This window comes from Veillonella tobetsuensis (assembly GCF_001078375.1).
Lineage (GTDB): Bacteria > Bacillota > Negativicutes > Veillonellales > Veillonellaceae > Veillonella > Veillonella tobetsuensis.
Map to the genome: position 1 here is coordinate 115,344 of NZ_BBXI01000009.1, position 57,671 is coordinate 173,014.

Below are 57,671 nucleotides of genomic sequence, written 5' to 3' on the forward strand. Positions count from 1 at the left end.
AGGGGGATAACACATGGAATATATGGGAAGTATAAAAGTAGAGTTTAGTATTAGCACCAATATCAATGCAGAAACAGAGGGTCAAGCGTGGCACAAACTGCATCAAATCATCGATTACTTGAATGACAATGTAACAATCGATTGCAAGTTGGGTAGTGAATATGATGTGAGTGTTGATGAGTGCAACGTAGAACCGAATTACATCAGCGAGTATTGAGCATGAAAAAACACAAGATGGTAATCCACATTGAAATACCGCTCAATGTGGAAACAGAACAAGAGGCAAACGAACAAATGGTTATGATTATGAAAGCTAATACAAGGGAGTTTGATTCTATAGGCGATATGGTGCGTGTATTCAAAGGGAGAACATTGATTGAAAGAAAATTGATTTAAACGCTCCATAAAGCGAGTTTGATTTCTCTAGGATAAAACATAAGCAAGAAATGGTACACACACCAAAATAAGGCGATGCGGTACGTAGAATTAGAAAATAGGAGTTGAATATATGAACCAAGTACAACTGTTAGGGAATTTAGCACGAGATGCGGAATTGAGATTTACACAAAGCGGAAAAGCGGTGGCAACTTTCACAGTCGCTGCTACGAATACATACGTTGACAGTACAACAAACGAAACAAAAGAACAGACTGCTTTCATTAATTGCGTAGCATGGGGCAAGACTGGGGAAGCGGTTGGCAGTCGCAAAAAAGGGGAAAGGCTACTCGTAAATGGCCGTATTCAAACTCGGTCATACGATACGCAAGATGGGCAGAAACGATATGTAACCGAAGTAGTAGCCGATTTTGTTGGCAAAAAGCTTGATGGTGAATTTGATAGCGGCAGCAACTTTGATAGTTTTGAGCAACCGCAAAATGAAAGTATTCCGTTTTAGGTGATCAAATGGCTTATAAACATAAAGATTGTGTTAATAACTGGATAGTTAGTAAAAAGAAACATCCACGATATGTGCAACTAATGAAGTCATTACAATTATTGTTTGGACTGTTTCAAGAGGCAAAATATGTAGACTTTATAAATGTTGTGCATGGAGAGGATGCAGATGCCTATGAGGCTGCATTTCATAGGATAAAAGCATATTACAAGAAATATCCAAAGTTAAAGAAACGAAAGATGCCAAGGATAAATGGTGATGGCGATATGTATGATATACCACCAAGCCAGTTATAAAGGAGTGAGTAACAATGCTAGTTGAAGATAAAACAAAATATTGCTGGGTTGATAATGGAAAAGCTGGCGAACCGCAAGATAGTATTAAAGATGCAATAGCGGATTATTTAAAATACATCAGTTATTTTGGTAATGTTGATTGCGATTGTGATATTGAATGGGTACGTGTTGGACACCCTTGTTATTACGTTCCAAAGATTGATAGTGAACGAGTACTTTGGAATTTAATTGAATATGATATGGATGATGAAATTAAAGAATGGTCGGACGATTACTTAAACGATGTAAAGAAAGAGCATATTGACGAACTCAGCGAGGAGCTAACAAAAGTATTCCGAGCATGGGAGAAGAAATATGGGTTCGAAAATAATGCATTGGTGGTTTTTGAAACAAAGAAATACCGAATTAGTGATTATATCGACAAATAAGGATATTGATTATGAAAGTATCGTGTAAAGGAGATTAAAAATGACAGTACATGAATTAATTGAAAAATTGGAAAAATGTTATCCTGACCAAGAATGCTTTGTTGAAGCTGAATACAAGCAGTATGAGATTGATTATATCAATGATTCAAATGACGGTTTAGAAGTAGTGTTAATTGCTGGCTGGGAAAAAGATGAGGACGAAGAGTAAAAGATATTTTAAAACGATGTGAACGATATATAGAGAGGTGATACATATTGCCAATGGAAAAGAAGAAAAAGAAAGTAAATAGCAAGCAAAAGGGAGTAAGAGGTGAACGACTATGGCGTGATGTATGCCGTGCCAATGGGTTCAACAAGGTAAGGCGAACAGTCCAATATTGCGGTAATACAGGCGATGCATCAGACTGCATTGGACTACCTAACATACATCAAGAAGTAAAGTTTGTGGAGAACCTAAATGTACGAAAGGCTTATGAACAGGCAGAACATGATGCAATCCAAGCAGGTAATGGCGATATACCAATCGTTGCATGGAAGAAAAGCAATCAAAAGTGGCTTGTAATCATGAGTGCAGATGATTTTTTTCAAATCTATAAAGATAGTAAATGGAGTGAGGAACTTGGCAGTTAATACATCGGTATATGGCATTCCGTATAATTGCAAAAATTGGTTAGCATTAGCATCGGTAGTATGGGGCAACCTTGATACGAGCGAAGCCATTAAAATTGTAGGCGGTAAAGGTTGCGGATTACCTAAGAAAGTAAGTATCCAAGATGAATTTGATTTGGTTGACAAGGTAATTGAACTTTGTAGAAAAGGCCTAACAAACAGACAAATCATGGCCGAATTAAATATATCGAGCAATCGAGTTGTTAGAGCGAAGAACTGGGGTGAATGGAATAGTGTTAGTAAAACGAATGAATGAATATGTTGAGTTGCCTACACGAGGTAGTGCATGGAGTGCTGGTTTAGATTTGTATTGCCCTTTCGATGTTACAGTACCAGCGGATACGCAGAAAAAAATACCATTAGGAATAGCGGTACAAATACCAGATTTTCATGTTGGTTTGTTGGTTCCTAGAAGTAGCATGCATAAGACACCGCTACGAATGGCAAATAGTATGGGTGTAATCGATAGCGACTATACAGGTGAAATATGTGCAGTGTATGACAATGTATCGTGCAAGGATTACACGATTAAACGTGGTGAGCGTATAGCACAGTTGTTAATTGTTCCAATATTATTGCCTGATATTGAAGAAACAGACCGATTATACGAAACGGAAAGAGGTAGTAATAGGTTCGGTAGTACAGGCAAATAGACAGAAAAGACAGTAAAAAAGACAGAAGATAGACAGTAAAAGGAGAAAACAAACATGAATAAATTAGTATTAGCAACAATGATTATGGGTACAATTGGCGGTAATGTATTAGCAAGTGATGTTGTAACAGGGCCAGTAGAGCCTAACACACAAGCGCCAGTAGTAAGCGGTTACAATTCTGTAGCCGTAGGGGTGAATACAGTAGTTACTGGAACAAATACAATCGTTCTAGGCCGTGATAATAAAGCAACAGGAAATGATAGCGTTGTAATCGGTGGTGGCAACGGAACAATCGAAGCAGACCAAGCAAGCGTAATTGGGTATAACAACTATGTAGGCAACAATAAAGAACAAACTGTATTAGGTGCTAACAATACAGTAGATAATCAAGGTGCGGTAGTAGTAGGCACGCATAGTGTAGTGCGTGGAATTGATGCAGTAGTCATTGGTAATAATGCATCAGCACCTATTCAAAATTCAGTAGCGATTGGCACAAACAGTCAAACGGATAACCCTGTAGGTGTTCGACAAGTTGTATTAAATGGGGTAACTCACGTGTTCGCAGGTGAAAATCCTAATAGCGTAGTGTCATTTGGTAGCAAGAAAAGCGACACATACAGTGGGATTAGTAACTACAACAGACAGTTACATAATGTAAGTGCTGGCCGTGTAGACCCTAGCAGTTTAGACGCGGTAAACGGCAGTCAACTGTTCGCAGCGTATGACGAAATTGAAACAAGCGGAACACACATTGCCAAACTTCAAAAAGATGTGAATTGTTTAGACAAACGAGTTACACGAAATACTACGAATATCTCTAATTTAACCTCTAAGGTGGATAATGGATTTACAACGATTAATAACACTCTAACCGCTACAAACAAGCGTGTGGGGCAAAATAGCCAAGCCATTTTGAACAATACGGATAGAATTAATAGCCATGAAACACGTATTACGGATTTAGAACGTAATACAGTAGGTCAAATCTCAAATGTGATGCATGAAGTGGCAAAAGCTGGTGCATCTAATGCAGCATTAAGTGCATTGCACTATTTAGGCTACAATTCTGATGATAAATTAACATTTGCGGTAGGCTACGGACACTACAAAAACGCAAATGATGTAGCCCTCGGTATGTTCTATGCACCAACTGAGCATGTAATGTTTAGCTTGGGTACTACATTAGCCAATAAGATGATTAATGCAGGTGTATCCTTTAGACTTGGTAAAGGTAGTGAATACGAAACTAACCATAAAGGTAAAATCAAAGAACTTGAAACCTTGGTTACTAAATTAGTAGCGGAAGTTGAAGCATTGAAAGCTGGTAAATAATATGTGTACACCGATGGGAACATATACAGGTGATGTAGAACGCCTACAAACGAAAACAAATGATTTAAAAGCGATGGCTAACATGAAAATTGAACGAAATAAACAAACAACTAAATTTGTACAAGAGTTATTCTTTAATGCGGTTATGGGTGTATCTTTAGTAGCTTTGATATTTGGATTTGTGATTTTAATTAAAGTGTTGGTTGGATAGATATAGGCGGTGAAATATCCGCCTTATCACAAGAGGTTAATATGAATATTTTTAGAGATTTTATGGAAAAACCAACAGACGAAATAATGGATGGTATATGTTGTGCTTTAACCATAATACATGGTGATGATGTGTATAAACCGATAATTAGAAGAGAATACAATTATCTAGTTGCTGAATATCATATAAATGGTGTTGTTGTTGGTATCATGATGAGTATTCTGGAACTAAAAGAAAGAAAAATATCATTAGAGGAGTATGCGAGAACCATACGAAAAAAAGCGCTTATTGAATATGTTGATCGCGTTGAAAGTGAGCGTAAAAAAGAATGGAATGATGCGTTAAATCGATGGAAAGAAACACAAGGTGATAACAAATGTTAGGTTATAGCGGATATACAGAACATTCTGATTATTACATAGCACCACATGATACATGGGAAAGTGCATTTGAATTTCTAAAGCAACTGGCTTGTGAAAGTGGCGATAATGAATTTTGTATCGGTGAGGTGCATCAAACAAGCGTGTTAGAGTTTGGAAATATAAAATGGTACAAATGGAATGAAGATAAAGGAGAATGGATACAGTATGATTAAGCGTTATAAAAAGAAACCAGTTGTGATTGAAGCAATACAGTATACGGGAAAAAATTGGGAAGAGTGTGTGAAATTTTGTGGAAAAGACTTTATATGCTTTATTGAAAACAAACTTCTCATTAACACATTAGAGGGGCAATATAGAGCGTCGTTAGGTGATTACATCATCAAAGGTGTTAAAGGCGAGGTTTATCCATGTAAGCCTGAAATATTTGAAATGACATATGAAGAGGTGAAAAGTGTATGATCACAGATAAACAAGGTATAGAATGGTTACTTCAAAAGTTATATGATGATGGCTGGCGGTATTATGTTAAGAATGCTGGTGGATGTGCATTCTTAACAACTAAAAAACCGATTATGCTTGAAAATATATTAGATATAACAACTGGTGGCGATGTTAAATATATAAGTATTATGACGAAAAGCATATTGCCAAAAATAGCTAAAAATGAAGTTTTAGACATTGCGGAAGAATTAGGTTTTGTTGATTGGTCAAAAGTGGAAGTTGATACACCAATTTTTGTTAGAAATAGCAATGAAGAAGTATGGAAGTGTAGATATTTTGCGATGTATCTAGACGGGGAAGTATATGCATGGCAAAATGGAAGAACATCTTGGAGCAATCCAATAAAAAATCTTCCGATTGCGTGGAAAATTGCAAAACTAGCAGAGGTATAAACATATGGCACAAAATTTAATTACAATTGGAATGATATTAGGTGTTTCTCCTTTTTTAGCAGCGATTTTAAGCGATGCATTTGATACGTTTGAAGAGGGATGTGTGCGAATGTTATACATACAGGCGATAATTGGTATTGTGTTAATTATCTTTGGCACTGGGTTTATGTTGGGTGGTGAGTAATATTTGAATGAACCGACAAAAAGTGAAAAGAGATTAATTAGTAGTGCTAGAAAATACCTTGAGCCTGTAAAGACAGTTGATGAGCAAATAAAGTCGATTGCAAAAGAAATAGAGCAACTACGATGTAACATTACATCGATTAGTGCTATTGATTACTCAAAAGATAGAGTAAGTGGTGGCGGTGTGCCGTGTGGATTAGAAAACAGCGTGGCAAGGTTCATCGACACGGAGAAGGAACAACGCAGACGGATTGATGAATTGAGTGAGTACAAGTGCGATGTAATCAATACAATCAATAGTCTAAGTGAAGAAATAGGCGGTACAATGTTACGTTATGAATACCTGCTTGGAATGTCAGCTAAACAAGCACATTCGGTTTTTGAGAACCAATTCAACGAAAGACAAGCTATGAGGTATAAAGAGAAAGCATTAATTGAAATAGGCAGGTTGAAATGTCAGTAAATGTCATGAAATGTCAGTAAATGTCAGTATATATGTATAAAAACATATAGTAGAATATAAGGTGTAAGAGTTGCCAATGAGCAATTCTAAAAAACTAAATAGCAATTGAGGTGCGGTTTTATATTTTGTATTTGAAAATCAACGAGTATTGTTTCTAAGTCATTACAATCTATATTATTTTCTAACTGCACCGCACCTCTTATATTGCATTTTGTAAACTAATACCGCACATATAGTTCTTTCCAATATTGCAAATAATACCTATACGTTTCATGAGATAAAACCTTAAGCGAAAAAATGTTACATACTACAAACAACTGGCGGTATTAGTTTAGAGAGTGCAATTGCATACTGAAAACTAAAGCTATATATGTTCCATTAAGAACCGAGTATTATTCGGGAGTTAGACAGAGGGAGCTAACCACGATTACAATTCATATGCTCGTGTTGGTGAATAGCCAACTATATAACTTTGGTTTTGAGTATGCAATAATTGCTGAAAAGTGAATATCGTATTTTGTTTTGGTTACGAACTAGAACATGTGCATATGTTTTGACTACGTGTCAGAACGTGTGTAAGCGTTGACTATGCGGTATTCAGTTTTGAATAATTATTACAATACAAATGAATAAAACTATCACATAATGAGGTATATCCACGGCGATATATCTCATTTTTTGCATAAAGTTATCAAAAAGGGAGAAATGATGACTGATATTATGTGTTGTAAGCGTAAATGCTTGAACAACAAGAAAGGGAGATGTACGGCTAATGTCATTGAGTATGACGGATTATGCCAAACGTACATTACACAGGGGAACGCAAGCAAAAGTGCATGCGGTTTGTGTGTACGATCTAATGGGAAATTAAAGCGGAAAGGTGGTGAAGTACTAAAATGATTAAAGCAATTAAACAATTCATTAAGGATAGAGCGTTATTCAAAAAAGCTGCACAAGATTTAGACAATAAAGACTTACAGGCAAAAGCAAAATATGCGTTTGAACATCGTGAAGATAATGTGTTGAGTATTATTGATTGCCTAGCCATTGTGTGCGGTGTATTGATTATAGTCGGTATTGTGTGGTGCTTAATGTGAATTATCAACCAACGATAAAGAAACTACTCAAAGCATTACAGATGAACGGCAGGCGGTATGTAGTTGATGTAAGGCAATCATGGAGTAAATACGATAAGCCTTGCAAGGTATATATCGTCAACAGAATGTACACAGAGGAAGAATACAAATTGATGTTTCCTCATAAGTACAAAAATGGCAAGACCTTTAAACAAGGACAACTTTATAAAAAAGAAAGTGAGTATAGCAGTACCAAGCAACATGAAGTACTGCTATTTTTAGTTAAGACATATAAAGGTGGTGATTGATATATGGCAGATGCTAACACCTTAACAGAAAAAGAACGTATATTTGCAGATGAGTATATCAAGACTACCAATGCGACACAGAGTGCAATTAAAGCTGGATATTCAGAGAAAAGTGCATCAAGCAAGGGAAGTCAATTATTAAGAAAAGTAAAGGTACGTCAATATATAGACGATGTAATGGAAAAGCGTAGTAAAAACACAATCGCAACTGCTGATGAAGTGTTGGAGTACCTAACCAAAGTGATGAATGGTGAAGAGAAAGATGCATTTGGTTTAGATATATCAATTGCAGATAGAACTAAAGCAGCCGAATTGTTAGGTAAACGGCACATGTTATTTACCGAAAAAGTAAAACTTGATGCAGAAATAGAGATTGATATTTCAGACCGCATGAAGCAAGCAAGGGTAAAATCAGATGAAGTACAACAAGGCACAACTGATTGATGCGTTGGGTTCATTTACGCATGATCCATTAGGCTTTACATACTTTTCTTTTCCTTGGGGTGAAAAAGGAACACCACTTGAAAACTTTGACGGCCCTGATGAGTGGCAAGTTGAAACCTTTAAGAAAATAGGTGAAGAACTACGTAAGGGCAAATCGTTGGCAAAAGCAATTCAAATTGCGGTAGCATCTGGACATGGTATTGGAAAGTCAGCGTTTTCATCAATTTTAATTCTATTTGCAATTGCTACACATGAGAATACAAGGGGAGTAGTAACCGCTAATACTGATACACAGTTAAAGTCTAAGACTTGGGCGGAACTTAACAAATGGTACAACCTGTTCATAGGTAAGGAACTATTTACTTATACGGCTACCGCATTGTTTAGTGCTGATAAACAGTATGAGAAAACATGGCGGATAGATGCTATTCCGTGGAGTGAAAGCAACCCTGAAGCATTCGCAGGCCTACATAATCAAGGTAATCGAATACTTATCATCTTTGATGAAGCATCCGCTATTTCCGATAAGATTTGGGAAGTAACAGAGGGTGCGTTAACAGATAAGGAAACCGAGATTATATGGTGTGTGTTCGGAAACCCTACACGTAACAGTGGCAGGTTTAGAGAATGTTTCAGAAAGCATCGTGCATATTGGACTACCTATCAGATTGATAGCCGTACTGTAAAAATCTCAAACAAAGCGAAATTACAAGAATGGGTTGATATTCATGGTGAGGATAGCGACTTTGTAAAGGTGCGTGTAAGAGGAATATTCCCTAGTGCATCTGATACTCAATTCATATCCGCATCAATTGTAGATGAAGCACAAAAGAGAGTGTATAAAGTAGGGCAATTCGATAATTTACCTACTATTATCGGTGTAGACCCTGCATGGACTGGTGGCGATACATTAGAAATCGTGATGCGACAAGGCTATTCGATGAAGTGTTTGGCAACAATCGAAAAGAATGACGATGATATGCGCATGGCTAACCTCATTGCACAATTTGAGGATGAATACAAAGCGGATGCGGTATTCATTGACCAGGGGTACGGAACAGGTATTTATAGTATTGGTAAGTCGATGGGTAGAAAATGGCGGTTAGTTGCCTTTGGTGGTGCATCGCCTAACAATATGTACCTCAATATGCGTGCGTACATGTGGGGCGAAATGAAAGAGTGGTTAAAAGAGGGCGGTGCAATTCCTAATGAGCAAGGATTGTACGATGACCTCGTAGGGCCAGAAGCGATCATTGATAAAAACGGCCGTATCCAACTGGAAAGCAAAAAAGACATGAAAGAACGAGGGTTACCATCACCGAATAAAGGCGATGCATTAGCCTTGACCTTTGCATTTAGGGTCACTAAAAAAATAAATGGCAATCATAGAAGAGTAGCGAATACAGAGTACAAACCATTTGGGTAAAGGGGGAATGTGAATGTGTATGAAAGCTAAAACACCAGATATTAAGCAACCAGCACCATCGCCTACACCAGTTGCACAAACTGATGATATGGCACAAAAAAGAGATGAACAATGGTTCACTGATAAGAAGCGCAAGAAAACTGGTTATGATAGCACCATCTTGGCTAGTGCATTGAGCCAAGCTACAGGTAAAACAACATTAGGCGGTTAATATGAGTACTATCTTATCAAGTCTAGCAAGGCAACCTACAGAAAAGCCTGTAACTAAACCGAAAGACTATAAAAAAATAAAAGCTAAATTCAATCAGATGTTCACCAATCGTCAAAAGTACGTTGAGAAATGGAAGATGATTAGAGATTATCAGTTGCCATTCCTTGGTGTGTTCGATGGCGAACAAGACCAATCAAAGTTGTATACCGATAAAATACTAACTGGTATAGCATGGGAAAGCTGTCAAATATTCGCTAGTGGTGTAATGAGTGGAATGACACCGCCTAGCCGTAAATGGTTTAAGCTAACCATGGAAAATACGGATATGGCGGCGAATAGTGAAGTAGCGAAAGTATTAGATGAACGTGAAGAAATATTGTATGCAGTGTTTGCAAAATCCAATTTCTACAATGTGGTTCACCAAGTCTATATGGAGTTGCCGTTTGGACAAGCACCGATGTCAATCATGCCTGATGGTAAAGTTGGTGTACGTTTCACATCGTATCCAATCGGTACTTATGCATTAGAATGTAATGCTAATGGTGAGGTTAATACGTTTGGGCGGAAGTATAACATGACTTGCGACCAACTCGTGGAAGAGTTTGGATATGATAACTGTACCGAAAAGATTAAAAACGCATACGATGATGGCAAGGGTAATGCAACTGTATATACTGTTTGTTGGCTAGTGTGCGAAAACAAAGACCGCAATGGAAAACTAGGTAACAAGAACATGCCTTATTCCTCTATTTACTGGGTTGAGGGTAGTAGAGATGATGAAATCTTGCGACATAGTGGCTATGAAGAATGGCCTATTCCGATTGCACGGCACACTACACATGATCTAAATGGCTATGGTAAAGGTAGTGCATGGTTCGCACAATCAGATGCGATGATGCTGCAAAAGTTGGAACTGGACAGACTAACCGCTATTGAGTTAGGTGTAAAACCACCAATGGCCGTTACATCCGATGTGATTGGTAGTGTATCACTATTTCCGGGTGGTATAACCGAAGTCGATACAGGCGGTAAGGTTGAACCTATATTTAACGTAGGTATCAATCTTGATTGGATAATGCAACAAATCATTGAAGTTAAAGACAGTATCAAACGTGCGTATAGTGCTGATTTATTCCTAATGCTTGATAACATGGACAATGGACAAATGACGGCAAGGGAAGTCATGGAACGCACGCAAGAGAAACTACAACAATTAGGCCCTGTAGTGGAACGGCTACTATCTGAATTTCTTAATCCGATAATCGAACGTACATATGCGATATTAGATCGTGCAGGTGTGTTTCCGCCAATCGACGAAGCATTAGCGGAAGAGTTAAACGGCCAAGATGTTAAGATAGAATACATCTCACCATTAGCACAGGCGCAGAAAGTATCTTCATTAACTTCAATTGAACAGTATTTTGCGTTCCTTATGTCATTAGCACAGGGCAATCCTAATATTCTACAAAAATTCAATTTTGAAGAAGCAGCGGATTATTATGGTGTAAACCTCGGTGTTCCTGCAAAAGTAATTGTATCCAATGACGAATATCAAGCTAAGATGGAAGAACAACAACAGGCACAACAGGAACAAGAGGAACAAGCACAAATGATGCAAGCAGCACAATTAGCACCTCAAATGGCTAGTGCGGCGAAACAAGCAACCGACGCAGCAAATGATGGAAACCCTGTAATGCAACAGTTAATGGGAATGGGGTACTAGATGAAACAGAAAAGAGATTATATGCGAGAGCGTGATGTTGAAGCGCTAAACCACGTACTGAGTGATGAACTTGGTAGGTGGTTTTTTTATCGCATTCTTGACCGAGCAAAACTGAATAGCCAATCATTCACAGGCAACAGTACAACATTCTTTAATGAGGGAATGAGGGCTGTTGCTATTTTATTGCAAAACGATTTAGGAAAGATTGGCGATGGTGTAGAGGGTGTTAAGAAATATCACCTAGCACAAATAGAAAATATTCAGATGCAAAAATATTTCAAGACTTTAGAACAAAGCGAATTAGAGAAAGGTGAATAACCATGGATGAAAATTTAGAACAAGGCACAAACAATAACACGGATAGTGCAAATGGTGGTACACCACAGGACACGAACACACAAAACCAACAAAGTACGATTTTAGGCGGTGGCGGTGATACTAACACCGACCAACCTGCAGAACCTACTGTATATGATTTCTCAACTGCATTTGAGGGTGGCGAAGTAGACCAAACCATCGCAGATGAGTTTTCAAAAATGCTTAATGGTGTAGGTGCAACGCAAGAACAAGCATTACAGATGGCTAAGTTTGGCAATCAATATGCTACCAATCTTGTAACGGCTTACGAAAACCAAAAGCAAGAAGCACTCAAAGCACAATACGATGGGTATGCAGAAAACGCTAAAAAGGTATTAGGTAACAAATTCGATACTACTGTTAGCCAAGCGGCCGCAGGTGTTGAAGCAGTAGAAAAGACAATTCCTAATATCCGTGAAATTCTAGCTGAAAATGGCTTGGGTAATCGTGTAGAAGTAATTCAATTATTCGCACATATTGCTGGTATGGCAAGCGAAGATAGCAATGCAGGGAATAACACACCTGCAAATAATCAATCGGATGAAGCTATTAGACGAAATATGTATCCGTCTATGTTTAAAGATTAAAGGAGATTAATTAATGGCTACAATCGGAACTAACAATCCTACATTATTGGATTTGCAAACACGCATGGATCCAAATGGTAAAATTGCACAAATCATTGAGCAATTAAACCAAACAAACGAAATCATTCAAGACATGACAATGATTGAATGTAACGATGGTACATCTAACAAAACAACTGTACGTACTGGATTACCATCCACTACATGGCGCATGTTGTATGGCGGTGTACAACCATCTAAATCCACTACCAAACAAATCACAGATACTTGTGGTATGTTGGAAGCATATTCCGAAGTGGATAAAGACTTGGTTAAACTTTCTAATGACCCTGTAGCGTTCCGTGCAACAGAAGATAGTGCATTTGTTGAAAGTATGGGTCAAGAAATCGCACGTACACTTTTCTATGGTGATGAAACTACACCAGAAAAATTCATTGGCTTATCCGCACGTTTTAATACATTAGACACTAAAAAAGCTGATTGTGCTAAGAACATTATTGATGCAGGCGGTACTGCTAACCTTGCCTCTATGTGGATCGTAGGTTGGGGCCCTCTTACTGTACATGGTATTTATCCACGTGGCAGTCAAGGCGGTTTAGAACAAGAAGATTTGGGCGAAGTTACAGTAACTAAAGCTGATGGTTCTATGTTCCAAGGTTATCGTACCCATTTTAAACAAAACATTGGTTTATCTGTTCGCGACTGGAGATATGTAGTGCGTATCGCTAATATCGATATGAAATCTATCAAAGAAGATATTTCCGCAGGCCCTAACTTGATTAACTTGATGATCCGTGCAGAAGAAAAAATGCAATCTCTCACAGGATGCCGTCCAGTATGGTACATGAACCAAGAATTGCGTACATTCTTACGCTTGCAAAAGAATAAAGTGCATGGTTCTACTATCACAGAAGATATGGAAATGGGTAAAATGGTTACTCGTGCTAACGGTATTCCTGTTCGCAAAATTAATGCATTGCTTTCCACCGAAGCACGTGTTACTGCATAGTAGAGAGGAGAAAATACATGATTATCGATACTTTAAATACATTCCATTGGAAACGTGAATTATCTGGCAATGTCAGCTCCGATGTTATGGTTACTAGCGGTGATGCTGACCCTAACTTGTGGTTGGTTGTTCGTGTAGACAAAGCATTAACAGGTGCTGCATTAATCAACGTATATACATCTGATACAGAAAACATCGCTAACCCTGTATTGTTGCATGGTATTACATTACCAGCCAATGCACCAGCTGGGTACGAATATAAAGTACGATTGGCAAATGGTGTTAAACGTTATACACGTGCTAATGTCAACAATGCAACGGCTGGCACAATTTCTGTATTCTTAACTAGCGGTATCACTAGCAAATAGGGGGTAACATGGAATACATTGCAAAAGTAACTTTGTATCACAATACAAAGGGTTTAATTGAAGAAGGACAAACAGTAGAACTTACAAAAGAAGAAGTAGCTGAATATGATAAAGATTACTTCAATGATTTGTTTGAGGCTGTAGGCGCAGAAGAAACCGAAGATGGCGAAGAAAAGCCAAAGACTAAATCTAAAGGCAAGAAATCGGAAGAAACTGCAGAATAACAGAATGAGGGGTGCTTATGCATCCCTCTTTTTCACTATAAAAAGGGGGCAATATGACACCTACTGATATTTGCAACATGGCTTTGTCATTAATCAATGGCGGTAGGATATACGGCCTTGATGAAGAAACAGAAACGGCTAGACAATGCAGATTGCACTATGATGCAACACGCAAGATGCTACTATCTCAATACGAATGGAATTTTGCACGTAAGCGTGAAGAGTGCGTACTATCTGAGCATAAACTAGCTGGCTATGAATTTGTTTATGCATATCCTGAAAAGTGCATCCGTATCCTTGGGGTTATTCCTAAAGGGGAACGATTTAAAGCGGAAAGCCAAAAGGAATATGATGTGTTTACTTTTGATGATAACACAAAGTACATAGTAAGCGATGTACCGCTTGCGTACATTGACTATGTGTATGATGTGAAAGATATAGATGTATTCAGTCCTGTATTCGTACAGGCCTTGAAATCTAAAATGGGGGCAGAACTAGCTATGCCATTAACTGGTAATAGTGGTTTATTCGACCAATGCTATAAACTCTATCAAGCAGCAACGCAAGAGGCCAAGAGTTTGAGTGCTAAAGAACGTAGGCAAGATATGCCATATATTTCTAACTATGTAAAAGCAAGGAGTTGGTAGTCATGAAACCAATGTATATATCGCAACTTGCATTTACAACTGGTGAGATTTCGCCTGATGTATCTAGACGATTTGACTTAGATCAGTTTAAAAGTGCGTTACTATTAGCAGAAAATGCAGTAATCAGACCTTATGGCGCAGTAGCTAGACGGCAAGGGTCAGAGTATATAGGGCAAGTCAAGAACAAGGATAAATCTACACGGCTATTTGAATTTACGGCCGAAAAGAACAAATCATTCCTACTTGAAATAGGAGAACAGTACATCAGAGTGTGGCGAAATGGTATCTATACAGGTATAGAACTAGAAACACCATTTGAAAGCGATGTAGTCGATAAATTGAACTGCATCCAAAGTGGCGATGTAATGTTTATTTGTAGTGGCAAGTATCCAGTAAAAACGTTATCACGATATAGTGATACAGACTGGCGATTTGATACATACAAACTATCTGAGCAACCATACGGCGAAGTCAACACAGACAAAGAAAGTACTGTAATCTTGAATGGCGATACCTTAACAGCTACAAAAGATATATTCAATGCTGATATGGTTGGTTCGGTTATGCAGATTGAACATTATGTAAAAGCAATTACGACTAACAGTACTGGTACAGTAATTGAAAGTAGTCGATGGGTGTATGGTGATGAACATGGCCATGAGGAGCATAACACAAATTATAACAATATAGATTACAATGTAGAACAATTTAGTACTGATGAGGATTTATCATGGAAATTCACATCACATGGTACATGGAATGGTACTGTTAAAATCCAAATCAGTAATGACAATGGCACTACGTGGAAAGATTACAGGGTATATACATCCAACAATGACTACAACGTTACAGATACAGGCAAGGTTACGCCTAGTGCTAAATTGAAAGTTGTTTCTGATTTGAAAGGCGGTAGCGTTAATGTAGATTTATCTTTCTTGCCACACTCTAATTATGGTGTAGTTGAAATCAAAGAATTTATAGACAGTAAACACGTTAAAGTAAATGTATTAAACAACGTTGTAGAAAATGAAGCTACATCTAAATTCAGATTTGGGCAATGGGGTAAAGGCCTTGGTTATCCTCGTGTATGCACATTCTACCAAGATAGATTTATCCTAGCATCCAGTTTTCAATATCCTAACTACATATGGTTCAGTCGCACAGGCGATTATTCCAATTTTGGTGTAGAAAAGGTAGGCGGTACGATTACAGATGATAGTGCAATCACACTACCAGTAATTAATCGTAAAATGTATGACATTAGACATTTGATACCAGCTAATGACTTATTGATTTTGACAAGCGGTAACGAATGGATAATTGATGGTTCAAAAACTATCACACCGACTAACTGCAATTTGCGAACACAAACCCAACGAGGTGCATCTGAATGTGAGCCACAATATATAGGTAATAGATGTGTTTATGTACAGGCTCGAGGTTGTGTAGTGCGTGATATGGGTTATTCCTATGAAAGCGATAACTACACAGGGGCAGACTTAACTTTATTTGTTAAGCATCTAACCAAGTACAGAAACTTCATCACAAGTGCTTACGCACAAGACCCAGACAGTATTGTGTATTATGTAACGGATGATGGCAAAATCAACTGTTTAACCTACATTCCAGAACAAAAGGTGTATGCATGGTCGCACTTCACCACAAAAGGCAAATATAAATATGCTGAGAGTGTGGCAGAGGGCGAACAAGACAGTTTATATGTAATCGTTGAGCGTGATTTTAAAAGTGGCACAGTTATGTGCATAGAACGATTTGAGCCAATGTATAACGCTGATAATAACAACGTGTATATGGATTGTTACATTCGACAAACTAGCACAGAGAATATCAGTACTATCACAGTACCTCATCTGATTGGTGAGGATGTGCAAATCGTTGTAAATGGTATGGAACGGCCAATTAAGGAAGTACCACCTACGGCAATTATTAATATCGATGGTAAGGCACAAAGCGTAGCCGTTGGTATTAACTACACTACACGATTACGTATTCCGAGCATCGAAATGCAAATACAAGATGGCACATTACAAGGCCGACAATTAACGATGAGTAGATTATCGATGAACATCTTAAATTCATTCGGTGGCAAAATCGGAAGAAACTTCAACCATATGGATGATATTTCATTACCGCCACTCAAGTTATATAGCGGCGATAAGGTATGTATATTGCCAAAATTCGATGGAGTATACTCAACCGATGCATCTGTATGCATTTTGCACGAAAAACCTTATCCATTTAACCTTTTAAGCGTTACAAGAGAGATAGAAATAGGCGGTGGTTTTCCAAATGTTACAGGACTTTGATATTTGCCCTGTAAGGCACACTTCATTAATTCATGACTTATATATCAACTTAAGGCCTATAGACACCTTAGAGGTCAATATAGCGAACCAAAATTCCCCGAATTATGGAAAAAATGATTTTGTAAAGGATATATGTAGTGATGATTACGAAAACCACATTGTAATTGAGAATGATGTACCGATAGCCGTATATGGAATTTCAAAAAAGCCAATCAACGGAATGTACTGCATTTATTTCTTGGGTAATAAGATACTGGATACGAATTTGAAATTGCAAAAGGAATTTCTAAAACGAAGTAACGCAATCATAAAAGAGTGGTTATCCACTCATGAATGTTTATTCAATTTCATACATAAGAAAAATAACCGCTCGAAGCGATGGCTTACATCACTAGGGGCGGTTATTCATTCTGATATAACGCATAACGGAATGGAACTATTTACATTGAGAAAGGGGGATGCGAATGTGTAATCCTATTGCATTAATGGCAGGTCAATTGGTTACTACATTGTGGGGGCAACACCAACAAACCAAAGCACAAACTGCAATGTATAATGCACAGGCACAAGCAGCGGAAGCGAATGCACGTATATCCGATAGGAAACAACAGGATATTGCCAATCAAGCACTACAAGAGCGAGATAAGATGGACAATAAGATGCGGTTAATTGCAGGTCAGAATACGGCTGAAGCAGGCGCTACTGGGTTATCCATGAGTGGCACACCATTACAATTAATGGCTAGTAGCTACGATGAATACAACAAGGATATTAACAATTGGGAAACTAATAAGAATAACAGCATTTACAATGAATATCTTAATGGGGTTAATTATCGCAATGAAGCTAGTAGCGCAAGAGCAGCTGCATCTAATGCTAAAACGCAAGGGCGATTGCAAATGCTCGGTACTATCTTGAGTGGTGCATCTAGTATATATGGGATGAAACAACAATATGCAGGTGGTAAATACACAACTCAATATGGCGGTGATGTAAATGGTGTAACAGAAAGACCAGTTAAAACAGTTAAGAAAGTTTGGACTTTTAACGGCAGGTAACTATGAAATTAGTTAATTATGAACAAAATGAAAGATTGAATACAGTTAATGGTGAGTTTAGACCAACAATCAATGCGGAAGCATATGGTGTTAACCAAAACGGCATTAACACATTTGCAAAAGCATTAGATGATGCATCTAAAACTTGGCTTGAAATCGATAAACAAAAAGATTATATCAATGCTACAAATGCTATTAATGAATTTAATCAAAAAGTAACTGAATTAAAATTTGATAAAGATAAAGGGTTAATGTACCAAAAAGGTATGAATGCACAAGGAATACTACCTACATACCTTGAGAGTACACAAAAATTCCAAAGCGAACTTGCTGCTAAATATAACTTACGTACAACTGATGCGGTAAACGCTTTCAATAAAGCGGTTGAAACATCAAAAACAAACGATTTAGATGGTATATCTAGGTACATGAGAGGTCAGTACGAGGATGCACTAAGCACAGCCACACAAAATCAAATCAATAACTTGAACAACAATCTGTTACAAACGGGTGATGTTAATCAACAAATGAAAACATTAACATTAACAGGCGATTTAATAGAAGCAACTGGTAAACAATTAGGGCTTGATGATGAACAAATAGCATCTAAAAAACAACAAAACTATGATCTTAATGCTAAAACATTATTAGACAAAACTGTTGCTGATAATAATTCAGAAACATTGGACAAGCAGTTGACTGCATTAACTGGGCTTGCTAGTGAGAATGTATTAACACCATACAGGAAAATGTACCAACAAATGGGTATAAACAAAATCGCTAACAATGAAAACGATTTCGGCGCAATCCGATTAGCTGCAGGCGATGATGTAAATCGTGGTATGGACATTATGGGTTCACGCATACGTTCGCAAATGGAAGCTAAGAATAAGGAAGCTATGCAGTCAGGTGTTGGTGCTAATCAACATTTATGGAAATTAGCACAATATGCACATAATAAGTATGGTATCAATACAGAAATTGCATATAGGCAGTTGTATGCAGAGGGTACAGATGGTGGCAAACTTAGTAGATTAGCAAGAGAAAATCATAACTACGCAGGGCTAACTCAATCAGAACCTAATGGAGAAGAAAATAAACAACCAGATGGAACGAATTATTACAAAATGTATAATTCCGACGAAGAGTTTGTGGATGATTGGATTGAACACTATATTAAACCGAATGGCGCAGTAAACGCACAGAGCATAGACGAATACGCTGACAAGTTAAAAGCAGGTGGATATTATGGCGCAGATGCAGAACATTATAAAGAATTAATGCGCAATGTACCTATGACTAAAGGCGGTCAACCTGTTTATTCTGAAGATCAGATTGAAAAGGCGGTTAAACAAGGCCGTGAAAATTATAAAGGATGGCTGACAATGCAAATGAACATCGAAGCCAAGCAAGCTAAAGATAGAATTACTGCAGCTAAAATTGTATATAACCAATTAATAGCAAAAGGTGATTATGTAGGTGCATCATCTTACGCACACGCACAAGCAGCAGGCGCACAGACCGATATGGAAAAGGAAGCGTGGAGCGGTACAGAAGCATCAATGCGACCTAAACTTGATTCTATGTATGAAAAAGGCCTTAAATTAAATGCAAAACAAAAGTTTGAGTTGAAAAAATATGCTGAAACTCATACATACGAAGAAACACTAGCACACGCACAGAGAATGTATCCTGATAAAGTTGTTGATGATAGTTTCGATGGAGTGTTGCTTGAAGCGAACGATAACCGATTAAAGGCCAACAAAATTGATTTAACACCTTATGATAGCGAAATACAAAGTGCGTTGCCTGCTGACAAATCATTGCGTTCAAGTTTTGAATATGGTGTTAAACAAGAGATGTTAAGCCGTAAAGCTGACTTTGAAAGCAAACACGGCAGAGCGCCTACAGAAGCAGAAATGCATGATATATTTGAGGGCGCATTAGCAACACAAACATTACGAAGTACGGAAAAACCATATTTCGGTGATGGCGATGATTATAGCGCACCTATTAGTGCAGCAAGCAATAGAGCGATGGGTATTGTACATGTTGAACCTGTTGGCAACCATTATGTGCGTGTAACATATCAAGATGGCTCAACAAGAGATATTTACGAAAGCGTGTATAACAACATGCAAAGAAGATATAACGATAACGGAGATTAAAAATGGCTAAACAAACACTTGAACAAGAACGGCAGGAAGCACTAGCTGTACAGAATGGCTATGTTAAAACATCACCATCTTTTAGTGCTAGTGCTGGTGTTCAGTCTAAACCTACTGGCGGTTTTACTGAAGTTGGTAATGCAATAGGTGCAGGGATAGATACAACGGCACAAGTAGTTGATAATGCTATTAATGCAATTAAGGCTATTGCAAATACACCACGCACAATGGAAGAAACTAATGCTGATGGTACAACCACATATTATCCGTTTGGTAAAGCTGACAATCCATATCAAGGTTTAGAACCACTAGGACAGTCATTACAGAAAGTACTTCCTACAAGTGTTGTTAGTAATACGGATAGATTGTTTCTATACAATAATGATACCCTACGTTATAACGAAGCAGTTAGAATGGGAAAGGTATTAGATATTGACCCTGATGTAATTATGCGTGGTGATGATAAAGCGTTTGAACGTGCTGATTATTTATCAAGACGAGTTGAACGTGGCGCAGTATTACAAGATATATACGATGAATTTCCTGAACTGTATAAAGTAAAATATGGTTCACAAGCGGAACAATTACAAGCAATCAACAATCTACAATCAATTCGTGCTACGAAATCTACATTCGATGCAATTCAACAAGGTATTTGGTCTATGAACGATCAGATGAAGTTGGGTGATGTTGGATTTGAATTGGCACATACAAAAGACCCTGAACGTATTAACGAATTAACATCAGAAATGGAACGCTTACAAAATAACTTGCGCAACTACAGAACACCTGATGGAACTAATCCATTACAAGAAGTATTCGGACAAACGGCAGCACAAGCATACATGATGGGTAAACAAGGCGGTACAGGTGCAATCATAGGCGGTGCAATCGGTGCGGTAATTGGCGGTTTAACTACCGATGGTGTAGGTATAGGCGCAGGTGCAGTAACTGGTGCTAAATGGGGTGGCGGTGCTGACATGGCATACGAAATGTACAAAATGTCATTTGGCAACAAATACCTAGAACTCATTAATAAACGTGATGCAAATGGCAACAAAGTATACTCTAATGATGAAGCCTATAAATACGCCATGACATATGCTGCAGTTGATACAGGTATCGAAATGGCATCTACACGTTTCATGATTAAAGGTGTAGGTAAAGTAGCGCCTAAAGCGGTTATGTCAAAAGTATTACGAGGTGCTACCAGTGATACACTAGCAACATTTAATAGGGGCATTGGCACTACTGTTGCACAAATGGCTAAAGCATCTGTTAAAGCTGGCGGTTCTGAATTAGTTGAAGAGGGCTTGCAAGACATTAACGAAAAATTCCAACATAACCTATACCGCAATGCTAATGACCCAGAGGGAGTATATTCCATAGGTGATATGGCAGTAGGTGCAGGCGGTGCAATGCTACAAGCACTACCAGCCGTTATTGGTTTAGGCGCAATTGGTGGCGGTGTTAGTGGTATTCACACTATGAAAGCCTTTCACGAATTTCAAAAGCTAACACCAGAGCAACAACAACAAGCGGTGATGGCAGAACAAAATCGAAATGGTACTGCTATCATGCAAGCGTTGAAGCAAGATGCATCTTCAAACAAAATGGCAAAAGAAAACCCTGAGTTGTACGGAAAAATCGTACAAGCACAGGGCGATAATGTAGGTGTATCCACTGCATATGTAAATGTTAATGAAATGGCAGAAACAGAGCAAGGGCAACAAGCCATTAAGAATATGATTGATAGTGGTTTGGTTACGCAAGAGGAAGTATCGAAGAGTATCGAAGCTAATGCAGATATTCCTGTACCAATCGGAAAGTATGCACAATTAAGCGGTGGCTTGACGGAAGAAACTGTAAAGGCACTAGAAGAAAGTACATACTTTACTCGTGGTGGTATGTCTATGAAAACCCTTGAACGTGCAAAAGCGGAAGTGGAAGCCTTTAATAATAACCTAGTTGATGCAACAGAAAAGAAAGCACAACGAGTTAAAGAAAGCATTATCCGTGATGAATTTGAAGATGCAAGCGATGTAGATCGTGAAGTACTAGACCAAGTATTTGCTAACCCTACACAGGTTAAGCAAGCATACAACAACCTGTACAAAAACCTAGTGCAAGAGTATCGTGAAAACTACGCAAGCGACTTTGACAACATGGACAATGATATTAAAGAAGCTACGGCGAGTGGTGTAGAGCCAGAATGGTTGACTGATTATAAGTCTAATAATGGCGGTAAAGCACCACGCACGAATGCAGAACGTAGACGTGCAGCATTTCATTCTAGCGTAGCAAAAGCACAAACTGCATTTGTTGATAATACAGAAGCACTTAACCAAAGCAATATCCATCATGCTGATATGGAGCATACGCTACAACAAATTGAAAGCCTTGAACGCTTGCATGATAAGATTTTCACATTAGCGGATAACGATATAGCGTTACGGATGCAATTATCCAAGAGTGGCTATGAAGTGTACAACAAAGTAGTTAAAGCGATTGGCGAAAGTAACGATAGAAAACAACGTGAAACGGCAAAAGCTAATGCGTTGTTGATGGCACAACATGCTGATGTAATGGCACAATATATGCGACAAAAGGGAAAAGGCGGTTATACCGCTATGGATTATTTCCGTGATAGTATACAAATCAAGATGAATGCGGTTTTAGATAATCAAAAATGGTATGCACAACAATTGGTAATGCATCAAAAATTACAAGCCGATATAACTCAATGGGGGAAAATATTAAACGATTTACAAAACGGAACGCTTAAACAAGGTGTAAATAAAATAATGTCAGCACCTTTAGTGTTTAGCACAATTAAAGATCCTGACTACAAATTTACAACTGGTGATGTTTATATAACAACGAAAATGCTTAATAAAGTATTTGCCACTAAGCATGCACATAAGTTTGACTTAAATGTTATGAAACAGTTACCTGGTGCGTTATCTAATCCGATTGCAATATTCAAAAACTTTGACCCTGTTGCTAATGCATCGGTAAAAGGTGAGATTATTGCCGTTGTTGAATTAAGAGATACGCAAAATAACCTTGTTCATGTGCCGTTGGTTTTTGATGTTCAAAGCGGAAGAAATAGCTATCAAACTAGGGTTAAAAGTATATTCCCTAGAGTTAATACTACATGGTACTCTAATGCGATAAATAATGGCGATTTGTTATATGTTAATACAAAAAAAATAAACCAACTAACAGTCAATAACGTCCAATCAAGCGGACAAATGAGTGTTAGTTGGTCTAATATTATTAATAGTATACCAAATGAAAATGATTTAGACAAGCTCCGAAAGAAACATAATTATCAATATTATCAATCCGCATGGCATGGTTCACCACATGACTTTGATGAATTTGATTTAGGTGCTATTGGTACTGGTGAGGGCAACCAAGCACATGGATGGGGATTGTATTTTGCTAAAGATAAAAAAGTATCCAAACTGTATAAAGAGGTATTGAGTAAAGCACAAGGTTCTAACAAAAGCAGTTTATTTAAAGTAGAAATACCAAATGAAACAGAGTTATTACCAGAGCAATATCCTATTTCTGGATATAGTCGATATGTAAGAGATAGCTTGAAAAACGGATTACATAAAATGTCAGAAGAACAACTGGAACGTTTTACAAGTCTATTAATTAAATATCACAAAGGTTCTATTATTGGTGATGAACGAATAGATAAATACATACGATTTATGGATATTGGGTACATAATATCTGAGCTACACAATAAAAATAAAACAATAAATGACATCAAGAAAATTCAAAAAAGAAATATTGATAGATTTTTGAAGTCGGTAGGCATAGATGAAGATTTAGATACTATAGCCAGCAATGAAGATTTATTGGAAGAAGTGTATAAAAAGTTTAGATATGAATTGTATCCACAGTACGAAAAAGAAAAACAGTTAGAACGAGAACGTGAAGAAAAAGCGATCTCGAATGTTAAGGCTGATGTATATGGTGCATTAGAGAAAACAAATATTGATGGTAAACAGTTGTATTCGTTTTTATCTCATGCACTTGGTAATGATGAACATTTTAATCTTCATAGTGTGAAAAATGCTAAAAAGGCTAGTGAATTTTTAAATAGTATCGGTATAAAAGGCATATACTACGATGGCGAACAAGATGGACGATGCTATGTAGTGTTCGATGATAAAGCAATCAAAGTCATTGAAAAATACAACCAATCTGTTAATGGCATGACCGAAATTATGAGCGATGGTGAACGTATTATCAGCATCTTTAAAACCGCAGATAGAAGTACATTCTTACACGAAATGGGGCATGTATTCTTTGATGATATTCAAAAACTAGCATCTATGGACAATGCACCTAAACAATTACTTGATGATTGGAACGCACTCAAAGAGTGGAGCGGTTGGATTGATGGCGAAAACGTAGACAATACCAAAGCACACGAGAAATTCGCACGAGGTTGGGAAAGCTACTTACGAAGTGGTGAAGCACCAACAAAAGGATTACAACGTGTATTCCGTCAATTCTCTAAATGGTTAACTCGTATTTATCGTAGTGTTCAACGATTAGGCGGTGAAGTACCATCTGACATTAAAGATATAATGGCACGCATGATAGCTACACAAGACGATATTGAAAACTACGCACATGAGCAAGCATTAGAGCAATTTGAAAATACAAAATTGTATCAACAGTTGAGCGAAACCGAACAAGCACGAGTGCAAGGCTACATTGCTGACATTAAAGAAAAAGCTAAAGAACGTGTAATGCGTAAGTACATGAAAGAGTTAGATAATCGACCTATTAAAGAATGGGAAGAAGTAAAAGACGATGTACAGGTTGCAATCGAAAAGCGTTTAATCGAAGAATATCCTATCTATAAAGAACATCAACGATATCTTGCAATTGGCGATGCAGCGTTGGTTAATACTCAATACGGCAACATCGAAAACCTAAAGAAAGCAGAAATAGAAGAAACAGGGGCCACATTTGAAGATGCTATTAAGCAAGAGATGGAACACGCAAGATCCGAATTTGTTGAGGTCAACAATATCGGAAAATCCAATGAGCAAATAGCGGAAGAAATGTTATTATCTAACCAAGGTCAAATGGCACTTACAGAAGAAGAGGCTAAACTTATTAAGCAATATACTAATAAGGATTTGGCTAACAATTGGCAACTATTGGATAAATTGCAGCGGTTAGACCCTAATAGAGAAAATCTTGATGCGGAACTAGCACCGATTGAAAAGGCAATTACTAAAGCGGAACAAATCAAACAGGATAATGCAAAAGTAGCTAAAGAATTGAACTCTACTTCTAAGGAACTCGACAAAGCCGAAGATAAAATAGAGAAATTGAAAGCACAGTTACAAGAACGCATTAATGCTGTTCGTGCAATCCGTGATGGTGGATTTGGCACTATTCCTAAATACATGAATAAGGCCCGTGCTGAATTAGGTGATTTGACATTGGCACAAGCGAGCCAATATAAGAAATACCAAAATCAAGCAATCAGAGATGGTAAGAATGCAGATAGAGCATTAGCCGTTAATAAGGTAGAGGAAGCATTAGAGCATAAACAATCTCAAATGATGAATCAAGCAAGGGCTAGAGTGGCATTTGAAAATCAACAACGTATCAAGAAATTACGTACTAAATTGTTAGAACAAAATGCACGCATTACTCGTGCGAAAAACCCTGTAATGCTAGACCCTCAATTGCGGTACTTCTATACTCATATGATGTACCAAATGGGGTTGATTAAGCGTGACGGATTGATTCCTACAGATGGATTTGATGAAACGGTTATTACTAATCGACTTGACCCAGACGCAGGTATAGCAGGATTCAATACATTAATTAGTATGGATGATACTGTAAGCGGTATTTTTAATGCTAAATTACCTCGTACATTCGCTACCTTAACCGTTAATGAATTGAACATGCTCGAAGAATTAATGACTGGCATGTATAAAAACGGACGTAGGGAATATGAGCATAATAGCTTTTTAACCGAAAACGGCAATCCTTTATCTATTGATTATGTAGAACGTGATATCCTTGATAAGGCTATTGAAACATTTGGCGAAGTAGAAGAAAGCACTTTCAACATTGAAAATAGCAAGACTACTAAAAACGCTATATTCAATAAGATGGCTAACTTCATTGAATCGTTACAACAAATCAAAACCATCTTGCGCCGTTTAGATGGTGGCAAGGGTGGCCCTGCTGAAATATATATCTACGATACTATTAACCGTGCACGGCAACATTTCAACGAACGTCTTGAAAGTGAAACGATGCGCCTAGCTAAAAACGTAGCATTATATTCACGTAAGGAACTCTATAAAATCCGTAACGAACGAGGCTATCAAGTAGGGGACGCAAGAAACCTCACTAAAGAGCAAGTTATGGCCCTAGCCTTGAATTGGGGGACAGAACGTAATAGACAACGTGCTATAGAGACCGTAAAAGCCAATGAGGTTGAAATAGAACGACTATTCCAAGACGTACTCGATGATAGAGACTGGGAATTTATTATCCGTGAATGGGAGCAAATCAACTCATTTTATCCAGAACGTAGTGCAGTACAAGAACGCATGACAGGTAATCCATTAAAGAAAGAAGAAGGAATTACATTTAGAATCGGCGGACGTACCATAGAGGGGCAATATTACCCTATAATGTACGACCCTAAGACTAGCGGTAAATCTTCTAATCATGAAATGGAAGATATAGCACAATCATTCATGAGTAGTAATGCTACCTTTGGTTATGGCATGAGTGCTACTAAATCACGTCTTGATAAGGTGAAAGATAAACAATTGTTATTGTCTTTAGATGTAATACCTCGTGCAATTACAGAAAGCATCAATCACATTACGATGCGTGAGGCGGTTACGGATGTAAATACGTTAATTAATCGTAAAGAATTTGCGGACTATGTTACAAATAAACTCGGTGCTAGTGAGTACCAATACTTGCGCCAATGGGTACGAGACCAATGGACAACGGAAGTATCTCGGTTAACCGAATTTGACAATATGATGCAAACGATTAAGCGTAATATCTCATCTGCTGTTATGGCAGGCAAGGTAAGTGTAGCTATCCAAAACGTGGCGAATATTCCTGTGGCTATGGAACAATTAGGCGCAGCAAGAGTAATGCGTGCGTTATATCGTGCAGGTGTAGGCGTATATGGCCGAGGTTCTGGACGGTATAACGAAACTTATGGATTTGTATTAGGAAAATCCGTAATGCTCCGTGAGCGTGCACAAACACTTGATAAGGATATGCGTAGAGGTTTAGAAATTGGCGGTAAAGGATTTACGATTGATGGTAAATCTGTAGGCGGTTACACCATGGAACAATTAGGCGAGGCCCGTGATGCTATTAATAGTTGGGGTTACAGTCTACTTTCTGAAACGGATCTAATGCTTTCTGTTCCGATTTGGAAAGATGTATACGATGTGGAATATTCTAAACTTGTACAAAAAGAGGGTATATCTTTAGAGTGGGCAGACCAACGAGCAATTGAACTAGCTGATAAGGCTATCATTGATATATTTGGTAGTGGTGATATTAAAGACCAAGCAGGCATACAACGTAACAAAGGGACTATCGCTAATTTTGCGACTACGTTCTACACGTATGCTGGCACACTATGGAATATGCAACTTGACGGATTCTATGCATTTAAAGATAGAGGGGATTTCAAGAAATTCGCTCGTGTAATCTTCTATGACCTATTTATGCAAGCTGTAATCATGGTTATATATAATAATCTCTTTGGTAGTGATGATGACGATGACCCTACAAAAGTAGCTAAGTCATTAACTAAAGAATTTGTAAATCAAAGCGTCATGGGCGTACCGTTCGTGCGTGAGGGTATCACACAAGCTATGAATAGAATGTTAGGCGAAAAGGTATACAATCGTGGAACGTCGCCGTTATCCTATGCGGTAATCGATAAAATCGATGATATATTTACTGCTGTGAATAGTAGTAAAAAGGATTGGACGGACGTAGGACGTGCAGGACTACAATTTACCAATTCTATGACAGGGTTAAGCAATACACTAACCGATGGCGTCATGACAATTGCAAAATACGGTTTAACGGATATAGATGCAGAGCTCGAAGATTTGCTATATTCCGTCATTTTTGATAAACGATTGAAATCTAAGAAAGAAAAACAAAAGGAAAAAAAGCAAAATAAGCATTAATAAATAAGGACTACTCAATTATGGGTAGTCCTGTTTAATTAGAAAGGGGAACAAATATGATACCAGAGGTCAAAAAGCCTAGTGTAGTTTATCAATGTGATGGAGCAAATAAGAAATGGATATGGCCGTATGATTTCAATAGGATTGAAGATATAGCCTTAATTATTGTTGATGCTGACGGCACAGAAAGCGTGCAAATAGGAAACATCGATTATGATAAAGAAAGCAAAACTTTAACATATCCTACTGATGGTGATCCGTTAGACAATACGCACAAGGTTATTCTTGAACGTAGAACACCAATCACTCAAGACACGGATTTGCCTGATGAATATCCTTTCCAAAATATCGAACACATGACAGATAAGGTTACATTGATATTGCAAGAAATGCAGGAGAAGATGAATAGAGCCTTATTAATCCGTGTTGATAGCGATGAGGATGCAACTACAGTTGCACGTAAGATTGTAGATACATCGACAAAGGCAGCAAATGATGCTATAGATGCATATGAAAAAATCAAAGCCGAAAGTGATACTATTAATGCTAATGCAGAAATAATTAAAACATTAGGCGGTGAAATCACAGAATTAAGCCGTACAGTTGATGATAAACTAGCGACTAGCAATACTGCACTTAATACATCTAGTGCTAATGTAACGAAAGCAGAAAAGCTAGTGGCAGATGCAAAAGCGTATGCAGGACAAACAACTGTTGATAAGCGTGATATTAATGAGTTGGTGAGCCAAGCACGAACTTTAAAAACTGACATTGATAACAAACAAACATCAATCGCAAGTAACGCTATCAAGGCAACAGATGCAGCTAAACGCGCAGAAGTCGCAGCAAGTAAAGCGGAACAAATCGCCTTGCCTAATGGTGGTGGTTTGATTACCAAGACAGAAGCTGATACAAAATTTATTCCTAAAGATAGCCTATATGGCATCGTATCTGTTAAAGACTTTGGGGCGGTTGGTGATGGTGTAGCAGATGATACCGCATCATTCAAACGTGCTAATGATAATCTTAAAAATAAGATATTGTTAATTCCTAATGGCATCTACAAAATCAATGAGCATATCTCATTTGATACAGTTGATAGTGTAATGGATATGGGTACATACAATTCCATTAAGCCGTTCTACCCTACCGAAACACCAATGTTAAAAGGTGCATCAAACATCGCCTTTGTTAAAAACATCCAATATGGTGATGAGGTTAACCAATGTCAAGGCTTTACCTACAACGATAAAAAGAATGTGTTTTTGTTAGCTTGTATTAATAGCGATGGTACAAAACAAAACTTGTACGAACTCAATCCAGATACATTTGAAATCGTAGGTACATATAAGTTTAGCGACCCTGACAAAATGGGTCATTGTAACACTATGTGCTACAACAAATACACGAACAAGATTTACCTTGCCAATGGTTTAAAGAATGGTAATAACCTATCTGTATTTAATGCGGATACTATGACATTTGAAAAGACCATCACATTGAACGAGCGTGTATTTAATATCGGATATGATCCTATCACACGAACTTATGTGAGCATTGTACCAATTAGCGGTCAACAACGCTTACGTGAAGTCAACTTGTACAATGATGATTTCCAAAAGATGAAAACATATCAAATTGACTACCAATACGATGACTTTAACAACAATGGTGCATTAATGCTTAACGGATGCATCATGAGTGCAACGCTCGGTAGTTTGGTAGAATGCACACCATTTGGCACAGTTAAACAAATCATTGAAATCAATAGAACTACTGAAATTGAAGATATAGCATACTGCAATGGCAAATTTTATTTTGCGGTGCTAACAGAAAAACCTAGTAAACGGCATCAAGTTGATATTTATGTAGGTAATCCAAACCGAGATTATCAAAATTCCATTAATACTGCACGATTGGCAACGCTTGATTATCTCAAACTCACAGGCGGTAATGTAAGCGGTTCTATCGTGCTTAATAACAATACATTGTTAGAGGGCAAGAAAACCGATGGACATGGTGTGCGTATCGGTAAAGTATCAACATCTGATGCGGTGGAATTGGGAGACCCTAGCGTACCTGTATACTTAACTGGTACTACCTTGAAACACTATGACGGCACGGATAGTAGCACAGTATTAACTACTAAACATTATGACAAGGCTATTTACAGCAAGACTAAAGCGGACGAAGTATTTGTCAAAAAAGATGATGCAGGTTCATTTGGTTTTCCTTATTCTAAATTAGATACCGCAACAGATTGGAATACACTCACAACGCAAGGGTGCTATGAAATTAATTTTGATGGTGGTGATAACAATCCACCACGTTCGCATAAGCAAGGTATGTTGATTGTATTTAACTTTGGAGGTGGCAAATTAATCGACCACACGCTACATACATTAAACGGCGAAACATATCATCGTACTTTCATGGCTGATAAATGGGGTAGCTGGGGAAGAGTACAAACATCGTTGAATAGCCGATTGCAATTATGGAGTGCTAGCGGAAAAGTAGAGGTGGGTGTAAATGGCTGATATAACTATTAACGGGGAAGTTATAGCTACATTAACCGAAAACGCAAAAGACATGGGGAATAGTGAGTATTTAAAAATTATAATCGGTAGCAAGTCTTATTACGCTAGGCTTGCTACCGACACGAGCAAGCTGTTTGTGTACAAGGAAAACAAAAAACAATATGTACAGAAAGACGCTATCTTTTTTGAAACCTTTCGATACGAAAGAAAGTTCGAAAACTTTGAACAAAGATTTAATTTATGGTTGCCAAAAGGGGAATACTCAATCTCACTTGGAGCATCAACAACAATTTCAAAGACAATTACCATTGCAGAGGGGGAAGACGTTGGTATTGTATTTCAATGTGCAATATATAAAAAAACAGGTAATGGAAACAACCATTTGACAATCATGGATGGGAGTGGAACTCTATGTTACATTCATAACTATAACAATCGAAGTAATGCATGGTTCACAATATCTAGACAGGGAGATTGATTATTCGTAGGGAGATACAGATGATTGAAATATTTTTACCGATGTTTGATGAGGTGTTTAACGTGAGTGAGGCAGTACGAATTTCATTAGCTATATTTACAAGTGTGATACTTGTATTTGTAGATACATTTCTAAGGGTGTTTGTTGAGGCTAGAAACTACAATCTAGCAACTAAGAGAGAAGTTACAATTAAAAATACTTTACTGGCTATCCTGTGGCGAGGGTGGGCGGTAGTAGAAATTGACGGAAAGAAAAAGCGATTTTTAGTTAGCAACAAGCTGCGAGCAGACATGACCAAGAAATTGGTTATGTCTTATCCGTGGCTTTTTTTGTTGTCATTTATATTGTTGACATTGCCAGATGTAGAAGTACCTGTAATAGGCAAGGTAGATGTATTTTTAAGTACTTTGATGTATTTGATACCTATATTCATCGAGTTGGCAAGTTGTGTGGAAAACATGATTGAACTTGAATTTGTTGAAACGATATGGTTCAAGCGTGCGATTGAATTATTTAAACAGGTGATAGGGTTCGTTAAATCAGTAAAGGAAGCGATTAAATGATTGAAAAAATAAGTATACGAGAAGTACTGACAATCATCATATTAGGAACTGTAAATATAATGGCTATCCTATATGGTTACAACGAGTTGGCGATGAGTATATCGTCAGGATTGGTTGGATACCTAGGCGGACGTGAAAGTAATAGAAAGGAGCAACAAAAATGGAATTAGGCGGATTAAGTGCTGTATACGAAAGCAATGGAAACCCTGCTTGTGTATCAAGTGGTGTTAATGATGCAGGCGGTATTTCTTATGGCACGTATCAATTAGCTAGTAATTGCGGTAGCGTTGATGAATTTCTAGGTTGGGGGTTACGACAAGGCGGATTTTATACAGACTACGCAAGAGCATTGGTGGATAGTGGTGAAATCAATAGTGATGAGTTTATCGACCAATGGAAAGAACTCGGTGCTATTGATAGACAAGGATTTGCACAGATGCAACATGACTACATCAAGGCTAAATACTATGATGTAGCGTGTAAATTGTTACAAGATAACCTGTTCCATGTGGATAAACACTCCGACACATTGAAAGATGTGATATGGAGTAGAACAGTACAATATGGTGTAGGCAATATCGTTGATATGTTCAACGATGCATTGAAGTTAATGGAAAAGGCTTTGAATTTAGAATTGCCTAATCTATCCTACGTTGATGATAAGCGGTTCGACTATGACATCATCGCTTGTATCTATGATGTATGTATGACTACTGCATGGAATAATAGCGTGTTGCGTGATAATTTGAACGAGCGTTTCGCCGATGAAAAGTTTAGAGCGTTGGAAATGCTACAAAATGAATTAAACGAGGTGTAAGCCATGTTAATTAGTAAGTTGGTACAAACTATCAAGGAACACTACAAAATAGCCGTAGCGATTGCCCTATGCGTTTTTATCGCTATTGTAGGTGTAGTAATATATCATCACAAACAAAAAGAATTAGAAAAGCCTGTTATTCTTACACAAGAGCAGGCTAAATCACCTACAGAATTGTCAAAAACAATTCATGTTACTAAAACGGAAGCACAGGAAGTTATTTCCAAAAAGGAAAGAACACAACCGATAGCGACTTATTACACACAAGCACCTACAGTTGAAGTTGCAGCAGAACAGGTGAAACAGGATATTGCACATAGCAATCCTAACCTACCAAAAGTGGCTACTGAAAAATCTGATAGAACCGCAGTAGTTGCTAACACCGATGAACAAAAAGTCGATGTATATAAAATCAATCTAAACAAAGTACATAAGATAAAAGCTGGTGTTACTTTGATAGATAATAAAGCCTATGAAACTATAGGCTATCAAGCAGGTAAGTTTGAAGTGTTAACACATTTCAATGGACAACATTTAGAGGGCGCTAGCGCACTTTACACAGTAAAGGAATGGTGATCTAAATATCTCCGAGTTGCACGGCTTGCAACAATCAACTGTTAATTGACAGTTGGAAAGCATTACTTTATAACTGAAAGGAATAACACAATGGCACAAGTATTTACATTTGAAGGAAAAACACATCAATTCGCAGAAGATATTCAACCTAACAAAGAGGGGTTATATATGGCAACTCTAAAAGACGGCGATAACGTAACATGTGAAATGTGGTTTGTAAACGGCGAACTACACCGATTAATTGAATTAGACTAAACGTATTAGAGGGTAGCGTAATTGCTACCCTCTTTTTTTATTTCGTCAAATATTCGTCAAATATTAGATTTGAAATATTATATTTTGTTGCAAATATTAACTTATAGTGTTCACATAACTGTATATGTTGCGTGTATTTGTAATTATTTTGAATTTCGTATGTTTATAGCTTATAATTAAAGATATGATTTAATGGGGTTATACTAAGAAAGGAGGCAGTCATGCAATTACTGCGGCTAGAATTAAAAGGATTTAAATCCTTTGCTGATAAAACAGTTGTGAAATTCTCCCCAGGGATGACTGCCGTTATTGGTCCTAACGGGAGTGGTAAAAGTAATATTACGGATGCTATGAAATGGGTTCTAGGGGAATCCAATGTGCGTAATTTACGGGGCCAACGTGCAGAGGATATCATTTTCTCTGGCACAGAAAAACGAAAACCGATGAGTGCTGCCGAGGTTACCCTTGTATTTGATAATGCAGATGGTCAACTCGATGTGGATATGCAAGAGGTGGCCATTACACGTCGTATCTATCGGACAGGTGAAAGTGAATTCCTCATCAATAAACGGACATGCCGTTTAAAGGATATTCACTTGTTATTAGCTGATACAGGCCTTGGCAAAGATTCGATGGCTATCATTGGGCAAAATCGTATCGATGCTATTCTTAATAGTAAACCAGAAGAACGTCGCCTTATATTTGAGGACGTTGCAGGCATTTCTCGTTTTAAAATTAATAAAGAAGATGCTTTGCGTCGTATTGCGAGCACAGACCGTAATATGGAACGTGTTCGTGATATTATGGCTACTATTGAGGAGCAGTTAGAGCCTCTTGCTGAAAAAGCGGAAATGACGAAAAAGTATATGGCATTAAGCCGTAGTAAGCGTGAATATGATGGTATTATAGGCTTTCACAATTATAAGACTGCTGATCGACTATTAACACGTGCAGAAAATGATAATATTGCATTAAAGGACGAAGAAATTGAATTGCAAACTCAATTATCTACCCTCGATGCACGACGTCATACTTTACAAGCTGAAAATGCAAAGGATCAAGAACAATTAAAATCTTGGGAAGCACAGTTTAGCGATAAGCAACGAGAAGAAGAACGCATTAATGGTAATGTCACGCTTTTAGAAGAACAGTTGCGTACAACAAAGCGTGAAGTAGAGGATACGTCTTTGCGAATTAGTGAGGCGAAAGCATCCAAAAAGGGCGAAGAGCAACAATTGCTTATTCTTGAACGCCTTATTGAAGACGAAACATCCCAATTAGATGCTGAACTCATTCAGTTTGCAACATTAGAGACTAAATATAAAGAGGCTGTTGCTCAACTAGAGATGGAACAATCATCGTGGAAGACTTTAGAGAGTGATAGACAGGCGTATCAACAACGCCAATTAGATATAGTTGCTAGCATTGAAACGTCAAAGGCTACATTACGAAACTTGGAAGGGCGTAAGTCTGAGTCTGTAGCGCAAGTCGAAACCTTAGAGGCGGAAATTAAAGAGGTTCAGTCGAATCTAGCAGTAGCCAAGTGCGAACATGAATCATTAGAAACTCAATTCAATGGATTATCGGAGAAGAGAAAATCCTTACTTGATGAAGAACGATCTGCAACAGAGCGTTTGCGTGAGGCGAGAAAATCATTAAATCGCATGAGTAGCGATGTACAAAAAGCACAGGGGCGCTTAGAACTACTGGCACAATGGGCAGAGCAGCATGAGGGCTACTTGGAAGGTACGAAAAATATCCTTAATGGTAAAGGCCCTTGGCGTGAGGCTGTAAAAGGTGCCGTCGGTGATTTATTTACTGTAAATAATCGTTTTACCGTTGCTATTGAAATTGCATTAGGTGGTAGTGTTAACCACGTTGTAACAACAACAGCAAAGGCTGCCTCAGAAGGTGTTACATTCTTAAAATCGATTCAAGGTGGACGCGTTACGTTCTTACCTATGGAATCGGTGAAGGGCCGCCCTTATGATACACCAGCTTTATCGGAAGATGGCGTGATTGGCACTGCTGTCGATTGTATTGAATTTGATGCTGTATATAGTCATATATTCCAATATTTATTAGGTCGTACATTAGTTGTAGAAACAATGGAACGAGCTATTGAATTACAAAAGAAATATAATCAGCAGTTACGCATCGTTACATTAACGGGTGAGCAATTTCAACCGGGCGGTTCCTTAACAGGTGGTGCAACGAAGAAAAAACGTAGTTCCTTGTTAAGTCGGCGTGAAGAGGCTTTGCGTTTAGAGTCCGAATTAGCTTCTGTAGAAGAGCGTACGACGCAACTTGAACAGCAAATAAAGAATGAAGAGAATCGTATTGAGAGGGCACAACAAGAGCGTAGTGTATTAGATGAACAATATCAACATACAAATCTCTTATATTCTGCTAGTCAAACGAAGATTCAGAATATTGAAAATCAATTAGAACGTAAAAACCGTGTTCTTAATGAAGAACGTGAAAGGATTGTTCAAATTGATATAGAGTTGGGACAAACGAAACATCTACTTTCACAATCAGAATCGGAATTAGCCGCGTTGCATAATTCACCTGAGCAGCAAGGTGACCAGTCGGCTATTATGGAGCGATTAAGCACCTTGCAAAAGGCACAGCAAGAAGCATACGAGGCATTTACTGCGTCTAGATTACTGTGTGAACGATTAGAAGATACATTAGAAGAGCGTAAGTTACAACAAGAACAACGAAAACAAAGCTTAGAAACTATAGTCACTCGTTTAGCGCCTCTAATGGCATTGTTACAATCAAGCCAAGAGCGATTAAACGTAACTATACCAGACCAAATTCGGGTTGCAAAAGAGTCTCTTGATGCAATTAGAAAAGAAGTTGAAAAGCTTCGTGTTTTACGTGATGAAGCATATCAGTCTACATCAGGTGCACGAGAAGAAATCGAGTCTATTTTATCGGAACAAGATCGACTTAATCAACGCTATAAGGTCGTTCAGAATCGTCTAGTTGAGGCTGAAGGTAAATTGACGCGATACCGTATGGATTGTGAGCGGTCTATAGAGGATTTGAATAAGTTAGGATACTCGCTCGAGGATGCACAGCACATCCATATTGAAGGTTCTGTTAATGACTGGAAGATGGAACAAGCTCGACTCATGGCAGAAATTGCTGAACTTGGATCTGTTAATCCTAACGCTGTTGAGGAATATGAAGAAACGAAAACCCGTTACGATTTCTTATCGAATCAATTAGCAGATCTCGATATAGCAAAAGAGCAATTACAAGCGGTAATCGCTGAAATGGATAAGGCTATGAGTACGCAGCTTTACGATGTATTAGATGTAGTAGGTCAACGTTTCCAAGAGGTGTTTAGTCAACTCTTTGGTGGTGGTACTGCTCAGATTGTACTGACAGATCCAGATAATATTTTGACTGGTGGCATTGACTTTTACATTCAACCACCAGGGAAAAAGCGTCAACAATTGACCTTATTATCCGGTGGAGAACGGGCATTAACGGTTATAGCTTTATTGTTCTCATTCTTAGATTATCGTCCAGCCCCATTCTGTGTGCTTGACGAAGTTGATGCTGCCTTAGATGAGGCTAATGTAGAGAGATTTAGTTCATATCTAAATCGCGTAAATAAAGAAACGCAATTTATCGTTGTATCACACCGTAAAAAGACGATGGAAGCTGCCGAAGTATTACAAGGTGTAACCATGGTTGAACGTGGCGTGTCACGATTATTGACTGTTTCATTTGAAGATGTGAAGGAGGATCTAGCATAATGGCATTCGGATTCTTTAATAAAATTAAAGAGGGCTTGGAGAAAACTCGTAAGTCTTTTGTAAAAAATGTGGAGACCGTTATCATTGGTTATGCACAAATCGATGATGATTTTCTCGATGATTTAGAAGCAGTTATGCTTACAAGTGACCTTGGGCCTAAGACTACAGAGTACTTGATGAAAGAAATTCGTCGTGGTGTTACTGAAGGCATAATTAATCATACAGGTGATGTAATGCCATTTATGGAAGACCGCATCACAGAAATGCTCGTTGACCAAGAAGATGAGATTACACTACATCACCCAGAGGTGATTCTCGTAGTAGGCGTTAATGGTGTTGGTAAAACGACTACCATTGCTAAGTTAGCAAACTATTATGTAAAAGAAGGTAAAAAGGTTATTATTGCTGCAGGCGATACATTCCGTGCCGCTGCAGCGGACCAACTATCTATCTGGGCAGATCGCGTTGGTGTACCTATCGTAAAACATAAAGAAGGTGCAGATCCTGCAGCCGTTGTATACGATGCCATGGAAGCAGCGAAAGCTCGTAATGCAGATATGGTCATTGTCGATACAGCAGGTCGTCTTCATACAAAAGTAAATCTTATGGAAGAACTCAAGAAGATGGGCCGCGTGGCAAATAACCATGTAGAAGGGGCACCTCATCAAACCCTGCTCGTTCTAGATGGCACAACAGGTCAAAATGCAGTAAGCCAAGCTAAATTATTTGGTCAAGCTGTACCTGTGAATGGTATTGTAGTAACGAAATTAGATGGTACTGCAAAAGGTGGCGTAGTTATTTCTATTAAGGAAGAACTAGGCGTGCCTGTACGTTGGATTGGCGTTGGTGAAGGTATGGATGATTTGCGTCCATTCAATGCAAAAGAATTTGCCAATGCACTATTTAATAAAGGAATGATTCAAGGTGATAAATAAATACAACCGGGAATTCTTACTTGAATATGTAGAGTCTGAAAATAAGAAAAATAAAAGCCAAGTCAGTTCAGAAGCAATGGACAAGATTGTGAGTTTAATCGAATATTTCGGTATTGAACTCTATCGTCCTATTGCACGCTTGTTGCTGACTAATTGGCAAGAAATTACGGATCGTATTAATAATTATAGTGAAGCTGATTGGATGATGGCTGATGAAATTCATAAGTCGACCCCTACATTAGACCGCTTCTCCATTGCTATGCTCATAGAAGTATTAGAAGGAGAAGATACATTGAATCAGGCGGAAAATGCAGGACAACGGTTGTCAGATGCAGAACTTAGAGCCATCCGTAAGCATCAGGATGAACAGTAATGAAGCATAATACATATAATTACGAAGGGGGCCAACCATTTAAGGTGGAGGCGCCCTTTGCGCCTACTGGGGACCAACCTACGGCTATTCAATCGCTTACAGAGGGGATTGAACGTGGTGAGTGGGCTCAAGTCCTATTAGGTGCTACTGGGACAGGTAAGACTTTTACCATGGCAAAGGTTATTGAGGCAGTTCAAAAACCAACTTTAATCATTGCCCACAATAAAACATTAGCAGCTCAACTTTGTAGTGAGTTTAAGAGTTTCTTTCCTAATAATGCAGTTGAGTACTTTGTATCTTATTACGATTTCTATCAGCCTGAGGCGTATATTCCTTCTAGTGATACATATATCGAGAAGGATGCGTCTATTAATGATGAAATCGATAAATTGCGCCACAGTGCTACTATGAGCCTCTTTGAGCGCCGCGATGTGATCATCGTTGCCTCTGTTAGCTGTATTTACGGCTTAGGTGACCCTGAGGACTACTCTGAACTCGTGTTGTCCTTGCGGTTAGGTCAGACAAAATCTCGCGACGAAATTCTGTCTAAACTCGTAGACATTCAATATACGAGAAATGATATGAACTTTATCCGCGGCACCTTCCGTGTACAAGGGGATACTATCGAGATTTTCCCTGCTGCGTATAGTGAAAGAGCCATTCGAGTGGAACTCTTCGGCGATGAAATCGATCGCCTCGTTGAGGTAGATGCTTTGACTGGTGAAGTGATTGCTGAACGCAAGCACGTTGCGGTATATCCTGCATCTCACTATGTAACTACGAAAGATAAGATGCGTATTGCTGTAGAGCGTATTGAGGCTGAGTTAGAGGAACAGTTAGCTAAGTTGAAAGCTGCTGATCGTCTATTGGAGGCTCAACGTCTTGAGCAGCGTACCCGTTACGATATAGAAATGATGCAAGAAATGGGCTATTGCTCTGGCATCGAAAATTATTCCCGCCATATGTCTGAACGTAAGGCTGGAGAGGCGCCATATACATTGATAGACTATTTTCCAGATGATTTCCTCATCATGGTGGACGAGTCTCATGTTACGATACCTCAAGTGCGTGCCATGTACAATGGTGACCGTGCACGTAAAGAATCACTTATCGAATATGGCTTCCGTCTGCCTTCAGCGCTTGATAATAGACCTCTTCAATTCGATGAATTTGTAGAGCGTATCAATCAAATCGTCTATGTATCGGCCACGCCTGGTCCATATGAAATGGACGTAGAAACGAATGTGGCAGAACAAATCATTCGTCCTACAGGCCTATTAGATCCATCTATTGAAATTCGTCCTATTAAGGGGCAAATGGATGACTTGCTCAGTGAAATTCATAAGAGAGCTGCCAAGAATGAGCGTGTTCTCGTGACGACCTTAACAAAGAAAATGGCAGAGGATTTAACAGAGTTCTTAAAAGAAATGGGCGTCCGTGTTCGATACCTTCATTCTGATATTGTTACTATTGAGCGTGCTGAAATCATTCGTGACTTACGGGCCGGTGTATTCGATGTACTGGTGGGTATCAACCTACTTCGTGAAGGTCTTGATATGCCAGAGGTTTCTTTAGTGGCTATCTTAGATGCGGATAAAGAAGGTTTCTTACGCTCCGATACAGCTATGATTCAAACTATTGGTCGTGCTGCTCGTAATGTGAATGGTCACGTTATCATGTACGCTGATCGTGTAACAGGTTCTATGCAGCGCGCCATCGATGAAACAGATCGCCGTCGTGCTGTGCAAGAGGCTTATAACATTGAACATAATATTACGCCTAAGTCTGTCTCTAAAGATGTAAAAGAGCTTATTGAGTTGACGAAAATTGAAGAAGATATGGTCACCGATGGAAAGGACTTTTCACCGAAGAAGGGGAAAAAGAAATCCTCTACAACGGGAATGGACCATGGACACGAACCATATGCACAAGATATATCTAGTCCTAAGGTGGCAGATATAACGCCGGAAGAGTTATTCAATAAAATTGAAGAGCTTGATCGTCAAATGAAGGCCGCTGCAAAGCAGCTTGAATTTGAAAAGGCTGCAAAACTTCGTGATCAATTAGGGGAACTACGTCAACAATGGTCCGATATGCATAGTGCAGGTGAAAGTAAGTTAAAAAAACCTGCATCAACTAAAGGTAGAAAGCGGACTAGCTCAAAAAGTAAATAGATTGTAACAAAACACATAGATTATATAGACTATACGTGCGATAATATACATATATTATTTCATGTTAGTAAACAGAGAGATGATGCCGATTGGTATCATCTCTTTAAATAGGGAACATAATGAAAGATCAATTGATAGTAAAAGGTGCGCGTCAGCATAACCTTAAAAATATAGATATATCCTTACCACGGGACCAGTTTATCGTGTTGACGGGGCTCAGTGGTTCTGGTAAATCGTCCTTGGCATTTGATACGATTTATGCAGAAGGGCAACGACGCTATGTAGAATCATTATCTGCTTATGCTCGTCAATTCTTGGGACAAATGGATAAACCGGACGTAGACTATATTGAAGGTTTATCTCCAGCTATTTCTATCGACCAAAAGACTACAAGCCGTAACCCTCGTTCTACAGTTGGTACTGTAACGGAGATTTACGATTACTTGCGTCTATTATTTGCTCGCGTAGGTCATGCTCATTGTCCTGAATGTGGTAAGCCTATTACACAGCAAACGATACAACAAATGACAGACGATGTAATGAACTTCCCAGAAGGTACTAAGATTTTAGTACTAGCACCTATGATTCAAGGAAAAAAAGGGGAGCATAAATCCGTCTTTGATCAACTTCGAAAAGAAGGCTTTGTTCGTGCCCGTGTAGATGGCGTAGTACGTACATTGGATGAAGAGATTGTATTAGAGAAAAATAAAAAACATTCCATCGATATCGTTGTAGACCGTCTCGTGGTTAAAGAGGGTATTGAATCTCGCTTAGCAGACTCTATGGAGACCGCATCAAAATGGGCAGAAGGCATTGTAGTTATCCAAGAGGTAGATGGACCTGAACACATGTATAGCCAACACTTTGCATGTCCAGATTGCCATATTTCCTTACCGAAGATTGAACCACGTATGTTCTCCTTTAACAGTCCATTTGGTGCCTGCCCGGCTTGTTTGGGTATTGGCTCCACCATGGAAGTAGACGAAGAGCGCGTTATTCCAGATGGATCTATTAGCTTTGCCGATGGATGTGTACAAGCGTTGAGCTCTAACCCTAATGCATGGTTTATGCGCCAACTAGAAGGTCTATTAAAAGCTAATGGATACTCTTTAGATTCTACCTATGATGAACTACCAAAAGCCTTGCAAAAAAAGGTAATGTACGGTACGACAGATAAGGTGGCTTTCACGTACGAAAATATGCGCGGTGAAGTGAAGGAATTCTTTACTGAGTACGAAGGTATTTTACCGATGGTAAAACGCCGTCATAGTGAAGCCTCTACAGATTCTATGCGTGAAGAGTTTGAAAAATTTATGTCCATTAAGCCTTGTACTACATGCCATGGAGCTCGTCTTAAACCTGAAGTATTAGCAATTACCGTAGGGGATAAGAATATTAATGAGGTAACGCAGTTAACTATTAAAGAAGCACTCGATTTCTTTGGTAAGTTACAGTTAACAGAGCGGGAACAAGTGATTGGGGCTCAAATTTTGAAGGAAATCAATGCTCGTCTTGGGTTCCTCAATAATGTAGGCCTTGATTATCTTACTATGAACCGTAGTGCAGGTACTCTATCTGGTGGTGAAGCGCAACGTATTCGTCTAGCTACGCAAATCGGCTCTGGTTTGGTAGGTGTATTGTACATCCTAGACGAACCGTCCATAGGGCTACATCAACGAGATAATGATCGACTCATCGATACCTTAAAAGGCTTACGGGACTTAGGTAACACCTTACTTGTCGTAGAACACGACGAAGATACTATGCGTGCAGCTGACTATCTCGTGGACATTGGTCCAGGTGCAGGTGAGCATGGCGGTCAAATTATTGCCGCTGGTTCTGTTGACGAAGTTATGAAGGTAAAAGACTCCATTACTGGTCAATATTTGAGCGGCCGTAAATTTATCGCCCTTCCTGAAGAACGTCGTAAACCAGGTAAGAACTGCATTGAAATTCGCGGTGCGAAGGAAAATAATTTACAAAATGTAAATGTTAAATTCCCTATTGGCTTATTCAATGTTGTTACTGGTGTCAGTGGCTCTGGTAAGTCTACCTTGATTAATGAAATTCTCTACAAAGGGTTAGCTAATCAATTATATCGCTCTAACCACAAAGTAGGGGCTCATAAAGAAATCCGTGGTCTTGAACATATCGATAAAATCATCAATATCGACCAAAGTCCTATCGGTCGTACACCGCGCTCTAATCCAGCTACCTATACAGGTGTATTTGATGCTATACGCGAACTCTATAGTCAAACACCGGAAGCAAAAATGCGCGGTTACAAACAAGGGCGCTTTAGCTTTAACGTAAAAGGTGGCCGCTGTGAAGCTTGTCGTGGTGATGGTATCATCAAAATTGAAATGCACTTCTTACCAGACGTGTACGTACCTTGTGAGGTTTGTAAGGGAGCCCGTTATAACCGAGAAACCTTAGAGGTTAAATACAAAGGTAAATCTATTGCAGATGTACTAGATATGACGGTAGATGATGCGGTTGAGTTCTTCAGCGCTATTCCGAAGATCAATCGTAAAATGGTTACCTTGCAAGAGGTAGGTCTTGGCTATATTCGTTTAGGTCAAGCCGCAACAACCTTATCTGGTGGTGAAGCACAACGGGTTAAATTAGCTACTGAATTAGCTCGTCGTAGCACTGGTAAAACACTGTACATCTTGGATGAACCGACTACAGGTCTTCACGCCGAGGATATTCGCAAGTTATTACACGTATTGCAACAACTTGTAGAGGGTGGCGATACAGTTGTCGTTATCGAGCATAATTTAGATGTGATTAAGATGGCAGACCACATTATAGATCTAGGTCCTGAAGGCGGTAATCGCGGTGGTACTATCGTAGCTACCGGTACACCTGAGGAAATCGTTAAGGTGAAAGAAAGCTATACAGGCAAATTCTTAGGTCCTGTCTTAGAACAGACTAAGAAATTTATGAAAGCAGCTCAAAAGAAGAAATAATAGTGAGTACAAAGCTTAAAAATCTACGAGGAAAGGAGGACATATGCCATCTGAAGAATTACTAGAGAAGGTCAGTCATTTGCCGACTACACCGGGCGTGTATTTATGGCGTGATCAATATAACCGAATTATCTATGTTGGTAAGGCCATTAACTTGCGCAATCGAGTGCGTTCCTATGTACGCAATGATGCCAATCGGGCTCCCAAAGTAACGGCTATGATGAAGCGTGCAGTCGATGTGGAGATTATCCAAACTAAGACGGAAATGGAAGCCCTTATCTTAGAGAATACGCTTATCAAAGAACATGAGCCTAAGTACAATATTAGGCTTCGCGATGATAAGACATATCCTTATGTAAAGATTTCAATTCAAGAGGATTACCCTCGCGTGTATATGACACGCCGTCTTGAACGAGATGGGGCAAAATATTTTGGACCTTTTACAGATGTGACATCGGTACATGTGGTACTGAAATTAATACGACAATACTATCCACTCAGGACATGTAAGTCTATGAAGGTAGAGCGACCATGTTTGCAATATCATATGCACTACTGTGAAGCACCGTGCTTTAACAAGATTTCCGTATCGGATTATCGAAAGTATATCGATGAAATCATAGAGCTCTTTGAAGGTAAGCCTATACCATTGCTTAAAGAAATCAAGGAAAAGATGGAATTAGCTGCTGAAGACTTACGCTTTGAAGATGCAGCACGTTATCGTGACCAATTGACGAGCATTGAAAAAATTCAAGAAAAACAACGAATGGTAACACAACGAGGTGATCTCGATGTACTAGGTATTGCTGTAGATGGACAATTGGCTTGTGTACAATTGCTTTTTATTCGGGGAGGACGTCTTTTAGGACGGGAAAATTACTTCATACAAAATGAGGGGGACTCCGAAGAAGTTATTATGACTGACTTCATCAAGCAATACTATGGGGATACTACATTTATTCCTAAAGAATTGCTATTACCCATGGAAAGTTCAGAACAGAATCTATTTAAGGATTGGTTTAGTGAAATGAAGGGCCAACAAGTGGATGTTCTCGTACCTCAACGGGGGTATAAGATGGATATGATCAAGATGGCCCATGAGAATGCGGAAACCTTCCTTGAAGAGCGACGTCGTCAATGGCAGCATCAAATCGATAAGAGTGGTGGCGCTATTAAAAAATTAGCTGAAGTATTGGATTTGCCACGATTACCTGAACGTATGGAATGTTTCGACATATCTCATACCCAAGGTTCTGAAACGGTAGCCTCTATGGTTGTCTTTGAAGGTGGTAAGCCTGCGAAGAAAGAGTATCGACGTTTTAAGCTCAAGACTACGCAAGGCAAACCTGACGATTTTAAATCTATGGCAGAGATCATGGAGCGTCGCTATGGTAAAGAAACAGATTGGCCTATGCCAGACCTCATCATTATCGATGGTGGCAAGGGTCAACTCAATGCTGCTATACCGCTCATACGTGCTGTAGGCGTCACAGATGTACCTGTTATATCTCTGGCAAAACGCATAGAAGAGGTTTTTGTAGAGGGGCAATCAGAGAGTATTATATTAGATCATCGCACACCAGAGCTTCAATTATTACAACAAATCCGTGACGAAGCCCATCGATTTGCTATTACCTATCATCGCAAATTGCGGGGCAAACGCAATTTAGAATCAGTACTCGATCACATTGATGGCATTGGTCCTAAACGACGCAAAGCATTATGGACGCATTTTAATAGCCTTGACGCCATGAAACAAGCCACTATAGATGAATTGACACAAGTTGATTCAATGAACTATAAAACGGCGGAAACCTTATATAATTTCTTTCGTATGTCCAAAGTAGAAAAACAAGATATATTAAAATAAGAAACCAGGAGTATCTTACAGTTTCACTGCAAGATGCTCCTGGTTTCTTAGTTATTTAGTTATAGTTGCTTTATGATGTTGGATATACCAGGTACGCCATGTAAATAATATACCGGCCGCTAATACACTAGCTAATAAACCAATCCATACACCGAAAGGTCCATACGCTGGATTTTTGGCTAAGATATAGGCTATTGGGAAGCATACGCCCCAATAGGATACAAGTGAGATATAAAATACGATTTTTACATCCTTGTAACCACGTAAGATACCTTGTAGTGGTGTTCCAATTGCATCTATGGCAGCAAAGAATACGCCATAACCAAGGAATCTATAAATTAGATTATATACCTCTTCATCATTGGTAAAGAGAGAAGAAATACTTTCCATATTTGTAAAGGTAAAGCCACATATAGCTATGGCTACAACAATAGCTACAATACGAGATATGTAAGAATATTGTACAGCGTCTTTTTCTCTACCTGCACCGAGTTCATAACCAACGGCAATAGTAGCTGCCATAGCAATACTGAGCGGCAGACAATAAAATACATTAGTAAAGGATATAACTGATTGATGGGCTGCTACTACGGCAGAACCAAAGTGAACCATTAAGAGTCCGGCAATACTGAAAATGCTGGCTTCAAAAAAGATGGAAAAACCAATAGGCAAACCAACTTGTAATTGCTCTCTTATATAATGCCAATGAGGTCCGAAGTAATCCTTATAAATGCGATACTCTTTTAATTTAGGATGGAATAAGATGACTGCACTAAATAGGATAAAGTTGGTCCAACAAGCACCGGCGATACCATAGCCTGCACCTACACCACCGATTTCTGGAAATCCAAAGTGACCAAAAATCAAAGAGTAATTTAGAAATACATTGACTACAAAGCTAGTTACTACGATAGCCATTGAATAATGAGTTAATCCGTGTGCGTCCACCGTGTTTCGCAATGTATTCACCCATAATAGAGGGAAGAGTCCTAGAGCGAAAGCTTTCAGATATTCTAGACATACCGCCGTGGCAGCCGGTTCTAAATTAAGGAAATTTAGGAGTGGTTTAAGTCCGAAAATTCCCAGCAATAATATAGTCATAGCTAAGACCGTAGCAATATAGAAACCTTGATATATAATTGTAGGAATAGTATCTGTTTTTTGAGCACCCAGTAACTGCGCGATAATTGGGGTAATACCCATTAATGTACCTTGTGCGAAGATATAGAATAGTAGCCATAGATTGTAACCTGTAGCGACACCTGCTAAGTCTATGGTACTATATTGACCTGTTAAAAAGATGGCAATAAAGGTGCCACCGACGAGAGAAAATTGAGTAATGCACATAGGAGTAAATAGTTTAATGAACAACCATAATTTTTGCATTATAGAATATGTTTTGTACATAATAACCTCCCTAGTTGATGATATAGTATACCATAAAGTTAGTTATTTTGGTAGATTAAGCCCGTAAATGAAATTGATGAAGCTAAGTTGAAATGTATGCTAAAAATGTATATATAATTTAATAATTAAATTTTACACCTTATAACTATATCGATTATAATATATATACTATGTTAATATTCTAAGGAGGGTACATTGGACATCTTATCTGTACAAGGTTTATTAGCGATGCTTCAAATCATCGTTATCGATATTTTACTAGCTGGCGATAATGCCATCGTTATCGGCATGGCGGCGCGTAACTTGCCAGCTAATTTGCAAAAGAAAGCAATCTTTTGGGGCACTGCAGGGGCCATCATTTTACGCCTTGTTATGGCATTCCTATTTGTAGAGGCTTTAAATAATATTCCAGCCTTGCGTCTAGTTGGTGGTATTCTTCTTTTATGGATTGGCTATAAACTCGTTGCCGATGATGAAAGCGAGCATAATATCGAAGCAAAAGATAATTTGTGTGCTGCTATTACGACGATCGTCATTGCTGATGGTATCATGGGTATCGATAATGTTATCGGTGTAGTTGGTGCTGCTAATGGTGATATGATGTTGGTAGCAATCGGTATGTTAATTACAGTGCCAATCATCATCTATGGTAGTACATTGTTTGTGAAAGTTATTGAACGTTTCCCAATTATTCTTTATGTTGGGGGCGGTATCCTTGGTTGGGTAGGTGCTGGTATGAGTGTGGAAGATAAGTTAATCTCTCATACGGTTGAACCATATGCATTATTTATCAAAATTGCAGCAGTTGTCTTGGTAGTGGGGGCCTCTTTGCTAGCAAAGCAACTTAAGAAATAATTAGCTGATTAAAATATCTCTTCTCTTATCTATAGGGGAAGGGATATTTTTTGTGTAAAATTTATGCCCTACTAAGTCAATCCTTTTTAATGAGAAAATACGAGAATTATGATATAGTTAAGGGATAGATATTGAATGTATATAGTTGAGGTACGTACAGATGGAATTTTTAGAAGCTGCTACATGGGTCACCATTAGCAAAATTATATTGATAGATATTTTATTAGCAGGCGATAATGCTGTTGTAATTGGTATGGCAGCAGGTAAACTAGCCCCAGAACTACAAAAGAAAGCAGTTCTATGGGGGACTGTCGGCGCTATCCTGATGCGCCTTATTTTCGCTACTATTTTGGTAGAGGCTTTAACCTTGATTCCACTCATCCATTTGGGTGGTGGCTTAGTTCTTGTATGGATTGCTATTCAGCTTTTAAAAGGTGGCGATGAAGAGACTCACATTGAGGCTAAAAACTCTTTAAGTGGTGCTATTTGGACGATAATCGTAGCCGATGCGATGATGAGTATCGATAATGTTATCGGTGTTGTGGGCGCTGCAAAAGGTCATTTAGAGCTTGTTATTGTTGGTATGCTAATTACGGTACCTATCATCGTATTTTGTTCTACACTATTCGCTCGTATTATTAACAAATTCCCAGCCATTCTTTGGGCTGGCGGTGCACTACTTGGATGGGTTGCCGGTGAAATGATCGTAGAAGATCCACTTCTTTTACCATATATTCAAGGCGAAGAATTACTCGTTAAATTTGGTGCGGTATTCTTTGTACTCATCGTGACTGGTATGATTAAAATTTGGAAGAAAAGAGACGCGTAATGAACGGTACAGGTCGTACATCTCGTAAGAATACATCTAAACAACAGAATACAAGTGGTAAGATTTCTAAAAAACAACAGGCTGTTTTGAATGCTCCTGTTAAACTAGGGGATGAGGTGCTCGTAGAGATACACGGTATCGGTAGTAGTGGGGAAGGTGTAGGTCGCGTAGATGATTTTACTGTCTTTGTTCCCTTTGCCTTGCCTGGAGAAACGGTGAAAGTATCTATTAATATGGTGAAAAAGACCTATGCTACAGGCAAGTTAATAGATATTGTAACACCAGCTTCTAATCGTATAGAGCCTACCTGTAATTTATATGGTGTATGCGGTGGGTGCCAATTGCAACATATTACCTATGAAGGACAGCTTTCGCTAAAAACACAAAAGGTGAAGGATGTTATTGAACGAATTGGTCATCAAAATCCTGATCTTGTAAAACCTGCACTAGGACCAAAAGAACCTTGGGCGTATCGAAACAAGATGCAAATGCCTGTCGGTGGTGCTAGAGGCGACATTCAAATGGGATTCTATGCAATGGGGTCTCACGATATCGTACAGGGGACGAATTGTCCTATCCAAGATGATGGAAATAATCGTATAGCCCAAATCTGTTATGACATAGCCAAAGAGCTTGATGTTGAGCCATACGATGAACATACGGGAAAGGGCGTATTGCGTCATATTATCGGACGTATCGGTCAATCCGGATGGATGGTCATTCTCGTAACTGCTACTGAACATTTACCGCATCAAGAAGAATGGGTTGAGAGAATTACAAATCGTATTCCACAAGTGGAAACCATTGTTCATAATGTGAATGGTAAACGAACCAATGTTATTTTAGGTCCTACTAATCATGTTATCTATGGAGATGGTACAATCACTGATCATATTAAGGACCTACGATTTAATTTATCGCCACATTCATTCTTCCAAGTGAATCCAGAACAAACAACGGTACTTTACGATCAAGCATTAGCTTATGCAGACCTAATAGGGGATGAAACCGTTATCGATGCCTATTGTGGAACAGGCACTATTTCACTGTTCTTAGCTCATAAGGCAAAACATGTCATCGGTATAGAAATCGTAGAACCAGCCATTATTAATGCTCGTGAAAATGCACGACGTAATGGCTATGACAATACTGAATTTATTGTCGCTGATGCGGCCGTAGAAATGCCAAAACTCTATAAAGCCGGTGTACGACCAGACGTGATCGTATTCGATCCAATTCGGGCAGGCTGTAAAGAAGAAGTACTAACCTCTGCAGCTGGCATGGAACCGAAACGAATTGTTTACGTATCCTGTAACCCAGCCACCATGGCGCGAGACATTGAAATCCTCACACACTACGGCTATGAATTAAAAGAAGTACAACCTGTAGACATGTTCCCAATGACAGCACATGTCGAAGCAGTGGCTTTGCTTACTAGAAGCGAAGCGATGTTGTGAGGATTAGAATGGCTCATATTAGAGATGTCCAAAATTTATGGAAAAGCTTATTTTTAAAAGTATATGTTTTGTAGGTGAGATTATGAACTTTAAGAAACAAATTGTTTTATTTTCAATTTTAGCTATGTCTGTTATGGCAGTATCTGCTGAAGATATTAGTACTTATAATCCTCAAGTTATTGAGAAACACCAAATTACAAATGAAGATATTGCATCAGCAACATCTTATGGACAGTCTTTAGTAGAAAAGAAAAATATCAAAATGATATCTACTGCTAAGAAAAAGTTTATTAAAAGACGTTATGGTGGAATTTTCCCAAGAAATGAATTGCAAGGTATCGTATATGTTCAAACTCCATTCGCAATTTTTGCAAATACGGCATTGGAGGATGCTAGAGGTGTAGCAAGTACTTATTCAACAAGAAATGCTACTAATATATTACAGGTTAGATCTTTCCTTTATATGCCGGAAAGTAAGATGTATAATGATACTAATAATGTTGTTATATCTATAGTACAAAATGGATATACATATTATCCAATAGAAACCGTACGTGGCGATGATCAATATGAAGGTCCTGGTATGTGGGTAACAGTAGGTTATCAATCATTATTTGAATTATCTAAGATTGATACTAATAGTCCTTTTGAAGTTCATATTAAGTCTGATGCGGTTAAGGTTGGAGATGCAGTAATTCAGTTTCCAGCATTAAATGCGTCAAATAAGTATGTTTTGGATGACTCTTATTCACTTTATAGAGGTGATGCAGTGTTTATCGATAAGAAATAATATTTATTTAAGTGCATTGTTCTAGAACTGAATAAATCTGATTTTTTATTTAGACCTAATATAATAAAGCGGATGTAATAGAATACAGTTCGTTTAACTAATCAAATAATAGTTTTATAATATAGTAAACGTAGCCCCAATAAAAAGAAACATAAGCGGGGCTACTTTTTTATACCTAAAATCAGTATAAAGGTAGCCTTACTTATGTTTCTGTTAATATGATGAGAATCGATTAGAATTTAAACTTCATACTTGCCGAGTACGTACGACCTGCTGTAGCTTCATCGCTAAAGAAGACGCGATTAAATACATTTTGAACACCAAATTGTAATGTCGCTTCTTTAGATAATTTATAATTTACAGCTACATTAGAAATGAAGTAGCTATCTTCAGAACCGTATTGACCAGTAACATCATCTACAGATTGACGACGGCTTACGTATTGTGCATCCCAAAGAGCATCCCATTTGCCACTAGTATATTCAACACCAGCATGGAATGTATGTTTAGGAATGTCATAATTCACCTCTGCATATTCGCTTGCATTTGTATTAGGAAGTTCTTTATGTTTAATCCGTCCTGTTTGCCATGTGTAGTTTCCAAATACAGACCATTTAGATGACAATTGATGATGAACTTCTAGTTCCACACCGCGGCGAGATTCTTCATCTACGTTATTGTACATTTTATAGTCTACATTGCCACTATTGTCATAATATGTAAGATATTTAACTTTGTCCTTAGTTTTGACATAGAATCCAGAGACATTTAATGTAGTCTTTGTATTCCATTCTTTTTTCAAACCAATTTCAAATGAATCAGAACGTTCTGGATCTAAGTTAGGATTTGCTTTCACAATATCACTATAACGATAGACTTGGCTCAATGGAGGTGGGTTAAAGGAATGACCATAAGATGCATACATATTCAAGGAGTCAGTTACATAATACTCAATGGCAAGCTTAGGACTTAATTCTGTATAAGTGCCGGTTCCATGATTCACTGTATCATATCTGCTATTAGCTTGGTCATAAGTCACATGTTGACCATCGAATTTTTTAAATCTGTCTATACGAAGTCCACTATAAATAGCCCAGTCATGATTAGGACGATATGTATCTTGAACAAATAATGCTAGATTACTTGTAGCGCCTTTGTTGATTTCGTACAAACCACCTGGATACGTAGTGGAATCAAAAGAGGAATGGTTTCTCCAATTCGTTAATTCTCGTCGTTTTTGGTTAAAGCTTTCTTTTTTCCAGTTAAATCCAGCAACAACACTGTGTTTGCCTCTGCGGTCCCATACTTTCTGTACATCTAAATTAATTGTTTTTCCAGGATAGAAGGAGTCATCCCCAGATCCACTATAATTTGGCGTATTTGGGTTAGCAGGGCTAGAGAAACCATCTTTTTTACGATCTAACATATTGAACGTAGCTTGAATCTTATTTTTGTCATTTTTATATTGTAAGTTATGGGAGTGATACTCTTTTAATCCGTCATAACCTAAATATCGACTTGTTCTAAGGGCTACATATTTTTGATTGCTAACTTTGACATTACCTGAAAAAACTGGTTGACCGCCAACTGTAATCGTACTCATTGGATTTTCATAAGCATATCTGTTTTTTGTATATAGATATGAATATGTTAACGACTCTCTATCACGAAGCTTCATCGTAATGTAGGTAGAAAGGCTTTTATTGTCATAGGATTTATCGCCACGACTACCTAATAGATAGGACCCATCTTTTGTTTGCGGTACAGGATTATCTGGTGTAACCGTCACTGTAGTAGGTCTAATGTTGGCAGCTCTGCCAGTAATAAAGAAACCAGGGTATCCATCGGTTTTTCTTTGTTCTCCGGACATACCAACGGAGACGCGATCAGATACACGCGCATCAAAACCTAATTCATTGTTGCGAGTTCCGTGGGAACCATATCCGATTTGTCCATGCCAATGGATATCTTTCACATCTTGTTTAGGTTGTAGCTGTTTCGTTTGAATGCTGATAACACCAGCAACACCTCGACCACCATATAAAGAGGAGCTTGGACCACGTACTAACTCAATTCGATTAATTGAATGTACCGGAATAGTTTCCCAATCTACACTATTATTAAATGTATTATTCATTGGTACACCATTGAGTAATACTAATGTGTTAGTGGAGTCAAAACCACGAATTTGTAATCCTCCATTTGCCTTTTGGCTTTTATAAACACCTGGTAGCATTTGTAAAGCATCAGCTACTGTATCAACTCTGCGTGCTTCAATATCTTTAGCTGTAACTACAGAAACGGAACTTGGTGTTTTTGAAATATCTTCCATTGTTCTTGTAGCTGTTACCGTGATAGTTGGTACTATGGTTTGCTCAGATCCAGCATTGCTGTCAGTAGCATTTACCACTTGACCACTCATAGCTGTCAAAATCATAGAAAATAATACGGCCTTTGACGTGCTAAATCGACCCAAACGCGTTACATTTCGCTTACTTATACTTTTTCTCATACACACGACCCTTTACATTATAAAATAAAAATAATATGCACTATCTTAAGTATATCATTGGACTATATCTTTTAAAAATTCTACATTATGAATACTGGTTATATACTTATAAATACCGATTATATTCAAAAAGCTTATAAAATCAGTGCCTTTGGCCTTCATCTGACTTGTAGTAGATATACTATTTTATGCAAATGCTGCATATTATACCAATAGGGGTATTAGTAAAACTTATAAACATATGAATTTATTTCATTAATATAAAATATTGAACAACTTATAAAATTTTCTTATAATGAGCTTATCTTATGTATATCTTGCAAAATAAAATGTTCTTTTTAGTGAATTTGTATGTATCTATTAGTGAATGTAACTAAGAAAATTTTATGGAGTAAGAGATTGAGTATAGTTATAGAGAAGGAAGAGAGAGACATGTTTACTATGAACAAATTGAATTCTCAACAACAAAATGGCAAGAAGGTAAGACGTGTAAGTGCATCGTTAACGGCTTGTGTGTTTGCATTAACCTTAGGATCTGTTGCCGTGTTAACTGCCCCAACTGTAGAGGCAGCTGGTCAAGTCATAGGCGGCTATGCTGCTGGTAATCAGGCATTAGGTGACGGCAGTGTTGTCGTAAGTGGAGGTAAAGATAAAGAGCCTAATGTTGCAGAAGGTGAAAATAGTGCTGTACTTGCAGGTACGATGAATGCAGCAGAAGGATCATATACAGCTATTGTAGGTGGTTTTAAAAATATAGTTCACGAAGAGATTAAAAGTGGTGCTATTCTTGGTGGTACAAAGAACCAAATTGAAGCTGTTGGTTCTTTAGTGGGTAATTATGCAACAATCAGCGGTGGGGAAGATAATATTGCGTATGGTGAATCTTCTTCTATTTCTGGTGGTAATGCCAATGGTACCTATGGGTTACACAGCTCTATTGCTGGTGGTCGTGGCAATAATGCAGGCGGTGAAATTGGTTCCGTTATTGGGGGATCACAAAATAATGCAGATGGTCATGGCAGTACCCTCGCTGGTGGCTTAGGTAATACCGGTGTAGGCATGTGGTCCTCCGTATTTGGGGGCAGCAAAAATGAAGCTGTAGGTGTTGGTGCGTCCATTCTTGGTGGCGGTGGCCGTGAATTTACAGGTCGCAGATTTGTTAATCATAAAAATATTGCAAATGGTGAATACAGTACAATTGTAGGTAGTCGCGATGGAAGAACTGTAGGAAATGGTAGTACTGTTGTTGGTGGTTCTAATGGTCTAACACTTGGTGTAGCATCTACATCTATCGGTGGCGGATTTACAGGTTCTCATGCAGAGAACAGTTTAGCCTTAGGTCATAAGGCAGGAACGACTGTTAAATATGGCACTGCTATCGGTTATGAAAGCGTAGCTACAGAAGAAGGCACAATTGCATTTGGTCATGATGCTGGTGATGTTTCTGGTTACACAGTAAAATATCCAGATAAAGAAATCACCACACACTTAGGTTATAAAAAAACTGTGCCAGATTATGATAAAGAGCCTACAGTAACGCCTACTACATATTCAGATGCTAAATATAATCGTTTGGTGAAAGTTGCTGATGGTGTTGATGCACATGATGCAGCTACAGTAGGTCAATTGGAAAATGCTATTAGTCAAGTGCAATCAGTTGGTACAAATATAGAAACTACAGTTAATAAAGCGACTGCATCTAGTTATGCATTAGCTGCATTACAACCAAACTTCTCAGAAGGTGAAACTGGATTGGGTGTAGCCGTTGGCTTTGGTCATTATCATGGTAAAACAGCAACTGCTTTAGGTGCTTACTACCGTCCAAACCGCAATGTACAATTTAATGTAGGTACTGTGGTTGGCAATGGTAACCAAGGCTTTAACGGTGGCCTTAGCTTTAAAGTAGGCCCTGAATCTAAAACAGCTCCATCCTCTACAGATGCTAGAATTGCTCAACTGGAAAAACGTATCCAAGAATTAGAGCAAGCTAGAAATAATTAGAAAAAAATAGATTAGATAAAATAAAAGTATTTTATATAGATTTTATCGAGTAGTAGGGAACATCCTTAATGTTTATAGCACTAACTATGAAAATAGTTAGTGCTATTTTATATATATGACTTTTCTGAAGGAAAATAATTCTGTAAGTTTATTCATAAATAGATTTTCATAGAATATGGTTTCTTATATAATATAAATATAAGTGTTACAGCAGACTATAATGGGGGAAATTATTCAGAGGTAAGGGGTTATACTGATGGATGTAAAAATTTTTGATAATATTAATGACATTGTTCGTGATGATATGATTTCTACAATAAATAAGGGGAGTAAGATATCAATAGCTGCTGCTTGCTTTTCAATCTATGCTTATAAAGAATTGAAGGATCAGCTAGAACAAATAGATGAGTGTAGATTTATTTTTACAGCACCGACATTTATTAAAGAAAAAACAGAAAAACAAAAGAGAGAGTTTTATATTCCTAGATTAAATCGTGAAAATAGCTTATATGGTACAGAGTTTGAATTGAAGCTACGTAACGAAATGAATCAGAAAGCAATAGCAAAAGAATGTGCAGATTGGATTAAACGAAAAGCAATCTTTAAGTCTAATATTACTGGGGAGAATATGACTGGCTTTGTAAATGTAACAAGTTCTAATTCTGCTACTACTTATATGCCTATTAATGGTTTTACAACCGTAGATATTGGCTGTGAACGTGGTAATAATACTTATAATATGGTTAATCGTTTTGAATCCCCGTTTGCTGATTCGTACATCAATTTATTTGAAGGCCTATGGAATGATAAAAATAAACTTCAAGATGTTACGGATATTGTTATAGACAATATGACTTCTGTTTATAATGAAAATTCACCAGAGTCTATTTATTTCTTGATTTTATATCATGTCTTTAGTGAGTTTCTAAATGATATCTCCACTGATGAATTACCAAATGAAGCTACAGGGTTTAAACAAAGTAAAATTTGGAATATGCTATATGACTTTCAACGAGATGCAGTACTTGCCATTATAAACAAGTTAGAACGATATAATGGATGTATTCTTGCTGATAGTGTTGGATTAGGGAAAACTTTCACTGCATTAGCAGTTGTAAAATACTATGAGAATCGAAATAAAAGTGTTCTAGTTCTTTGTCCTAAAAAATTAGCAGAGAATTGGAATACATATAAAGATAATTATGTAAATAATCCAATTGCTGGAGATCGACTTAATTATGATGTCTTATTCCATACGGATTTATCTAGACCTGGTGGCTTTTCAAATGGCCTTGATTTAAATCGGTTAAATTGGGGAAACTATGATTTAGTTGTTATAGATGAATCACATAATTTCCGTAATGGTGTTGGCACGCATGCTAATACGGTGGAGAATCGTTATGTAAAACTGATGGATAAAATTATTAGGTCTGGTGTAAAGACAAAAGTATTAATGCTTTCCGCAACACCTGTAAATAATAGATTTATTGATTTAAAAAACCAATTAGCCATAGCTTATGAAGGAGATACCTTCCTTATTGATAATAAATTAGGTACCACAAAATCTATTGATGAAATATTTAGACAAGCACAACGAGCATTTAATACTTGGAGTGAATTAGATGTAGCTGATCGAACAACAGATGCTTTATTAAGAACATTAGATTTTGATTTCTTTGAATTACTAGATAGTGTTACGATTGCACGGTCTAGAAAGCATATTGCAAAATATTACGATACTGCCGATATTGGTAAGTTTCCTATAAGGATGAAACCTATTTCTTTGAGGCCTGTACTTACTAATTTAGAAACAGCTACTAATTATAATCAGATTTATGAAGAGTTAAGTAAGCTTTCCCTTTGTATCTATACACCATCTAACTATATTTTCCCAAGTAAAATTCAAAAATATATT

The 57,671-nt window shown here is 38.1% G+C and carries 53 protein-coding genes (2 of these 53 cut by a window edge); 51 read left to right on the top strand and 2 right to left on the bottom strand.

Going from position 1 to position 57,671, the window contains the following annotated elements; genetic code table 11:
- From VEI_RS03365 to uvrC, 45 genes are all read left to right on the top strand, one after another.
- Nucleotides 1-10, top strand: partial view of a hypothetical protein gene (locus VEI_RS03365; RefSeq protein ID WP_059361912.1) — the end only. The gene continues 677 nt to the left of window position 1, outside the view; only the last 10 of its 687 coding nucleotides appear in the window; the start codon falls outside the window, past its left edge; it ends in the stop codon at nt 8-10.
- A 3-nt stretch (nt 11-13) separates the two neighbouring features.
- On the top strand, nt 14-217 hold the full coding sequence (locus tag VEI_RS03370) for a hypothetical protein (RefSeq protein WP_059361913.1): 204 nt from the start codon (nt 14-16) through the stop codon (nt 215-217).
- A gap of 2 nt (nt 218-219) precedes the next feature.
- Nucleotides 220-396, top strand: coding sequence for a hypothetical protein (locus VEI_RS10310; RefSeq protein WP_153280287.1), 177 nt, complete (start codon nt 220-222; stop codon nt 394-396).
- A gap of 112 nt (nt 397-508) precedes the next feature.
- A complete protein-coding gene (locus tag VEI_RS03375; protein WP_059361914.1) occupies nt 509-895 on the top strand; it encodes a single-stranded DNA-binding protein in 387 nt (128 codons plus the stop codon).
- Between the two features lie 8 nt (nt 896-903).
- The gene (locus tag VEI_RS03380; RefSeq protein WP_059361915.1) at nt 904-1,191 is read left to right on the top strand and encodes a hypothetical protein; all 288 of its coding nucleotides are present in this window, start codon (nt 904-906) and stop codon (nt 1,189-1,191) included.
- A 14-nt stretch (nt 1,192-1,205) separates the two neighbouring features.
- On the top strand, nt 1,206-1,619 hold the full coding sequence (locus VEI_RS03385; protein ID WP_059361916.1) for a hypothetical protein: 414 nt from the start codon (nt 1,206-1,208) through the stop codon (nt 1,617-1,619).
- A gap of 40 nt (nt 1,620-1,659) precedes the next feature.
- The gene (locus VEI_RS10320; RefSeq protein WP_153280288.1) at nt 1,660-1,827 is read left to right on the top strand and encodes a hypothetical protein; all 168 of its coding nucleotides are present in this window, start codon (nt 1,660-1,662) and stop codon (nt 1,825-1,827) included.
- Between the two features lie 53 nt (nt 1,828-1,880).
- Entirely contained in the window at nt 1,881-2,249 is a 369-nt protein-coding gene (locus VEI_RS03390) for a hypothetical protein (protein ID WP_059362594.1), read from the top strand.
- Nucleotides 2,239-2,544, top strand: coding sequence for a hypothetical protein (locus tag VEI_RS03395; protein WP_059361917.1), 306 nt, complete (start codon nt 2,239-2,241; stop codon nt 2,542-2,544). The genes VEI_RS03390 and VEI_RS03395 overlap by 11 nt, the downstream gene beginning before the upstream one ends.
- Nucleotides 2,522-2,941: a dUTP diphosphatase gene (gene dut, locus VEI_RS03400; RefSeq protein WP_161801408.1), complete on the top strand. Its 420-nt coding sequence runs from the start codon at nt 2,522-2,524 to the stop codon at nt 2,939-2,941. The genes VEI_RS03395 and dut overlap by 23 nt, the downstream gene beginning before the upstream one ends.
- Nucleotides 2,942-2,995: 54 nt before the next feature.
- Nucleotides 2,996-4,273: a YadA-like family protein gene (locus VEI_RS03405; protein WP_059361919.1), complete on the top strand. Its 1,278-nt coding sequence runs from the start codon at nt 2,996-2,998 to the stop codon at nt 4,271-4,273.
- 13 nt (nt 4,274-4,286) lie between these two features.
- Nucleotides 4,287-4,484 (top strand): hypothetical protein, encoded by a 198-nt coding sequence (locus VEI_RS03410; RefSeq protein ID WP_145749510.1) that lies wholly within the window; start codon nt 4,287-4,289, stop codon nt 4,482-4,484.
- Between the two features lie 41 nt (nt 4,485-4,525).
- A complete protein-coding gene (locus VEI_RS03415) occupies nt 4,526-4,867 on the top strand; it encodes a hypothetical protein (RefSeq protein ID WP_059361921.1) in 342 nt (113 codons plus the stop codon).
- On the top strand, nt 4,861-5,079 hold the full coding sequence (locus tag VEI_RS03420; RefSeq protein ID WP_059361922.1) for a hypothetical protein: 219 nt from the start codon (nt 4,861-4,863) through the stop codon (nt 5,077-5,079). Before VEI_RS03415 ends, VEI_RS03420 begins: the two co-directional genes overlap by 7 nt.
- Complete coding sequence (locus tag VEI_RS03425) at nt 5,072-5,326, top strand: hypothetical protein (protein ID WP_059361923.1); 255 nt, start codon at nt 5,072-5,074, stop codon at nt 5,324-5,326. Before VEI_RS03420 ends, VEI_RS03425 begins: the two co-directional genes overlap by 8 nt.
- A complete protein-coding gene (locus tag VEI_RS03430; protein WP_059361924.1) occupies nt 5,323-5,760 on the top strand; it encodes a hypothetical protein in 438 nt (145 codons plus the stop codon). Before VEI_RS03425 ends, VEI_RS03430 begins: the two co-directional genes overlap by 4 nt.
- A gap of 4 nt (nt 5,761-5,764) precedes the next feature.
- Nucleotides 5,765-5,944, top strand: a complete 180-nt coding sequence (locus tag VEI_RS03435) for a hypothetical protein (protein ID WP_059361925.1) — start codon at nt 5,765-5,767, stop codon at nt 5,942-5,944.
- Nucleotides 5,945-5,947: 3 nt separating this feature from the next.
- Nucleotides 5,948-6,406 (top strand): hypothetical protein, encoded by a 459-nt coding sequence (locus VEI_RS03440; protein ID WP_059361926.1) that lies wholly within the window; start codon nt 5,948-5,950, stop codon nt 6,404-6,406.
- A gap of 896 nt (nt 6,407-7,302) precedes the next feature.
- Entirely contained in the window at nt 7,303-7,503 is a 201-nt protein-coding gene (locus VEI_RS03450) for a hypothetical protein (protein ID WP_059361928.1), read from the top strand.
- A gap of 290 nt (nt 7,504-7,793) precedes the next feature.
- Nucleotides 7,794-8,234, top strand: a complete 441-nt coding sequence (locus VEI_RS03460; protein WP_071824885.1) for a terminase small subunit — start codon at nt 7,794-7,796, stop codon at nt 8,232-8,234.
- Nucleotides 8,206-9,660, top strand: a complete 1,455-nt coding sequence (locus VEI_RS03465) for a hypothetical protein (RefSeq protein WP_059361930.1) — start codon at nt 8,206-8,208, stop codon at nt 9,658-9,660. The genes VEI_RS03460 and VEI_RS03465 overlap by 29 nt, the downstream gene beginning before the upstream one ends.
- A gap of 13 nt (nt 9,661-9,673) precedes the next feature.
- Nucleotides 9,674-9,871, top strand: a complete 198-nt coding sequence (locus VEI_RS03470) for a hypothetical protein (RefSeq protein WP_059361931.1) — start codon at nt 9,674-9,676, stop codon at nt 9,869-9,871.
- A gap of 1 nt (nt 9,872) precedes the next feature.
- Complete coding sequence (locus VEI_RS03475) at nt 9,873-11,594, top strand: portal protein (RefSeq protein ID WP_059361932.1); 1,722 nt, start codon at nt 9,873-9,875, stop codon at nt 11,592-11,594.
- Nucleotides 11,595-11,912 carry a hypothetical protein gene (locus VEI_RS03480; protein ID WP_059361933.1) on the top strand — a complete coding sequence of 106 codons (318 nt, stop codon included), beginning with the start codon at nt 11,595-11,597 and terminating at the stop codon, nt 11,910-11,912.
- Nucleotides 11,913-11,914: 2 nt separating this feature from the next.
- Nucleotides 11,915-12,538 (top strand): hypothetical protein, encoded by a 624-nt coding sequence (locus tag VEI_RS03485; protein WP_059361934.1) that lies wholly within the window; start codon nt 11,915-11,917, stop codon nt 12,536-12,538.
- 13 nt (nt 12,539-12,551) lie between these two features.
- Nucleotides 12,552-13,547 carry a major capsid protein gene (locus tag VEI_RS03490; RefSeq protein WP_059361935.1) on the top strand — a complete coding sequence of 332 codons (996 nt, stop codon included), beginning with the start codon at nt 12,552-12,554 and terminating at the stop codon, nt 13,545-13,547.
- Nucleotides 13,548-13,564: 17 nt separating this feature from the next.
- Nucleotides 13,565-13,915 (top strand): hypothetical protein, encoded by a 351-nt coding sequence (locus VEI_RS03495; RefSeq protein ID WP_059361936.1) that lies wholly within the window; start codon nt 13,565-13,567, stop codon nt 13,913-13,915.
- A gap of 8 nt (nt 13,916-13,923) precedes the next feature.
- Nucleotides 13,924-14,139, top strand: a complete 216-nt coding sequence (locus tag VEI_RS03500) for a hypothetical protein (protein ID WP_059361937.1) — start codon at nt 13,924-13,926, stop codon at nt 14,137-14,139.
- Nucleotides 14,140-14,192: 53 nt separating this feature from the next.
- Nucleotides 14,193-14,786: a hypothetical protein gene (locus VEI_RS03505; RefSeq protein WP_059361938.1), complete on the top strand. Its 594-nt coding sequence runs from the start codon at nt 14,193-14,195 to the stop codon at nt 14,784-14,786.
- 2 nt (nt 14,787-14,788) lie between these two features.
- A complete protein-coding gene (locus tag VEI_RS03510; RefSeq protein ID WP_059361939.1) occupies nt 14,789-17,113 on the top strand; it encodes a phage tail protein in 2,325 nt (774 codons plus the stop codon).
- Nucleotides 17,114-17,577: 464 nt separating this feature from the next.
- On the top strand, nt 17,578-18,171 hold the full coding sequence (locus tag VEI_RS03520; protein WP_059361941.1) for a virion core protein, T7 gp14 family: 594 nt from the start codon (nt 17,578-17,580) through the stop codon (nt 18,169-18,171).
- Between the two features lie 2 nt (nt 18,172-18,173).
- Nucleotides 18,174-20,339, top strand: coding sequence for a glucosaminidase domain-containing protein (locus VEI_RS03525; RefSeq protein ID WP_059361942.1), 2,166 nt, complete (start codon nt 18,174-18,176; stop codon nt 20,337-20,339).
- A 2-nt stretch (nt 20,340-20,341) separates the two neighbouring features.
- A complete protein-coding gene (locus VEI_RS03530; RefSeq protein ID WP_059361943.1) occupies nt 20,342-28,579 on the top strand; it encodes a MuF-C-terminal domain-containing protein in 8,238 nt (2,745 codons plus the stop codon).
- A 56-nt stretch (nt 28,580-28,635) separates the two neighbouring features.
- Complete coding sequence (locus VEI_RS03535; protein WP_059361944.1) at nt 28,636-31,116, top strand: hypothetical protein; 2,481 nt, start codon at nt 28,636-28,638, stop codon at nt 31,114-31,116.
- Nucleotides 31,109-31,594 carry a hypothetical protein gene (locus VEI_RS03540; RefSeq protein ID WP_059361945.1) on the top strand — a complete coding sequence of 162 codons (486 nt, stop codon included), beginning with the start codon at nt 31,109-31,111 and terminating at the stop codon, nt 31,592-31,594. The genes VEI_RS03535 and VEI_RS03540 overlap by 8 nt, the downstream gene beginning before the upstream one ends.
- Before the next feature lie 20 nt (nt 31,595-31,614).
- The gene (locus VEI_RS03545) at nt 31,615-32,157 is read left to right on the top strand and encodes a hypothetical protein (RefSeq protein ID WP_059361946.1); all 543 of its coding nucleotides are present in this window, start codon (nt 31,615-31,617) and stop codon (nt 32,155-32,157) included.
- A gap of 160 nt (nt 32,158-32,317) precedes the next feature.
- Nucleotides 32,318-32,974: a VgrG-related protein gene (locus tag VEI_RS03550; RefSeq protein WP_059361947.1), complete on the top strand. Its 657-nt coding sequence runs from the start codon at nt 32,318-32,320 to the stop codon at nt 32,972-32,974.
- A 3-nt stretch (nt 32,975-32,977) separates the two neighbouring features.
- Nucleotides 32,978-33,550: a hypothetical protein gene (locus VEI_RS03555; RefSeq protein ID WP_059361948.1), complete on the top strand. Its 573-nt coding sequence runs from the start codon at nt 32,978-32,980 to the stop codon at nt 33,548-33,550.
- Nucleotides 33,551-33,640: 90 nt separating this feature from the next.
- On the top strand, nt 33,641-33,805 hold the full coding sequence (locus tag VEI_RS10325; RefSeq protein ID WP_153280289.1) for a hypothetical protein: 165 nt from the start codon (nt 33,641-33,643) through the stop codon (nt 33,803-33,805).
- Nucleotides 33,806-34,026: 221 nt separating this feature from the next.
- Nucleotides 34,027-37,581, top strand: coding sequence for a chromosome segregation protein SMC (gene smc, locus VEI_RS03560; RefSeq protein WP_059361949.1), 3,555 nt, complete (start codon nt 34,027-34,029; stop codon nt 37,579-37,581).
- A complete protein-coding gene (ftsY, locus tag VEI_RS03565) occupies nt 37,581-38,516 on the top strand; it encodes a signal recognition particle-docking protein FtsY (RefSeq protein ID WP_059361950.1) in 936 nt (311 codons plus the stop codon). The genes smc and ftsY overlap by 1 nt, the downstream gene beginning before the upstream one ends.
- Nucleotides 38,506-38,889 carry a hypothetical protein gene (locus VEI_RS03570; RefSeq protein WP_059361951.1) on the top strand — a complete coding sequence of 128 codons (384 nt, stop codon included), beginning with the start codon at nt 38,506-38,508 and terminating at the stop codon, nt 38,887-38,889. Before ftsY ends, VEI_RS03570 begins: the two co-directional genes overlap by 11 nt.
- Nucleotides 38,889-41,063: an excinuclease ABC subunit UvrB gene (uvrB, locus tag VEI_RS03575; protein WP_059361952.1), complete on the top strand. Its 2,175-nt coding sequence runs from the start codon at nt 38,889-38,891 to the stop codon at nt 41,061-41,063. Before VEI_RS03570 ends, uvrB begins: the two co-directional genes overlap by 1 nt.
- 119 nt (nt 41,064-41,182) lie before the next feature.
- Nucleotides 41,183-44,035: an excinuclease ABC subunit UvrA gene (uvrA, locus tag VEI_RS03580; protein ID WP_059361953.1), complete on the top strand. Its 2,853-nt coding sequence runs from the start codon at nt 41,183-41,185 to the stop codon at nt 44,033-44,035.
- A gap of 43 nt (nt 44,036-44,078) precedes the next feature.
- Nucleotides 44,079-45,905 (top strand): excinuclease ABC subunit UvrC, encoded by a 1,827-nt coding sequence (gene uvrC / locus VEI_RS03585; protein WP_059361954.1) that lies wholly within the window; start codon nt 44,079-44,081, stop codon nt 45,903-45,905.
- Between the two features lie 51 nt (nt 45,906-45,956).
- Here the strand turns inward: uvrC and VEI_RS03590 are convergent, their stop codons facing one another.
- Nucleotides 45,957-47,312 (bottom strand): MATE family efflux transporter, encoded by a 1,356-nt coding sequence (locus VEI_RS03590; protein WP_059361955.1) that lies wholly within the window; start codon nt 47,310-47,312, stop codon nt 45,957-45,959.
- Between the two features lie 195 nt (nt 47,313-47,507).
- Here VEI_RS03590 and VEI_RS03595 point away from each other — a divergent pair, with 195 nt between their 5' ends.
- The 4 genes from VEI_RS03595 to VEI_RS03610 all read left to right on the top strand — a co-directional run bounded on the left by VEI_RS03595 (nt 47,508) and on the right by VEI_RS03610 (nt 51,243).
- On the top strand, nt 47,508-48,167 hold the full coding sequence (locus VEI_RS03595; protein ID WP_059361956.1) for a TerC family protein: 660 nt from the start codon (nt 47,508-47,510) through the stop codon (nt 48,165-48,167).
- Between the two features lie 160 nt (nt 48,168-48,327).
- Complete coding sequence (locus VEI_RS03600; protein ID WP_059361957.1) at nt 48,328-48,996, top strand: TerC family protein; 669 nt, start codon at nt 48,328-48,330, stop codon at nt 48,994-48,996.
- Entirely contained in the window at nt 48,996-50,453 is a 1,458-nt protein-coding gene (gene rlmD / locus VEI_RS03605) for a 23S rRNA (uracil(1939)-C(5))-methyltransferase RlmD (protein WP_059361958.1), read from the top strand. The genes VEI_RS03600 and rlmD overlap by 1 nt, the downstream gene beginning before the upstream one ends.
- Nucleotides 50,454-50,490: 37 nt before the next feature.
- A complete protein-coding gene (locus VEI_RS03610) occupies nt 50,491-51,243 on the top strand; it encodes a hypothetical protein (RefSeq protein ID WP_223209317.1) in 753 nt (250 codons plus the stop codon).
- 232 nt (nt 51,244-51,475) lie between these two features.
- Here VEI_RS03610 and VEI_RS03615 read toward each other — a convergent pair whose 3' ends face one another.
- Nucleotides 51,476-53,755, bottom strand: coding sequence for a TonB-dependent receptor (locus tag VEI_RS03615; protein ID WP_059361959.1), 2,280 nt, complete (start codon nt 53,753-53,755; stop codon nt 51,476-51,478).
- A gap of 441 nt (nt 53,756-54,196) precedes the next feature.
- Here VEI_RS03615 and VEI_RS03620 point away from each other — a divergent pair, with 441 nt between their 5' ends.
- Together VEI_RS03620 and VEI_RS03625 are read left to right on the top strand one after the other, a co-directional pair.
- Nucleotides 54,197-55,756 carry a YadA-like family protein gene (locus VEI_RS03620; RefSeq protein WP_223209318.1) on the top strand — a complete coding sequence of 520 codons (1,560 nt, stop codon included), beginning with the start codon at nt 54,197-54,199 and terminating at the stop codon, nt 55,754-55,756.
- 256 nt (nt 55,757-56,012) lie between these two features.
- A protein-coding gene (locus VEI_RS03625) for a helicase-related protein (protein WP_059361961.1) crosses the window boundary here: on the top strand, nt 56,013-57,671 show its 5' portion. 1,578 nt of this gene lie beyond the right edge of the window; the window shows 1,659 of its 3,237 coding nt (coding positions 1-1,659); it begins with the start codon at nt 56,013-56,015; its stop codon lies beyond the right edge, outside the window.

What these genes read in the sequence shown, in the direction of transcription:
- VEI_RS03370 (WP_059361913.1), top strand. Translation starts at nt 14, where the DNA reads ATGGAATATATGGGAAGTATAAAAGTAGAGTTTAGTATTAGCACCAAT.
- VEI_RS10310 (WP_153280287.1), top strand. Translation starts at nt 220, where the DNA reads ATGAAAAAACACAAGATGGTAATCCACATTGAAATACCGCTCAATGTG.
- VEI_RS03375 (WP_059361914.1), top strand. Translation starts at nt 509, where the DNA reads ATGAACCAAGTACAACTGTTAGGGAATTTAGCACGAGATGCGGAATTG.
- VEI_RS03380 (WP_059361915.1), top strand. Translation starts at nt 904, where the DNA reads ATGGCTTATAAACATAAAGATTGTGTTAATAACTGGATAGTTAGTAAA.
- VEI_RS03385 (WP_059361916.1), top strand. Translation starts at nt 1,206, where the DNA reads ATGCTAGTTGAAGATAAAACAAAATATTGCTGGGTTGATAATGGAAAA.
- VEI_RS10320 (WP_153280288.1), top strand. Translation starts at nt 1,660, where the DNA reads ATGACAGTACATGAATTAATTGAAAAATTGGAAAAATGTTATCCTGAC.
- VEI_RS03390 (WP_059362594.1), top strand. Translation starts at nt 1,881, where the DNA reads ATGGAAAAGAAGAAAAAGAAAGTAAATAGCAAGCAAAAGGGAGTAAGA.
- VEI_RS03405 (WP_059361919.1), top strand. Translation starts at nt 2,996, where the DNA reads ATGAATAAATTAGTATTAGCAACAATGATTATGGGTACAATTGGCGGT.
- VEI_RS03410 (WP_145749510.1), top strand. Translation starts at nt 4,287, where the DNA reads ATGGGAACATATACAGGTGATGTAGAACGCCTACAAACGAAAACAAAT.
- VEI_RS03415 (WP_059361921.1), top strand. Translation starts at nt 4,526, where the DNA reads ATGAATATTTTTAGAGATTTTATGGAAAAACCAACAGACGAAATAATG.
- VEI_RS03420 (WP_059361922.1), top strand. Translation starts at nt 4,861, where the DNA reads ATGTTAGGTTATAGCGGATATACAGAACATTCTGATTATTACATAGCA.
- VEI_RS03425 (WP_059361923.1), top strand. Translation starts at nt 5,072, where the DNA reads ATGATTAAGCGTTATAAAAAGAAACCAGTTGTGATTGAAGCAATACAG.
- VEI_RS03430 (WP_059361924.1), top strand. Translation starts at nt 5,323, where the DNA reads ATGATCACAGATAAACAAGGTATAGAATGGTTACTTCAAAAGTTATAT.
- VEI_RS03435 (WP_059361925.1), top strand. Translation starts at nt 5,765, where the DNA reads ATGGCACAAAATTTAATTACAATTGGAATGATATTAGGTGTTTCTCCT.
- VEI_RS03450 (WP_059361928.1), top strand. Translation starts at nt 7,303, where the DNA reads ATGATTAAAGCAATTAAACAATTCATTAAGGATAGAGCGTTATTCAAA.
- VEI_RS03460 (WP_071824885.1), top strand. Translation starts at nt 7,794, where the DNA reads ATGGCAGATGCTAACACCTTAACAGAAAAAGAACGTATATTTGCAGAT.
- VEI_RS03465 (WP_059361930.1), top strand. Translation starts at nt 8,206, where the DNA reads ATGAAGTACAACAAGGCACAACTGATTGATGCGTTGGGTTCATTTACG.
- VEI_RS03470 (WP_059361931.1), top strand. Translation starts at nt 9,674, where the DNA reads ATGTGTATGAAAGCTAAAACACCAGATATTAAGCAACCAGCACCATCG.
- VEI_RS03475 (WP_059361932.1), top strand. Translation starts at nt 9,873, where the DNA reads ATGAGTACTATCTTATCAAGTCTAGCAAGGCAACCTACAGAAAAGCCT.
- VEI_RS03480 (WP_059361933.1), top strand. Translation starts at nt 11,595, where the DNA reads ATGAAACAGAAAAGAGATTATATGCGAGAGCGTGATGTTGAAGCGCTA.
- VEI_RS03485 (WP_059361934.1), top strand. Translation starts at nt 11,915, where the DNA reads ATGGATGAAAATTTAGAACAAGGCACAAACAATAACACGGATAGTGCA.
- VEI_RS03490 (WP_059361935.1), top strand. Translation starts at nt 12,552, where the DNA reads ATGGCTACAATCGGAACTAACAATCCTACATTATTGGATTTGCAAACA.
- VEI_RS03495 (WP_059361936.1), top strand. Translation starts at nt 13,565, where the DNA reads ATGATTATCGATACTTTAAATACATTCCATTGGAAACGTGAATTATCT.
- VEI_RS03500 (WP_059361937.1), top strand. Translation starts at nt 13,924, where the DNA reads ATGGAATACATTGCAAAAGTAACTTTGTATCACAATACAAAGGGTTTA.
- VEI_RS03505 (WP_059361938.1), top strand. Translation starts at nt 14,193, where the DNA reads ATGACACCTACTGATATTTGCAACATGGCTTTGTCATTAATCAATGGC.
- VEI_RS03510 (WP_059361939.1), top strand. Translation starts at nt 14,789, where the DNA reads ATGAAACCAATGTATATATCGCAACTTGCATTTACAACTGGTGAGATT.
- VEI_RS03520 (WP_059361941.1), top strand. Translation starts at nt 17,578, where the DNA reads ATGTGTAATCCTATTGCATTAATGGCAGGTCAATTGGTTACTACATTG.
- VEI_RS03525 (WP_059361942.1), top strand. Translation starts at nt 18,174, where the DNA reads ATGAAATTAGTTAATTATGAACAAAATGAAAGATTGAATACAGTTAAT.
- VEI_RS03530 (WP_059361943.1), top strand. Translation starts at nt 20,342, where the DNA reads ATGGCTAAACAAACACTTGAACAAGAACGGCAGGAAGCACTAGCTGTA.
- VEI_RS03535 (WP_059361944.1), top strand. Translation starts at nt 28,636, where the DNA reads ATGATACCAGAGGTCAAAAAGCCTAGTGTAGTTTATCAATGTGATGGA.
- VEI_RS03540 (WP_059361945.1), top strand. Translation starts at nt 31,109, where the DNA reads ATGGCTGATATAACTATTAACGGGGAAGTTATAGCTACATTAACCGAA.
- VEI_RS03545 (WP_059361946.1), top strand. Translation starts at nt 31,615, where the DNA reads ATGATTGAAATATTTTTACCGATGTTTGATGAGGTGTTTAACGTGAGT.
- VEI_RS03550 (WP_059361947.1), top strand. Translation starts at nt 32,318, where the DNA reads ATGGAATTAGGCGGATTAAGTGCTGTATACGAAAGCAATGGAAACCCT.
- VEI_RS03555 (WP_059361948.1), top strand. Translation starts at nt 32,978, where the DNA reads ATGTTAATTAGTAAGTTGGTACAAACTATCAAGGAACACTACAAAATA.
- VEI_RS10325 (WP_153280289.1), top strand. Translation starts at nt 33,641, where the DNA reads ATGGCACAAGTATTTACATTTGAAGGAAAAACACATCAATTCGCAGAA.
- smc (WP_059361949.1), top strand. Translation starts at nt 34,027, where the DNA reads ATGCAATTACTGCGGCTAGAATTAAAAGGATTTAAATCCTTTGCTGAT.
- ftsY (WP_059361950.1), top strand. Translation starts at nt 37,581, where the DNA reads ATGGCATTCGGATTCTTTAATAAAATTAAAGAGGGCTTGGAGAAAACT.
- uvrB (WP_059361952.1), top strand. Translation starts at nt 38,889, where the DNA reads ATGAAGCATAATACATATAATTACGAAGGGGGCCAACCATTTAAGGTG.
- uvrA (WP_059361953.1), top strand. Translation starts at nt 41,183, where the DNA reads ATGAAAGATCAATTGATAGTAAAAGGTGCGCGTCAGCATAACCTTAAA.
- uvrC (WP_059361954.1), top strand. Translation starts at nt 44,079, where the DNA reads ATGCCATCTGAAGAATTACTAGAGAAGGTCAGTCATTTGCCGACTACA.
- VEI_RS03590 (WP_059361955.1), bottom strand. Translation starts at nt 47,312, where the DNA reads ATGTACAAAACATATTCTATAATGCAAAAATTATGGTTGTTCATTAAA.
- VEI_RS03600 (WP_059361957.1), top strand. Translation starts at nt 48,328, where the DNA reads ATGGAATTTTTAGAAGCTGCTACATGGGTCACCATTAGCAAAATTATA.
- rlmD (WP_059361958.1), top strand. Translation starts at nt 48,996, where the DNA reads ATGAACGGTACAGGTCGTACATCTCGTAAGAATACATCTAAACAACAG.
- VEI_RS03610 (WP_223209317.1), top strand. Translation starts at nt 50,491, where the DNA reads ATGGAAAAGCTTATTTTTAAAAGTATATGTTTTGTAGGTGAGATTATG.
- VEI_RS03615 (WP_059361959.1), bottom strand. Translation starts at nt 53,755, where the DNA reads ATGAGAAAAAGTATAAGTAAGCGAAATGTAACGCGTTTGGGTCGATTT.
- VEI_RS03620 (WP_223209318.1), top strand. Translation starts at nt 54,197, where the DNA reads ATGAACAAATTGAATTCTCAACAACAAAATGGCAAGAAGGTAAGACGT.